This window comes from Pseudoalteromonas sp. B131b, from assembly GCF_037162545.1.
GTDB lineage: Bacteria > Pseudomonadota > Gammaproteobacteria > Enterobacterales > Alteromonadaceae > Pseudoalteromonas > Pseudoalteromonas fuliginea.
In genome coordinates this window covers 1-57,671 of the sequence record NZ_JARLUZ010000001.1, presented here as the reverse complement: position 1 = coordinate 57,671, position 57,671 = coordinate 1, and the positions used below count along the sequence as shown (strand labels likewise).

Sequence of the window (57,671 nt, the reverse complement as noted above, 5' to 3'; positions counted from 1 at the left end):
CGTTTTTTACTTGTTGAAGATGACCACGATGCTGCGCAAATTACGCAACTACTCTTAGAAAGTTTAGGTGTAGAGACCGTGATTGCATCGAGTTGCGCGCAATGTTTACAAATACTCAATCACGATCAGCAATTTAATAAAGTATTGTTAGATATGCACTTACCTGATGGGCGTGGCATTGATTTAGGCCAGAAAATTAACGAGCGTTACCCAGAGCTACGCTTGGTAATTGTAAGTGGTGAAGAGCCTAATCCTAGAGAAATAAAAGATTTAAATATTGACCGAGTTTTACTTAAACCTATTAATTTGAGCTTGTTAGAAACGCTTATAAGCTCATAACAGAGACGTTACTCATATGCATTCAATAAAGTTAGTATCCGAAGAATTAACGCCAACAAAAATAGTGTGTGTTGGCCGTAACTACACCGCACACATTGCAGAGCTAAACAACGAAACGCCAGATCAAATGGTGTTATTTAACAAACCAAATAGCGCGATTACTAATACGCTATTTGCAGCTCATAACGGCGATACGCTGCATTACGAAACCGAGTTATGTTTTGTAATTAAAAATAAAAGATTTGCAGGTGTTGGACTCGGCCTTGATTTAACTAAGCGTACCGTGCAAAGTAAATTAAAAAATAAAGGGCTACCTTGGGAGCGCGCTAAAGCATTTAATGGCTCGGTTATTTTAAGTGATTTTGTAGAGCTAACCGATGCGATGAAGCATTTTACATTTGAACTTAAAATTAATAATGAAGTAATTCAGCAAGGCGATACTCATTTTATGCTGCATAACCCTGACTCAATTTTACACGAAATTAGTGAATTTATGAGCCTAGAAGATGGTGATGTGGTTATGACAGGTACGCCGTCAGGCGTAGGTGAAGTGATTGCCGAAAGTGTGTTCACAGTAAGGCTTTACGCTAATGAGCAATGCTTACTTGAGCAGCAATGGAGTGTAAGTTAACTGGACAATTAAACAGGTAATTAAACGTGATTTAGTTACCTGTTTAGGTTTGTATTAATAGGGCATTGGATTGTTTCTAAAAATAACATCGATACTTGTAAGTACGTCGTCACTTAGCGTGATATCAAATGCATCAATATCTTCTTTTAATTGCGCCATATTTGTTGCGCCAATAATTGAAGACGTTACACCGTTTACTTGATTACACCATGCAAGAGCTAGTTGAGCAGGGGAAATATTGTGATCATGCGCAAGTTCAACATATTGTCTAGTCGCTTGCTCTGCGTTTGGTGTATCTCTAAAAATACCGTTACGTTGCATAAAGGTCCAGCGAGAGCCTTCTGGCCGAGCACCATTTAAGTATTTACCCGTTAATAAACCTGCCGCTAAAGGCGACCAAGGTAAGTAGGCAATATCTTCGTGAACACATTGCTCTATTAGATACGGCCAATCTTTGGTATGCGCTAAGCTAAACTCGTTTTGAATAGATACTATGCGCGGCAAATTATGCTCTTTTGACAGGTTTAAAAATTGGCTTATTCCCCAAGGTGTGTCGTCAGATAAACCACAGTGCTTGATTTTACCTGCTTTAACACAATCGTTTAAACCTTCTAAAATATCCAGCATGCCAGCTTGATGTTCTTGTGTGTTTACGTCGGTAAATTTAAGCATACCTGGCCATTGTCTACCAAAGTGTGGGGTAGAGCGGTTTGGCCAATGTAATTGGTATAAATCTATGTAGTCAGTTTGTAAGCGTTTTAGTGATTCATCAACCGCCTCTATAACAGTTTGGCGAGTAATATTACCGCCATCGCGAACCCATGCTAAGCCGTTACCAGCAATTTTGGTTGCAAGTACAATTTTATCGCGCTTTTGTTGGTTACGAGAGAGCCAGTTACCAATAATTTGCTCAGTTTTACCATAGGTATCGGGTGATGGAGGAACTGCGTACATTTCGGCTGTATCAATAAAGTTTACGCCTTGAGCAAGTGCGTAGGCTATTTGTTCATCAGCATCATTTTGGGTATTTTGCATTCCCCAGGTCATGCTACCTAAACATACTCTTGAAACATTAACACCACTGCTTCCTAGTGGACTGTATTGCATAAAATTTCCTTATTGCTCGTCTTGAGCGTAGCTAATTAAAGCCGATAAAAGAGGCTCTGAAATAGGGGCTTTTTGACCTGTTTCAAAATCAAACATAACCACTTTCGAATTACCGGTTGTGGTTATGGCATTTTGTGCGTGACTAAATACTGTATAATTCATCATAAATCGGTCTGTTTTAATGTCAGAAATAGTGACGCCTACAGTAAGGGTATCTGGAAAAGTAACAGGGCGCTTATAACGAATATTATTTTCGCTTATAACAGGGCCAATGCCGCTTGGGCTAATTGTATCAAATAAGTTTATTTTATTTAAAAAGTCGATTCTGGCTATTTCAAAGTAACGCAGGTAAACCACATTGTTTACGTGTTGAAGGGCATCCATATCGGCCCACGCTACAGTAATGTCAGTATGAATAGGGTGCTGATCTTTAAACGTTTGCATGCACTTTAACTCTTTATTTTAAAGCACTAGATTATCAATATGACGATATGACCTCAAGGTAATTAGTGCGCTGTTTTTATGTATGACGAGTTTACTAAACTTGAACCCACCATAATAAATCGATTAATAAGAGTTTAGGAGCTTGCTTATTAATAATGATTAAACAATAATGGCTGTATAAATAAACAGTGTTGTAATGGTGATGAAAAAGTTTATTCATATAGATATGGACTGCTTTTATGCGGCAGTTGAGATGCGCGATAATCCTAAGCTGGCCAATGTGCCGCTTGCTATTGGTGGCAATAGTCGTAGAGGTGTACTTTCTACAGCCAACTACATTGCCAGAGAGTATGGCGTGCGCTCAGCTATGTCTAATTATCATGCAAAACAATTATGCCCTGATTTAGTTATTGTACCTGGGCGCATGGCTGTTTATAAAGAAGCTTCAAATCAAATACGTGAAGTATTTAATCGTTACACCAACTTAATTGAACCACTCTCTCTTGACGAAGCATACCTTGATGTAACTGATAGTAGCGTTTGTAAAGGCAGTGCTACGCTTATTGCGCAGCAAATAAGAGCTGATATTTATAATGCTACAGGGCTTACTGCATCCGCTGGTATTGCTCCTATTAAATTTATTGCCAAAATAGCGAGTGATGAAAACAAGCCTAACGGTCAGTTTGTTGTATTACCTGATGAGGTGGATGATTTTTTAGCACAGTTACCTCTGGGTAAAATTCCGGGTGTCGGTAAAGTAACGCTCGAAAAACTCAATTTAAAAGGATTATATACAGGTAAAGATGTACGCGAAAAAGGCGTAAATTGGATGCAACAGCATGTAGGTAATTTTGGCGTATCGCTTTACCAAAAATGTGCAGGTGAGTATGTCGGTAAGGTATCTACTAATCGTATTAGAAAGTCGCTAAGTGTTGAGCATACCTATGAGTATAACAAAACCAGCTTACAAGAATGCCTAGAACAGTTGCCTACGTTGTTAGATGAGTTAAAGGTGCGCTTGGAAAAACAACAATTACAAAATCGGATTAATAAACTGAGCGTTAAGGTTAAATTTGCGAATTTTATAGTAACCTCTGCGGATCAGGCTTATCACCAATTAAATACTGAGGTTTTTACACAACTACTTACTAAAGCTTTCCAGCGAGGTGTGCAGCAACCGGTCAGGCTTTTAGGTATTGGGGTGGGTATTAAAAATCAACCTGATCAAAACTTCCAACTTAGTATTCTCGATTAAGCTGTAAAGCCTGTAATTGCAAGTTGCCACTAAAAAGTGGATTAAACTAAACACTTATCGCAGCTTGCTGGTCTTCAATATTCAAATCGACGATAATAGGGGCTTATGTTTTTTAACAGGACCTTTATTTATGGCATATCCAAAAGCCGTATTGGCTCAGCCAGTAAGTGCTAGCCTTGAATCCACATCACATGATGCATTAATCATTATTAGTGATGACTTTTCTCAATTACCAAATAATTCGCTACGTGATGCTGTTTTAGCACAATCAAAAGTAGATTCTCGCATTGGTAAGCAAGTTATTTTATTAGTGATTGAAAATAAGCGTGTAGTACTTGCGCCAACCGGCCCACTAAACAGAGATTATGATGATGTGCGCCGTTATTTTGATGCAGCTAAACTTGCAATCAACGAAGCGAAGGCATCGGGTTGTATCAACCCAGCATTATTTTTACCAAATTTAAATGGCGATAGCCGTTACCAACATGCGCTGGAAGTTGCTTATTTAGGTGCTTGCCAAGCATTATGGCAGCCATTAGAAGCGCGTGAGTTTCATGGTGAAGGTATTGAACCGATAGCAAGTATTGGTTTAGTTGGTGCTAGCGAGCAAACAATTAAAGCCGTTAATGCAATTGCTGCTGGTCAATATGCTGCGCGTGATTTATGCGGTACTGAACCTGAACGTATGGCTCCACCGCGCTTTGCAGATTACTGTGTTGATTTATTTAAAGGCTCAAACATTGCGGTTGATGTAATCGATGATATTGCAGCTATTGATAAAAATTACCCAATGTTAAGCACGGTTGCTCGCGCATCGTATGCAGTTGAGCGCCATCACCCACGTGTTGTTAAGCTTGAATATGTACCAGAGGGTGAAATTACTCGTACCCTAATGTTTGTTGGTAAAGGCCTTGTATACGATACAGGTGGAGCCGATTTAAAAGTAGGCGGCCATATGGCAGGCATGAGCCGTGATAAAGGCGGCGCAGCATCTGTTGCGGGCTTTATGAAAGCCGTTGCTGATTATCAGCCTAAAGGCGTTAAAGTGGTATCGTACTTAGCTGTTGTTCGTAACTCTATTGGCTCAGATTGTTTTGTGCCAGATGAAATTATTACTAGCCGTGAAGGTGTTCGTGTACGTATTGGTAATACCGATGCAGAAGGGCGTTTAGCAATGGGCGACCTGCTTAGCGAAATGAAAGATTTAGCTAAAACTGAGGTTAATCCAACGTTATTTACTGTAGCTACATTAACGGGTCATGCAGCTCGCGCAATGGGTCCATACGGTGCGTATGTTGAAAATGGTCCAGCTCGTAGTGCTGGTGTTTCACGTCAAATCGCTGACCTTGGAGATTTGTGGGCCGATGGCGCTGAAGTATCGCGTTCACGACGTGAAGACTACGACTTTATTAAACCACGTACGCTAGCTGACGATGTTTTATCTAGCAATAACGCAGCATCTGCCGTTACTGCGCGTGGGCATCAGTTCCCAATGGCATTTATGGCTATTGTTGGTGGGCTAGATAAGCACGGTAACGACTCTACACAGCCTTTACCTTACGTACATATGGATATTGCGGGTAGTGGCGTTGAAGGTGGTGATTGGCAGCACGGTAAGCCAACTGCGGCATCAGTAACTAGCTTGTTTGCTCGTTACTGTTTATAAAATTTAAGGCCTGTTGACCTTTGTGGATTAAAATTTGTTATACCCAATGGCGGTTTGATCACGACTCGAAATTTTTAACCTAGTGGGCTAGGTAGTTGCTCCTGCGTTACTTATATATGTAACGTAGGATGAGGCCAAAGGGTAGAGTATGTTTGTCATTTATGAAGAATAACCAGATACCATAAATAGGCACTGCTTTACTTAATTACCAAACATACAGCTGAAAATTTAATCTGGAAAGATAAGCAGGTCTCAATATATAAATAAAAGCCCCAAATTATGAACCATAATTTGGGGCTTTTAATTTACACTATTTAAAATGTGACTCGAGGCTGATTTTTATTCTGAGTTCAATATTTAAACTATAGCTTAAAGCGATTAACAACATTGGATAACTCCGAGCTGCTTTGTTTTAGTTTATCACTAGCATCGGTAAGTTGTTTTGTATTGCTTAACGACTGTTCAGTTGAATGTGATAGGTCATTAATACGTAAATTAACTTCATCGGCTGCAGATGTTTGCTGTTCAGTAGCACGCGCTATTTGACTGTTCATTTCAGTTATTACTGATACAAGTCTTTCAATTTCGTTAAGTGACGTGTTGGCAGATGATGCTTGATCAACCGTTGATACGGAAAGTGTTTGGCTCGCTTTTACGGCTTCAACAGCTGCTTTAGTACCTTCTTGCAGCTTGGTGATCATTGATTGAATTTCATCAGTACTTTTCCCCGTACGACTCGCTAGTGTGCGCACTTCGTCGGCAACAACGGCAAAGCCTCGGCCGTGCTCACCTGCTCGAGCGGCCTCAATTGCAGCGTTAAGTGCAAGTAAGTTGGTCTGCTCCGAAATACTTCTAATAACATCGAGTACAGAACCTATATTATGGCTTTCGTTAGCTAGATCTTCCGTTACACGGCTCACTGTTTCTATATTGCTAGAAAGGGTTTCTATGGCAGTGATTGTTTTAGCTACAACATTTTTACCAGTAGATGCATTTTTAGCTGCATCATTAGCAGCCTCTTCTGCGGCTTCCGCATTACGGCTTACATCATGTATTTGGTGAGTCATTTGCTCCATTGCGGCGGCAACTTGAGTAGAGCTGTCGTTTTGTAATTCGATGAACGATCGACTTGTTTTACTTGATTCGTCAACAGTATGAACGTGCTCATTAACGTCTCGTACACTTTGTGAAACATTAGTAAGTGATTCACGCATTTTTGATATAAAGGAATTAAATGATTTAGAAAGCTCAGAAATCTCATCGTTGCCTTCTTCATTTAAAGTGCGCGTTAAATCGCCTTCGCCTTGAGAAATATCTTTCATCATATCGGCTGCAAGACGTGTTGGGATAAGAATACTTTTGCCAATAAAATAGCTAAGTAAAATAATGGCTAATATCATTACAACAGCATAGAGAATAATTAGGTTTCGTTGTTCTGAAAATGCGGTATCAATTGAATCAAGGTAAACACCAGAGCCAACAATCCATTGCCACTGATTAAATCCTTTAACAAATGCAATTTTTTCAACGGGTTTATCTTTACCTGGTTTTGGCCATTTATAAGGTATAAAACCCTCGCCATCTTTTTTCACTATATTTACCATATCAACAAATAATGCTTTCCCGTCGGGATCTTTATTATTGCTTAGGCTTTTGCCTTCAAGTGCTGGTTTTATGGGGTGCATTACCATTTCTGGTTGGTAGTTATTAATCCAAAAATAATTAGTTTCATCGTATCTAAGTGCACGAATAGTTTGTATCGCTTGGGATTGAGCTTGTTTTTGCGTAAGCGCTTTATTTTGTTCAAGCTCATAAAAGTGATCGATTATGCTATACGCGGTTTCTACTACATTTTGTGTTTTAAGGTATTGTTCGTTCTTAAGGGCATTGTATTGGTGAGTTAAGCTCGAAATACTCAATACAATTAAGCCAAAAATAACAATACCTACTAAAATGGCAAAACGCTGGAAAATACTAAAACGACGAAGATTAAGCATACATTTATCCTTTATGAGTTTGCACTATTAAGAGCTTAGAATAAGCGTAGCTAAAAAGTGTATTTAATCTAGGCTTAGCCGCTAATAAAACAAAAAAAGGCTGATTTTTCAATCAGCCTTTAGTCTACCTTTAATATTAACTCATCTATTTAACATCAAAATGACGATTAAAGAAGTTTGTTATGGTTTGATGTAAGTGTGTTTGCACTTGTTTCCCACGTAGGCTGTGTTTAGAGCCAGGGTAGGTCATCATTTCAAACTGTTTTTCGTTATCTTGAAGCTGTTTAAATAATTTAGTGGAATGCGTAAACAATACGTTGTCGTCAGCCATACCATGATAAATCATTAATGGGCCTTTTAAGCCATCTGCATATGGAAATACAGCGCTGCCTTTGTAGCCTTTAGCATTTGTATCGGGGTGACCTAAATAACGCTCTGTGTAATGTGTATCGTATAGAGCCCAATCGGTTACTGGTGCACCTGATACGCCGGCTTGAAAGTAATCGCCCGCTTTAAACATAGTCATAAGTGCCATGTAGCCGCCGTAGCTATGGCCATAAACACCAATGCGTTGTGGGTCTACGTAATCAAGGGTACGTAAAAACTCTACGCCTTTAATTTGATCGGCAACCTCAACCACACCTAAGTTTTTATAAATAGCATCTTCAAACTTTTTACCACGGTTGTACGAACCACGGTTATCTAGTTGAAAAATGACATAACCTTGTTGCGCCATGTACTGAAAGTACAAGTTTTTACTGCGCCAGCTATTCGTAACTCGTTGAGCATGCGGGCCGCCGTATACGTTAACAATAACAGGGTGCTTTTTGCCATCAGTAATGTTGCTAGGCTTAAATAAACGGTAATGCATAACTTGACCATCATCGGCTTTAATTGTGCCGTATTCTGGTTTTGTTAAGTCGCTTAAATAAGGAGTAAGGGGGTGGCTACTATCTAGCTTATTTTCTTCAAGCCAGGTAATGAATTCGCCGTTTACTTTACGAAGTGCTGCTGAGTTTGGTTTATTATCAGACGAGCTATTATCGATAAAGGTTTTATTGTCTTTTGCTAGCACAACATTATGGTACTGACCTTTTTCGGTAATACGTTTGGCATCGCCTTTTTTAAATAAAGGCGCGCTGTATAAATGGCTTTCAAGCGGTGTATCTTTTCGACCAGCAAAATACACAATGCCTTTTTTCTCATCAATGCCTTTTAAACTATCAACAGCCCAATCACCAGAGGTAATTTGACGAACAAGTTGACCGTTTGTGCGATACAGATATAAGTGTTTAAAACCGTCGCGTTCAGATGCCCATACAAAGTGTTTTTTGTCTTTTAAAAACGCAAGATCAAAATGTAGGTTAATCCACGTTTCACTGTTTTCGGTCAGCGCTACTTTTTGGGCTTTAGTTTCGCTGTTGTAAAAACGCAGCTCTAATTTATGTTGCGAGCGATTTTGCCATTGGTAAGAAAGTGTATTACCGTCTTTTAGCCATTTAGCACGCGCGATATAAATGTCTTCATCTTTACCTAAATCAATCCAATCTACTTTTTGATCATTTAGTTTAACCACACCGAGTTGAATTTTTACGTTATCGGTGCCTGTAAACGGGTAGCGTTGGTTAAATAATTTAACTTCATCAGCGTAAATTTCGTTACGGATAGCTTCTTTTACTGGGGTTTCGTCAACGCGGGTATAGGCAATTTTAGTTTCATCACCTGACCACCAGTAACCTGTCATGCGGCTCATTTCTTCTTGAGCTACAAATTCGGCCATGCCGTTTTTAATTACGCCGCCGCCATCTTTACTAAGCTGAATTTCTTTACCTGATTCAAGCTCTAAAGCGAATAGGTTTTGCTCTCGAATAAACGATACGTAGTTACCTTTAGGTGAAAAGCGTGCATCGGTTTCAAATGTTTCAGTGTCGGTTAGTTTTTTACTTTTAGCAGAGGCTAAATCGTAATAATAAAGGTCGCCGTTAAGTGGGAATAAAAGTGCTTTGCCATCTTTAGACCATTTGTATTCAAGTATGCCTTTACCAAAAATACGTTGGCGTTCGCGGCGTGCTTTTTCTTCATCTGATAGATTTTCTGGGCCTGAAAATAACTTTGCCGAATCAACTAGCACACGATTGGTGTTATCTTTTAGGTTGTATTCCCATAAATCGTAGCGGTTGTAGTCATCGCTTTTGCCTTGTAGGTAAGTTACACGGCTGCCGTCAGGCGAAAATTTAAGTTGCACAGGCGACTTACCCGACAAGCTTGGATCGTCAAAAATACGCTCCAGCGATAAAGGTTTTGCTTGAACAGCAAGGGTGCCAACCATTAATGGCAGGGCCAGTGAAAGATGTTTTATTTTTTTAGCACAAGGTTGCCTTCGCTTTTATAAATATTGCTTTGAATGGTAAAGCCAAGCGTGTGCAACTGCAACTAAATGCTATAAAGTGGCAATTATTAAAGACAAAGTAGGACATAACAATGACTAACCCTGAATTTAAATTAGCGCCAGAGCTTAAACGCGACTGTATAGAACTTGCCGATTGGCCGTTGTGTAAAGTACTTTTATTGAACGACAGCTTGTATCCGTGGTTTGTATTAGTACCTAGGCAAGCCAACTTAAAAGAGATAATTGATTTATCTGAGAATGATCAAATTGTTTATTTAAAAGAGTCAGCCAAGCTAAGTAAATTATTAATGGATGTATTTAGCCCGGATAAATTAAACATAGCGGCTTTAGGTAATATGGTGCCGCAATTACATATTCATCATATTGCGCGTTTTACGAGTGATGCTGCATGGCCTGCGCCAATATGGGGTAAACACCCAGCAGTGCCTTATACAGATCTACAAATCACAGAGTTAAAAAAAGCGCTGCAGTTTTAAGCTGCAACGCTTTTTTAGGGTTTAACTAAGTTTAACTAAACTTATTTAAGCCCTAGTACTTCCCTACCTTGCTTAAATGTTACATCTACAGGGATATTAGCTTTACTTAGTTTTTCTAAGTCTTTAGCAAGTTCTTCTTTAATGTCGCCATGCGTTGCAATTAGTTGATCTACTTTTTCATAATCGCCATCACCTTGTAAGGTTAAAATTAAGCGAGAAAGCTTGGCCATTGCAATGCTCATTTTTTCCATATTAACGCGGTATAAGCCTTCTTCATTTTTAGAAAAAGCACCTTCTTGAGCAAAAAAGTTAAAGCGGATCATATTTGCTTTACCATGCGCGCTTGATGCTCCAAAACGAACTGAGCGGAATATACCTGCCATGAAGGTCGTGTAATAATCTTCAATAGTGCCTTCAGTAATTTCGCCTTTTTTAAGTAACTGTTCAATCATGTATAGACCTAAAATATCGGCTTTACCTTCTTCAAGTGCACTTGCGTGTTCTTGTAGTGATTGACGAACAGTACCTTTACCTGTGATTGTATTTTTAATACCTAAACCGTGAGCCACTTCATGGAACATCGTATTGGCAAAAAATGCATCAAAAGTAATGTGTTTACGCTGCTCTGGTACAATTAACTGCTCTGAAATTGGCACTAAAATTTTATCAAATTTAGCACGCATTGCGTTTTTAAGTTGCAGACGACGAGTTCCTTTTTCTAGCTGTACTTGCTCATCGTTTGGTAAGTTAATTGCTATTGTTTTACTGCCTGCATTTGAATGCCCAGCGTAGTAAACAACATCATATGCATTTAGGTCGGCGTCAGAGCCTGGTACTTCTTGTTTGTACTTAGCATCAACGGGTAAGTCTTTTTGAAGCTCAGGTAAAAATGCTGCAAATTTAGCTAGGCGTTCACTCCATTTTAAATCTTTAATAAGTACGTAAGATTCATAAGCAGCGCGGTAACCAAATAACTGATCTTCATAAGTTTCTATAGGACCAATAACCACATCAATAGGGTTATTTTTCATGTCCATCCATGCAAAGTCAGAGACTTGGAAGTCATCTTTTTGCAGAGCATCAGCGCGTAGGTTTAAGTAACTAGCAAATTCTTTGTCATCGGCGAGCTTACTGGCTTCGCGCAAAAGATCAGCTGCTTTTGCAAGTTCTGCAGCGTATTCTTTTGAGTAGGGTACGCTATAAAGCTTACCTTGCTCGTCACGCTTAATTACAGAATAAAGCCCTGTTTTGTCTTTTACGTCTGCATTATTTAATTCTTCTTTGGTTATGTCAGCAGGGTAAAACTGTGCACCAAGTGGCTTTTCTTTATAGCTGGATAAAAATGCTTTATCGCCATTTAAACGATCCCATGGGCCATAGTTTATATCGGCAAATTGACGTACTTTTTCGTCACTTAGCTTTGCTAAAAAAGCATCTTTATTATCACCAAATGCTTGTTTCCAAAATAACTCATCCATTACTTTTGAAGCGTCAATAAGCTTTGCTACCATCGCTCGTTGGTTGTCGCTCAGGTGTGATAAATCACTTTGCAGACTAAAGTCGGTGTAAATATCTAAACGTTGTTTATCTGCATTAATAAGCTTAGGACCTGATTGTGCACTGCTTTTTTGAGCAAGCTCTACGGCTGTGTTGTCGGTAGAAGACGGCGCTTGTTCAGAACATGCACTAAGAAAAACGACACCAGAGAGCATAATTGCTTGGCTAATTTTATTTAAGATCATTATGTTGCCTGTTTGAAAAGTAAGTTTAATAATTTTTATGCACCAGCTAAGTAGCTAAATACATATAAACGTTTGCTTATAGTGACTGCATTAAAGCAAAACTAAATGGTAAATAGCAAGTGTTAGGCGTTGTAAGACAAGCCCTTGCGATAAAAGACATAGAATAAGGAATAAACTTCTATAATTTTCTTAACTTTAACGGTAAGTTAGACAATACTAATTGTACTATGAAAATTACAAAAATTAATTGTCGAAGTTTGCAGTTGCATTGCAATCGAAGAACAAAAGGATGAAAGATCTATGTCTACAGAAAATGCATTATTAACAATTTTAGTCGATAGAATAAATAACGATACACTCGTTTTACCTACATTACCTGAAGTTGCTGTAAAGGTTCGCCAAGCTGCTGATAACTCTGATGTCAATTTGATGCAAATGGCAGATGTGATATCACAAGACCCCGCGCTTTCTGCTCGTATGATAAAAGTAGCTAATAGTGCGATTATGGGGCGCTCTGTAAAAGTATCCAATTTACAACAAGCAGTGACACGTATTGGACTTCGTCAAATTAAAAATATTGCAACAGCAATGGCTATGGAGCAATTATTTGTATCTAATAACGAGATAATTAAAGGCTACATGGGCAAAGCTTGGCAAAAAACATTAACGGTTGCGAGTCATTCGATAACACTCATGGAGTTTTACTTAAAAAATAATAAACATACTTCATTAAATCGCGATTCAATCACTCTAGCTGCATTGGTTTATAACATTGGTGTGTTACCTATTTTAACTGAAGCTGAGCGTCATCCTGAAGTATTTGCTAACCCGAGCTTTTTAGCTCATGCAATTCAAAAGCTTAGTGGGAAAATTGGTTCTTCTATCATGCGTGCTTGGGAGTTTCCTGAAGAATTTTCTAATGTCGCTTTAAGTTGGGCTGATCCGAGTTATAAGTTAGAACAAATAAGTTATGTCGATTTCATTCGTATTGGCGCTATTTTAGAGGGAACACTCCAGGTTTCTGATAAGTCAGCTGCTTTACAAGTGTATATAGAAAAAGGGGTTATCCCTTCCATGGATCTGTTCTCGAGTGATGAATACAACGATATGCTTGACGATGTGAAAGACATGTTTAGCTAAAGTAAGTAATACCAGTCCGTTTAGATTATTTAAAGGTTTATACGGATTGGTATTAATGTTGACTATTAAAACACGATTTAATTGCAATGCTGTTTAAGGTATACATTGGAGCAATTTTTTGAAATATTTAAATAACCTGAACTCTGGATAATAAATCCATCCCGAGCAGCAATTTTTAGCGCTAACTGCGTTGAATTTACTTGCAATAGGCCAGTTATCGACAGTATTTTCTTATCTCAAAATAGGTCTCTTAATTAAGCGAATTGGGGATTATTTGCTGTACAAGCACGCACATTCTAACATTGTCATATTAAAAATCTGATAATCGCAACTCATATCAAATTTTTAACTGAATGTTGTAAGGCCTTAAATAACCTTTTTATGGATAACGTTTTACTAATTATTTAACTAGCCAAGCCAATTAATCAAAAACCTTAAAGCTGAGCAAAGCTGTCTACGTATTCACTTAGTTTTGGTATATCAACCGCTTGCAAACCATCGTTACTTCTAAGCACTAAGCCTTTTTCTACAAGTTCTGTAACAACCCGCCTGTAAGCTCTCTCAGTTGTTGCAAAACGTTCGGCTTCTGCATTTACCGTAGGATAGGCTCTAAGCAGTGTAGGGTTGTTGTTTTCGGCTCTTAGTAAACAATCTTTAGCTATGTTGTAGCTTAGCGGTAGTAATAGCTTATCTAGATTGATTTTTTGATTTTCTTGAAATTTAGCCGCTATAGTCTGCGCTGTGTATAAACTCAGTTCTGGTTTTTCAAGCAGCAGCGCGCGCCAATGCCTTAATTCAATAAGGTTATAGGTTACATCACTAAAACACGTGACCGTATAAATACACGGATTATTATTTAGCGCTTCTATTTCACCAATAAGGGTGTTGTTACAATCCAATTGTCCTAACAGCAGGCGTCGTCCATTTCCTACATCGTAACTAAACGACACAGTGCCACTGCGTACAAGCACAAGCTTGCTTAAAGGCTGATCTTGATGGATCAGAACTTCTTTTTTTGATTGTTGATAGCTACTACCGGCAAAGGTTAAAAGCTGATCAACAAGGTAACTAGAAAAATGGTATTGAAACATCAATGTGCTCTTCGGACATTTGTCCTATTTATTACATCTTAATGACGATAGCATTAAGACACTAAGAATTTACGCTAACTTGCTACTAATACTATTAGCTTTGCTAAGAGTATTATTTTACCTTCATTTCCCGTGTAATGATTTAAGAAGTTGCTGGTATTTTCCGGCAAACTTTTTCAGGTTTTTTAAGCAAGTTAGCTTTTTTATTTTGTTGTTACTTTGCAATACTTATAAATGTCATAAGCTAGCAGTAGTGTAATGCTAACCTAAAGGCTGGGAGAGAACAATTGAGTTGGGAATATTTAGGTTATATTGCGTCAGCTTTATTGGTTGCATCGTTAACAATGACTGATGTAGTAAAACTACGCTGGTACAACATGTTTGGTTGTATTGTATTTACTGCATATGGTGTTGCCATTGGTGCAGTACCTGTGATTTTTACCAACGGCTTATTGTCGCTCGTAAATTTATATCACATTATAAAAATATATCGTCAGCCAAAAGTTGAAGCGCCTAAAAGCTAAAATACTACGCTGTAACTATAAAGGGTTAACTTGCGTTAACCCTTTATAGGTTTTATTTATCGATAATATTTTTTCTTTTTCGTACCGTTTTATTCCTGCTATCCATGTTTGCAACACATTCGTTTCATAAATCTCATCAACAGGTATTTTAAAGTAATCTTTGTCTATTAAAATAAAGTCAGCCCATTTACCTTGTTCTAAGCTACCAATTTTAAACTCTTGATGTGCGGCATACGCACCGCCTAAAGTAAATGCACGTAATGCATCTTCTCTACTTAATACTTCACTTGCACGCCAACCATTTTTAGGTAATTGATTGTGGTCCATGCGTGTAATGGCTGAATATAACCCATAGAATGGATTAGCGAGTTCTACAGGGTAGTCCGACCCAGCCGCAATAATAGATCCTTGCTGTAAAAAAGATTGCCAAGCGTAGGCACCGCTTAGTTGTTTTTCAGTTAAGCGTTGCTCTGCCATATGCATATCTGATGTAGCATGCACTGGTTGCATTGATGGGATTATCTTTAACTTTTTAAAGCGAGGAATGTCTTCAAGCGTTACAATTTGCGCATGTTCTATACGGTTACGAAGCAATATCCCTCCCGTTTTTTAAACACCTTCTCATAAGCATCAAGTACCACTTTATTTGCTTTATCGCCAATAGCATGGGTGTGAGCGCTAAAACCGCGCTTAAAGCTTTGCGTAAAGAGTGCTTCGAGTTTTTCTTGTGTCTCTAGCATTAATCCATGATGGCCTGTACGGTCTGCATAATCTTCAATAAGAGCTGCGCCACGAGATCCAAGTGCACCATCGGCGTATACTTTAACACTGCGGATTGACATGAAACTGTTTGCGTCTTGGTATCGCCCTGCTTTAAGCATTGTGTTTAAGTCGGGGCTAGCACCACTTAACATGGCCACAATACGCACAGGTAAATTTCCTAGTTCACTGCGTTCTTTGTAAACTTCCCACGTTGCTTTATCAATGCCAGCATCATGGGTAGAGGTAATACCTAAACTTAATAAATGTTTACCTGCTGCATCTAGTGAGTCGCTTATATCTTGCTTGGAAGCTTCTGGCATATGCTGGGTAATTAGCGATTCTGCTTTATCTACAAATATGCCGGTAGGGTTGCCAAATTCGTCTTTAATTATTTCACCGCCTTCAGGTGCTTTTGTTTGGGCGGTAATACCTGCAAGTTCGAGCGCTTTTGAATTTGCCCAAATAGCGTGGCTATCTACACGTGAAAGCACAACTGGACGATCATTAACTACTTTGTCTAAATCTTTAGCTGTTGGGAAGCGGGTATCAGCCCAAAGCTCTTGGTTCCAACCTCGCCCTATAATCCAACCTTGTTTGTTATTGGCAAATATTTTTAGTTTATTTGTGACTTCATCAACCGATTTTGCACCACGTACATCAAGCTGCGATAAGTTATCTCCCAGGCCAATAACATGGCCATGAGCATCAATTAAGCCTGGTAATAAGGTGCTACCTTGTACATCAATGAGCTTGGCGTCTGGGTAGCTATCTTTAAGTGTATCGCTACCTAGTTTTACTACCTTGCCATCTTTAATGACAAGGGTAGAAAACTGCTGTACTTCGCCTTTGTATAAAGGGGTGTAACCATTGGCGTTATAAATTACTTTTGTTTGTGCAAGAGTGTAGCTAGAACTTGCGCAAAGGCTGGCTAGTATGAGTGGTTTGATTAGTTTTTTGAGTAGCATAAGGCATTATTTTTTTATTGTTAGTGAATCAACACTAACAAAATCATTTTTATAATACCAATATGATGAGATGGTTGGGGGACGAAGTAAACTAAAGCTAGTTAGTGATACCTACCTAGCTTAAGAGTTAACAATTATTTACTCGCGTATAAACCGTATTCATTTAATGTTAGCTTACCATCTTTATCTTGATCATAGCTTGAAAATCGAGACCAAAGAGCAGGGTCTATTGATGCTTCTCCACGTGTTAAAAAGCCATCTTGGTTTCTATCAAATTTATTAAATTGTTCAACAATATTATTGCTTGCGGCAAAACTTAGAGTGCAAAAAGTGCTGAATGCAAAAAGTGCCATATAGCGTATTTTTTTCATAGGAAATACTCAGTAGAGGTTATTGGTTAGATAATTTTTAAATTCGATTAATGAAATTTGGTTATCTTGATCTTTATCCCATATCAAAAATGTGCTCAATAATTGTGGTTGAGGTTCAAGTTCATCATGGGTTAAATAACCATTTTTGTTAGTATCGAGATGGGAAAAGCGTTGCTTAACATCAAGTGCTAGGGCGTCAAAGCTTGATAGTATTAAGATGCTTGTAACAAAGGAAAGTATCTTCATGGTATTTCTTCCAAAAGATTATTTAACCTGTAATCTGGTTGAGAAGTTAGCTAACACATCTGGCCTATTACGAGTAAATTCAACGCAGTCAGCGCTGGGAATAGCTGCTTGAGATAGATTTATTAACCAGAGTTCAGGTTATTTAGGTTATTTAGGTTATTTAGGTTATAAACAATTTAGTAGAAGCGGGGAAAGCACTTGCCATAATTTAAATCCCAACATTAAATCCTTTTACACACTCCCTCAGGGATTATGGCAAATGCTTTAGTTCACTCTACTAGATAAAAGCTTAAGCAAAACTTAACTTGTTAAGGCTTAAAGCTTTTAAACTCTGTCTTAGAAATCACTTCATCATCGTTTTCGTCTAAATCGGTAAATTGCTTCATTACTTCTTTGTCTTGCTTGGCTTCGATAATTGATATTTGTCCGTCCATGTCTTTATCTAGGTGGGCAAAACGCACATTTGTTGGCGATGCAATTACGGTGGCACTAATTGCTAAAAACATTAATGAAAAAGCGGCGATAAGTTGTTTCATAATCACGTTCCTTATTAAATGAGTTTATTGAATAAATTTTTTGAATTCATCTAGCGACAATTGCCCATCTTGATTTGTATCAATTTGAGAAAAATTCTCGTGTAACACGGCATCTTCACCTGCTTCGGCTTCACTTAATGTGCCGTTACTGTCTTTATCAAGTTCGTTAAAAGTCGCGTGAACGTCCATTGCGTGTGCATTAGCGCCTAAAAAGCCTAAAGCCAGTAATGATGAAATTACTAAAGTGCGTTTGTTCATAATTATTTCCTTATTGATTAAAGTTATTCCTCCTATTACAAAAATGGTGCCAATAATAATTATTGTTATTTTTCAATTGGTTATTATTTTTGCTTTAAGCCAGTGAGAAGTTTTTACTGGGTTTATTGTAATTTTTGTGCGCCTTTTGCAACATTATTTGGTGGGGGTGAAAGGGAGTTTATTAAAATCAACGAGTTACGTTGTCTCTATTTGGCGACACATTGTTTTTGTAGCGCTGGCTGTTAATCGTATTAAATATAATTGCTGGTTCAGCTAGTGTATAAGGTAAGCACTTAATAATAGAACGCTTAACTTAAAAGGACTAAACGAAATGCCAGCAACCATAGCTAAAAAATACCAAGCAATGCTTAACTGGCGGCCTAATTTAATTGGGCAATTTGCAATGAGTATGCTGCTTTCGTTACTCCCGCTTTCTATAGTGGTGATTGTATTTTTAAATGCGCTTAACAAGCAATTAGCGGTTACTCAAAGTATCGTGAGTAACAACTATCAAGTTACCAAATCGTTTAATACTCTAAAACAAGAGCTCAACAGCCTTGAGCGCGCCACTAGGCAAAACTGGGTATTAAAAAGTGAATCGCTTGATAAGCTCATTGTCGATAAATGGCAATCATCCCTACAAAGCATTGATGAACTCAAATTTGTAAACACGAATAAAGAGTATATTCACCAATGGCAACGCTTATATACCACCTTACAAACCGCGCATGTAAAACTCGTTGAGCAAAAACAACAACAAGCTGAGCTATTTGTGCCAGTGAGCGATTTAGTTGCTGAGCTTACTTTATGGTTACGTGATAAAAACGAAGCGCAAATTACCAATAACCAAAATGAGCTTACAAGCTTACAAACTTCATTTATAAACTGGCTGGTGGCACTTATTCCGCTTACTTTAATTGTTGGTGGTGGTTTTTTATGGCGTATAAGTGGGCGACTAAAAGGGTTAACTACGGTTATTGATAAGCTAGGGCAGGGGCATTGGCAGCAAAAAATATCTGTGAAAGGTTCAGCTGAGCTTGTTGAGCTAGGAGAAAAGCTCCAATGGGTGCAAGAGCAACTTCATATGCTTGAGCAGCAAAAAGATACTTTTTTACGCCATGTTACCCATGAGCTAAAAACGCCGCTTGCGTCAATGGTTGAAGGCACTGACTTATTAACTGATGAAATAGTAGGCCCAATTACCGCTGAGCAAAAAGCAGTGCTTGAGCTTATTAGCCAATCTATGGTGCGCCTTCGCACAATGATTGACAGCCTGCTGAGTTATAATGCGATTCGCACCAGTAAAGACAGCTTAAGCGAAGTTGAATTTAGTCTTCTTATTAATAAAATTAATAGCCATTTTGAGCATCGCTTAAGTGCGCGTGAGCAAGCTCTGCAGTGGCAAAACACTTTACCTAACAAACCGCTTGCTTTACCTAGTGAGCTTATTGAGATGATTTTAATTCAGCTTATTTCAAATGGCTTAAAATTTTCAGATAATAAGCAAAGCGTTACTATTAATTTAGCGCTTGAGCAAAACCAGCTTTGTATCGTTGTACTTGATAAAGGGTGCGGTATTAAAGAGCAAGAAAAAACTCAAATTTTCAGCGCATTTTATCAAGGTAAACACAGTAAAAATGTTACGCTGCAAGGCAGTGGGCTGGGCTTAACTATTGTAAAAGAGTCTGTTGAACAGCTAAGAGGTACACTTACTGTTGAGCATAACGAGCCACATGGTTGCCGGTTTTCAATTAAAATTCCCATAACAAAAAGTCTAGGAGTTAATTAACATGCGCTTGCGTTTAATCGCTATTTTATGTGTGCTTAGTAGCATGGTTATATCAGGTTGTGAAATTAATAATGGGCAAAAAGAGCGTGTGTCAATTACACCTGCACCTGTGGTCGATACAAAAAAAACGAACGACAAAAACAGTAACCCTAGTCCAAAACCTAAACCAAAAATTGAACCAAGCTATCCTCCTGCAGAGCAAGTTATTGCATGGCACGCTAATCAGTGTGGCGGATTTAAATTGGTACCTAACAAAGATGTTTTTACAGGTGAAAACGAGCTTAAACGCTTTTTTAAATTTATGTGCTTAAACATAAATGATGATCCAAATACGGTAATGACTAAGTTGCTAAAACTCGATCTTGCTTACTTTTGGCCTGATGACATAAAGCAATATTTATGGCTTCAAAAGCAGCAAGTAACTATGCAAATAAATGCTAAAAAAGAGCAGCAAGCACTTAATAATAAAATGCAAGAAACCCTCTCATCGTTAGCTACGATTGAGCAGCAACTTTTACTACGAGAAGAAACGAAGGAGCAGTAACGATGGCAGCAACTAAAGTGCAAAGTGCAAAAGTATTACTCGTTGACGACGACGCTAGCTTATTAAAACTGCTCGCTATTCGTATTGAATCAAAAGGATACGAAGTGACAACCTGTGAAAACGGCTTAACCGCACTACAAATACTTAAAAGCCAAGTGTTTGATGCCGTAATAACCGACTTACGCATGGATGAAATGGATGGTATGGCACTGCATCGTCAGCTGCAAAACCGCTACCCAGCATTACCTGTCATTATGATGACAGCGCATGGCTCAATTCCTGATGCAGTAGAGGCAACTAAGCAGGGCATTTTTGCATTCATAACTAAACCTGTAGATAAAGATGAGCTATTTGACAGCCTTGCTAAAGCAATTGAAATTCACGGTGTTAACGCTGATGAAGCTGCACCTAAAAGTAATATAGTTACGCGCAGTGGTGCAATGCTGCACTTGTTAGAGCAAGTAAAACTACTTGGGCCAACGCAAGTTAATGTACTTATTTCGGGGGCTAGTGGTACTGGTAAAGAGTTACTCGCACAGGCGATTCATCAGCATAGTCATGTAAGCGGTGGCCCTTTTGTTGCAATTAACTGTGGCGCTGTACCAGGGGAGCTTTTAGAGTCCGAATTATTTGGTCATAAAAAAGGCTCGTTTACGGGTGCAATTAAAGATCACCAAGGCTTGTTTCAACAAGCACAGGGTGGCACGTTATTTTTAGACGAAATAGGCGATATGCCGCTTAACTTGCAGGTTAAGTTACTGCGCGTATTACAAGAAAAAACAATTCGCCCAGTAGGTTTTCAAGAAGAGATAGCAATAGATGTGCGTATTGTATCGGCAACACACAAAAATCTTCCTGAAGCTATTTTAAACCAGCAATTTAGGGAAGATTTATACTATCGTTTAAACGTAGTTAATTTAAAATTACCGCCACTGTGTGAACGCCGCGAAGATATAAGCTTATTAGCACAACATTTTAGTGCAAGCATTGCTAAGCGCATGAACCAAAATGAAAAACACTTTGCAAGCGATGCTATGCATGCACTTGTACGTTACGATTGGCCAGGTAATATCCGCCAATTGCAAAACGTAGTAGAGCAGGTTGTAGCATTAACGCCAAGCGATGTTATTTCAGAGCACTTAGTGTTAGCTGCGCTAAATAGTAATGAAAAAAACGTAGAACCATTATCACTAAACGACGCTAAAAAAGAGTTTGAGCGCGACTATGTAATTAACACTTTAAAAATGGCTGGTGGTAACGTAGCTGAAGGCGCTAAGTTTGCCAAACGTAACCGTTCAGACTTTTATAAACTGATTAAAAAACATAATATTGATGTAGATAATTTATAAAGAGAAGCAAATGCAGTTATTTATGGTGTATTTAGGGGGCGAATTCAGGGTTGCCATATAGAAATGCATGATATTCGTTTTGTTGTAGGGGAGAATATAGAACAAACCTACTCAAAGTTAAAAAGCCAGTGGGTAGGCGACAGAAGTAATGTTCACATGGATAGCTACATGGCAATTAATCATATAGATGGTTTTAAAGTAGAAGTAGTCGAGAGCTATGTGGAGCAAAATAAACAACTCTATTTTGTAAATTTAGGCGCTTACCGAAGTGATTCTATGGCTGAGCAACACGACTTTGCACTGTATGTTGCAAGCAGTAGCCATGAAGCTAAAGAGCGTGCTAAAAACGATTTACTTGCAGGGCTTAGCCATATTCATAAAGATGATTTACATGATGTAGACGATTGCTTTGCCATTGATTTACTCGACAGCCAATTGAATATAAAGTTAACCCCCAGCGGTGAAGCACAAACCATAAAGCCAGATTGGTTTGGCTACCATATATTGTAATGACTTATGAGTATCGGAGCAGCTTGTTATTAACGCTGCTTTTTTTGTGAGATTAAAGCGACATAAAGACATGTTTTGCTAAAAGCAAAGCAATGAAACTAACTTTTAATGACACCTATATTGCAACATTTCTCCTTCCGCACGATATTTATATCTTTCAAAAGCTAATAATTAATTGTATCTGCCTGATGTGGGTACTCTTTTATTTTTGCATGATCCAAGTTGTAAAAATACATAGAAAAAGTGCAATCACTCTTAAAGTTCATCATCAACCTCACCTAATTAGATGCCAATAATCTGTGGCAAAGTAAAAAGCGTGCCACCTAATAAAGCGCGCCATACATACGGTTAGAAAACAGTGTGTTTCAATGAAAGCTAACTACGGTATGTGATTGCATGCTTTATGTAATATTTTAAGTTATTGTTTTTAAATGAATAGACTTTAAAAAGATATAAAGAAGTGACATAAAGGAGATTAAGGTGATTGCTATTTAATTAACATTTATTTAATTATAAGTAACAAATAAAATAATTAATAAATTGAACTGTTTTAACTTAAAAATAATGACATAAATATTAAAAACATTCATAAAGGGAAGCGTGTGAACACTTTATCAACAAGAAAATGCCTATTAGTAATCGCGATCACTGCAAGTTTTTCTCAGCAAGTGATAGCACAAGAAAATATTGATGTTGGACCACAAACAAATACAACGTTAGCTAAAAAAGTGGCCAAAACCAAAGAAAAAGTAGAAAAAATTGTTATAACAGGATCTCGTTTAAGACGTGATAGTTTTAGTGTTCCTACACCACTAGTTGTTATGACTCGTGAAGATATTGCTGATACAGGTGTGGGATCGTTAGCTGATATTTTAGTTGATGGTATTCCTTCATTAACTGAAGATATTAGTAATACTAATAGTCAGTCATTAGTTTCGGGTACCGGGCTTTCTACCGTTAATTTACGCGGTTTGGGTGCTAGTAGGACGTTAACATTGATTGATGGGCGTCGTGTTGTTTCAAATAGTTACAGTGGTAATAAAGTAAGTTTAAGTACGATCCCTAGTGGTATGGTGCAGCGCGTTGAAGTTATTACCGGTGGCGCATCTGCAACTTATGGTGCAGATGCGGTATCAGGTGTGGTTAATATAATTACGCAAACTGATAAAGAAGGCTTTAGTTTAAGCGGTCGAACAGGGGAGTCGTTTGAAGGCGGTGCAAAAGAATTCACGATTGATATGGATTACGGTACTTCATTTGATGATGATAAAGGTTACGTCTTTGTTAGCTCTAGTTGGGACCGTGAATTTGGATTAAGTTACTCAGATAGAAAACGTGCCCAATTAGAAGATGTTCATGGCTACGACAGCTCGCTTATGTGTAACACAATGCAAAATGCAGATGGCGATGATGTATGTATGCGTGATCAAACACCCGCCGATTGGGCAAGCAAAAGTGATGGAACTCTAGGAGGCGTATTTTTAGAGTCTAGTAATAATGACACTCAATTTTGGTACGATGGGCAAACGTTACGTGATGATTGGAAAGGTAACGAAGAGCGTTACGGTATTAATTCAAATGAGTATGTTGCGCTCAAAATACCAAATGATAAATTTAGCACTGCCGTAAAACTTAATTACGATATTAACGACTCACTAACAGCATATGCTCAAGTTCAGTTAAGCCTTACTAGTTCTTTCAATAATAAGTCACCAGAAGACGATTATGAAAGTGCCTATGTACCAACTTTTGATGCAGAAACTGGCGATGCTTTAGATGATATTCGACCTGGATATATTCCAATAGATAACCCTTATGTTCCCCAGGAGATGATTGATACTAATCCATATAAAGATCGTATTTATTGGGATAGACGTTTTGGTGAAGTAGGTAATATTACAACCGAAAATAATCGTACAACCCTTCGTACTTGGGCTGGTTTACAGGGAACCGCTTTTAATGATGAGTGGGAATGGGATATGTCGGTAGGCTTTGGTAAATTTCATCAAGAACAGCATCGTAATAACGAACTAAATATAGTCAAAGTAAACCAAGCTTTGCAAGCAGAGCAACTCGAAGATGGTACTATTCAATGTAAAGATGAGCAAGCACGTGCAGATGGTTGTGTTGCATTAAATATATTTGGCGAAGGTTCAATTACACCAGAAATGGCCGATTGGATACGCAGTAGTCCAACAATTAATACCTATATTGAGCAATATAATCTTTTAGGTTACATGACAGGGGATTTATTTAAGCTACCAGCGGGTAATGTATCAGCTGTATTTGGAGGTGAGTACCGCAAAGACACTGTTGATTTACAAACCAGCGAAGAGCTAAAAGTGGGGGGATCACTTGGAATACAATTCCTGAGTTTAATGAATCAATGGATGTGTTTGAAATATTTAGTGAATTTAGTATACCGCTACTCAGAGAAGTAACTTTTGCTAAGTCACTTTCAGTCGAAGCGTCATTACGGTTAGCACAATACAGCGTCGATAGTTTAGACAACGTAGCCAGTTATAAGCTTGGTTTTATGTGGATACCCGTTGAAGGTTATGGCATTAGAGCTAACTATTCACGTTCACAGCGTGCGCCAAGTATCAGTGATCTTTATTCACCTCCTCGAGGTGACTTTGATAGCTTTGATGACATATGCGAAGGTGTAACAGCTACCTCAACAGAAGTTGGCCATGCAAATTGTCGATTAGATCCAACTCTTGCTACTTTAATCTCTGAGGATGAAGCATTTGAGTTGGCAGATGAGAACAATAGTTACTCTCCAAATGCAGGTAATTCAAATGTAAATGTTGAGACATCAGATTCTTACACGTTTGGAATCACAATGGCGCCTGACTTTTTAATAGGCTTCAACCTCGCGATAGATTACTACGACATTTCAATTGAAGATGCGCTTGGAGAAATCCCTAACGAAGAAATATTAGAGCAATGCTATAACTCAAGCCTAAGTTATGGCACCGACAATGCATTTTGTAACGATATTACACGAAACAGTGAAGGCCAGATAACTAAAATTATCCAACGTGTATATAACTTAAACGAAGAAAGTGCGCGTGGGGTTGATATAACATTTTCACAAAAAATTGATCTAAATGATTACGGTTCTTTAACACTAAAAGGTGATTTTAATCACGTTATTGAGCAGTCAACGACTTATGAAGGTAACGATGGTTTAGAGACCTTAAATTATGCAGGTTATTATACATCTCAAGATAAAGGTTCGGTTTCACTTCGATGGAAGCTTGATGAGTTAAGTGTACGCTGGAAAGTTAAATACTTGGGGGATTCAAAGATGAGCTAGAGACTGATGAAGATGTTAGCGATTATCTGGATGCTGTAGCTGATAATAAGGTCCTTTGTAATACGGGTGATAGCGGGTGTATTGAAAACCCAGAGCCATTGTACTTCCAAAATTACGGAACCTACCTAAGACACGATATTTCAGCCTCGTATTCAATGAAAATGGATAAAAACTCTCGTTTGAAAATATCAGGCGGTATCAATAATATATTTGATAATAACGGTTTGTTCCACAAAAGCACTGGTAACTACTACAGTGGTTACGGTGGTGGTGTTGGTCGATTTGGTTTTATAAAAGCTGAATATTCATTTTAATCGACGATAGCTTTATTTAAGTTTTTGCCACAAGGATGTGGTTTCATAAGGTTAAATATGAAACATATATTTTTTTACTACTGCCTTTATTAGTATGTTCTGGGTTATATGCATTTTTTGAATATGACTTGTACACAAAAAATCAACAAACAACAATTAATGAGTTTTTTGTACTAAAAGACGGGCCTTATATTGCTGAAAGTAACTCTGTATTAGATATAGCTTGGATTTGTAACGATAAGGCGAAACACCAAGCAACAGAATTTAAAAGCATACCAATTTATTTTTCTCAGTGTGGTTTAACCGCAGAGGTAAACACCCTTGAGTTTACTGAAGATATAATTGAATTTACTGGAGTTTCTAAAATAGCGGCTCTAAGTGATTTGCACGGACAGTTTGATTTAATGAAGCAATTATTAACCAATAACAAAATTATAAATAATGAGGGCAAGTGGAGCTATGGGGATGGCCATTTTGTGATTACCGGAGATATATTTGATCGTGGTGATAAAGTAACTGAAATTCTATGGTTTATTTTTGAACTTGAGCAACAAGCTAAGCAAGCTGGTGGCTCTTTGCATTTATTATTAGGTAATCATGAGGTTATGGTACTGAATAACGACTTACGTTACCTGCATGCTAAATATGTCCGCACGGCAAAGTTACTTGATGTAGAATTTGTTAGTCTATTTAATAAGCACACTATTCTTGGTCGTTGGTTACGGAGCAAAGCGGTGTTAGTAAAAATAGATGATTATTTATTTGCTCATGGGGGTTTCACCCCGACTTTGCTAAAAGTGCAGTGTCATTGCAATCGATAAACACAGTTTTTAAACAAAATTTAGTTAAAGTTGAGCTAGGTAACCCTAGAGAGGGCTTTGCTAAAGAATTACACAAAAAGAACGGGCCTATTTGGTATCGCGGATATTTTAAAGATGATGGTGCAACAGATATAGAAATCGATTTGTTGCTACAACATTTTGAAATTAAAAATATAGTGGTGGGACACACCTCTCAAAAACGAATAGAGTCGCGCTACCAAGGTAAGGTGATCGCAATCGATAGCAGTATTAAAAATGGTGAGTACGGAGAAATTTTATTTATAGAAAATGGTCTATTTAGTCGAGGCACTTTATCAGGCAAACGTTTAGCATTAAATTAAGCTTAATATAAGGGGAGGATTACTTGCTCTTTTTTTATTTTTATTGGAATAGTCAATAATTCATCGTGACTAAATTAAAAACCAGCATTCACCTATCCAACATTTGTGTTTTAATTACTTAACTCATGTAGAATAAAATAATAACTCGTAAACAGTGAAATATTGTTTTTAGATGTAATTGTTTGTATTTTAAATAAAATAGTAAGGTAAGTATTTCATTATGAATGTTGAACAGCCTTTTTTTCTGGGTCCCTATACTGTGCTGCCTCAAGAAGATGCTATTTTAATCAACACTAAAAATAAGCAATCAATTCAACCAAAAGTAACAGAGGTACTTTGCTATTTGGTTTTACATTACCCTCGTGTTGTTTCTCGCGCTGAATTAATTGAGCATGTTTGGGGGAATAATGAACTCGTAGGGGAAAAAGCACTTACTAATACCATCTGGCAAATAAGGCAATGTTTTAAATATCCCAATAATGAAATTTGTGTAATAGAAACAATACGCAAGAGAGGTTATAAGTTATTAGTTAAACCACAAGCCGTTAACGTAGAACAAGCTCCTTCCCTTTCAAGTAAAAACGACAAATCTAATGCTATACCTTGGTTAACCACACTATTTTTAATAACTATAATCATAGGCTTACTTTCTTTTTACTTAGCTCCTAAAAAGGCAGCTAATGCCACTGTTACGCAAATAACTAAAGATCCTGGTAGTGAATTATTTGTTTCACCTTCACCGGATGGTAAAAAAGTGATTTATATATGGGCTAATAATGCAGGGCGTCACTTATATTTAAAAGAGTTAGCTGCACCTCAAGTGCCACCTATACAGCTTACTATTACTAATGCATCCTATAGTCGAGCTGTTTGGAGCCTTGATCAACAATATATTTATTTTTTATCTACAACTGCCTCTAAGTGCTTTGTTATAAAGTTTGAACTAATTAGTAAGAAGGAAACTAAACTAGCTACTTGTCCAGTTACAACTGGAGTTAAATATATTGCAATGTCATCAGATGGAAGGACGCTCGCTTTTAATTCTAAAGTGACAGGAGATATAGAAGACGGCATTTACTTTTTAAATTTAAATAACAATCAAGCAAAGCCTGAGCGGTTTAGTTGTCAAGACAATTGCGCATACAGAGAACGTGATATTGCTTTTTCTCCTAATGGTGAATACGTTGCCGTAGCAAGGCGTGCCAGTAATACTAGCGAAAATATATTTATAGTAAACTTAAAAACCAAAGCTGCTCAGCAAGTTACATTTAAGCATAATGATATTGAGGGGATGACCTGGCATAAAAGTAACGATTTGCTTGTCTTTGGAAGTCAAAAAGCAGATAAGCATTCAGGGTTTATACTTAATTTAAAAACCTTGAAGCAAACACCTTTAAATATATCTGGGTTTGGCTTTCCTAGCTTTTCTGCAGACGGCAGTCTATTTTACCAAAAGCGCCGAGAAACTTACTATATAGCGGGTTACGATCTTTCTACATCGGTTGGTACTAGTATTTATCCCGTTATTGAATCTGAGTTTAGCAATAAATACCCTACTTATTCAGAGGTATCCCAAGAGCTAGCCTATCTATCAAATGAAAGTGGTTATTACGAAGTGTGGCTATCTGATATTTATGGCAGTAATCGCAGGCAGCTTACTAATTTAAAAAAGAATGCTAAATATCCCCTTTGGTCTAATAATGGTAAGAAATTAGTATTTGCGAGTGCAATTAGTAAGAGTGAAAATGAAATTTATGTTTATAATTCAGTAACAAAAAAATCAATCGCTTAAATATTACATTAGATAAGTTTGGTCGCCCTACTTGGCATCCTAATAACAAAGATCTTGTAATAAGGTTAAATGTAGCTGGAAAACGTGAACTCTATTTATTAGATACTAATACGCTTATGACAAAAAAAGTAACAGATAATAATGGACGTTTTGGCTATATGGATAGTGATAAAATACTCGTATATGTAGATAATAAAAAGGAGTTATATAAGGTTGATATAAATGAACCTCATATGCCTGTAAAACTGCTCGATAGAAAACAGTTTGGTACCCGCTATGGCTGGAGTATACATAACCATGAAGTTTATTTTAAAAGTGGTGATAAAGCAGGGGATTCAATAAAACGTTTTAATATTGGGAAAAAACTATTGACCGATATTTTGTATGTCCCAACAATCTCTATTTTAGATTCAGAGCCTTTTTCTATGATCCCTTTACATAAAAAACTGTTATTTACTAAAAGTCTATCGGAACAATCTAATATTAATCAATTACATCACCCATTATTTAATTGATTTTCAACGAATGAGTAACATAAATGCTTTGCTATTAGTTTGAACAATAGCTAATTGAATATAAAGTTGGCCCTAAGTAGGCTGCCATAAATTAGTTTTAGCTAAATATTTTATAGTGTTACTTAAAAAACAGATAGGGATAAGTTGTGAAAAAGTATGGCTTCTTAGTGTTTATTCTATTATTGACCGGTTGCGAGTCAATATCGCACTTAGCGCCAGTAAGGGATCTCAATAAACTTGCAAAACAAGTAAAAAACAATCCCACCGATGTTAAAGCAATTGAAAAACAAGTAAAAAAACGCAGCGCTCAATTAAGCAGCAAGTGGGGAGCGTTAGTCAGCTATTAGCAACGTTAGAAAGTGTAGTTAGTCGTAAATGGGGTAAAAAAATACTCAGCAACCAACACGCAGAAAATATGTAAAATACAGCAATGATTACCAAGCACGCGCTGTTATTGATTTTGACCGTAATATGGTACAGGTCGAAACCATAGCCACTAAAAATACCAATTCGCTTCTAACTCAAGCAATTGTAATGACATTATTGACCTCAAGTGATCCACATAAAACAGACATTTTTACCAGTGAATCGCCTATTTTAGGGGATGAACCTTTTTTGTATCAACAAGTGCTTGATGAAGACGGGCTCCCCATAAAATACCAATGGCGGGCAAATCGTTTTGCTCGTTACTTAGTAGACACTAAGGTACAAAAAAAACGTAGTGATGGTCATTCAATTACATCGGTATCTTTTCCTCTGGTAGAACAAAACGCTCACTTACGAAAGCAAAAATACAGTGATTATGTATTGGCTGCGGCAAAGAAATACCAAATATCTGCGTCGCTTATCTACGGTATTATTGAAACAGAGAGTCACTTTAACCCTTACGCAGTAAGTTCTTCAAATGCGTATGGTTTAATGCAAATAATTCCATCGCGCGCAGGAAGAGACGTCTATCAAAAAATAAAGAAAATACCAGGGGAGCCGAGTAAAGAAGTATTGTTTGATCCTAAAAGAAATATAGATATTGGCAGTGCGTATTTAAGTGTACTAAAAAATAGCTATTTAAATAAAATACAAACCAAACAAAACCAACATTACGCCATGATTTCTTCATATAACGGTGGCGCAGGCAATGTACTAAAAATATTTAATTCAAATAGAACAATCGCATTTTCAAAAATTAACCAATTAACGTCGAGCCAGTTTTATAAAATACTCACAACTAAGCACTCTAGAGCTGAATCGAGACATTACTTAGAAAAAGTGACCGTAGCAGAAAAAGCATATCAATAAGTTTCAAATTTATTTGTTATTGATAAACAAACCATAGCTGAATTCCTGTTTTGGTTCAATCGGTTACTTCAATTTCAGGTGAAATATTAAAAGGAGGTTTGGTGCTATTTTAACTGCCGTTTAAAGGCTGTTACTGGTGTTTGAGTGGCTAGGTTGAGAGGGAGTGGCTTTACTTTCTTTGTGTGTTTTTTTAGGCTGTGTATCTTGTTTACTTTCAAAACATTGGCATTTAAGTGAATATTATTTAGGTGCTTGAAAATACATAAGCCCTATGATGAATCAGCTTCCTTGCTGCATTGAAAAATAACGGAACAACGCTACTAAAATCTGCGGTGGAAAATAAGTTTTAGTGCTCATCAGCGTGTGTTGTTATCTGTTAATTAGCTATTTTCATTAGAGTTGCAGTTATGACAGCCGTTGCACTAATACATGCTACTAGTAGTGGGACTATAACCTTCCATCGCTCAAAGTTTGAAACCTGCCTATCATGAATTTCAATAGCAACTTCTATTAATTTTTGCACTAAACTCGGCTCTAATCGCTCACGTATTTTCTTACCATTTTTGGTTTCGTAAGATGCTACGTAACGAGATACTAAAGAGACCCTATTTATTTTATCTTCCTCATCTCTAACACGAAATAGCTCAGGGTGGGATTTTGATAGCTCCACCCAAGAATTCGCAGACCTTGGAATTAGTTTTAGTTCTTCAATTAAGCCTTCTTCACTACGACTTGTATTTCGATGGAATGCTAAGACCTGAATTAGTGCGATGACTTCGCCTAGCCGATGCTCTTTTAAGTACTCTTTTGACATTGCAATATATCCCCATGGCTCATAAATAATGAAGTTTTAGGTTGGATTGGAATCTCGTTTTTACACCGAAGGATAAGGCATGACCTATTGGTAACTATACCTTCGCTAATTACGCCACGAAAAATCAGTTATTCCTCTTGTTCTTCTTTTTCACTCTTAGCCGCCATTTTAAACGCCACAATAACCAATCCAAACATAGCAAACGGCAGTGCTGCCAACATGTATTCAACCACATTACTGTCTTGAAAGTTTGCTTGTAGCAAAAAGTGACCTGCTACGCACATTAAAATAACTACCAATAAAATAGGCAGTAACATAAGTTCTTTTTTTGATGAATGGTTTTTCATTAATTATGAGGCTGTAGCTAAAAATAATGGGCCATTGTAATGAGCTTGTTTAGGCTTGGCAAATACCGCAGAATTTTTTAATTAATGATATGATTAGCGTCAAACAATTGGGCAAGTGTTATTGGGAATAAAGTGAAAAGTAACTTAAAACAAGTTTACCTCGTTGGCGGTGCAGTGCGCGACAAACTGCTAAATATAAAATCAAAAGATAACGACTATGTAGTGATTGGGGAAACACCAAAAACGATGGAATCGCTTGGTTTTGTGCCAATAGGTAGCGACTTTCCGGTTTATTTACACCCAAAAACAAAAGAAGAATATGCACTAGGGCGCACAGAGCGCAAAAGTGGCAAAGGCTATACTGGCTTTGTGGTTGATGCCAGCCCAACCGTTACGCTCGAAGAAGATTTAGCAAGACGCGATTTAACTATAAATTCAATGGCGCTTGACGAACACGGTAATATTATTGACCCGTTTAATGGCCAAACAGACTTACAAAATAAAATACTGCGCCATACCACCGCTGCATTTGTAGAAGACCCTGTACGGGTACTGCGTATTGCCCGTTTTTTAGCGCGCTATGGCAGCGATTGGCGTATTCACCCAAGTACGTATGCATTGATGCGCGAGCTTAAAAATAAAGGTGAGCTAAATCATTTAGTACCTGAGCGCGTGTGGCTTGAAACAGAAAAAGCACTGGGTGAAAAGCACCCTGAGCTTTATTTTGAAGCATTGCAAGGCTTGGGTATTTTTCCAGAGCTTGAGCGCATGGTTAATGTACCGCAGCCAGCAAACCATCATCCTGAAGGGGATGTATTTGTGCATACTATGTTGGTACTTAGACGCGCCGCAGATTTAAATTTTGATTTGGAAACTCGTTTTGCAGCGCTGACTCATGACTTTGGTAAGGCGCTTAGTTTTAAAAAGTATGGAAATTTACGTGGGCACGAACGCGAAGGTGTTGCAATTATTGAGGCGTTTTGTGAGCGCTTAAAAGTGCCTAATCGCTTTCGCGATGTTGGTGTACTCACCAGTGATAATCACACCCTTTGCCACACAATTGATCAGTTAAGGCCGCAAACCGTTCACAAGCTAATAGTGACTAACTTAAATGCTTTGGTGCATCCGAATCGTTTTATAGCGTTTACTCAAGCGTGCCAATGTGATGCGCAAGGCCGTGGTGAAACATTGGTTGATAAGCCATACCCGCAAGCAGCTAAACTGCGAGCAATTCATACTGAGCTGCAAAAAATGGATAAGAAGCAAGTAGTGCAAGATGCGCTTAAAAATGGCAAAAAAGGCCCTGAAATAGGCGAAGAAGTAAAACTAGCAGAAATAAACTGCATTAAAGCATTTTTACAAAGCGAGAAACTGGAAGCTCAACAACGTTAGGCTGAGTTAAATTAAATAGTGTGACACGCCTTCGTTTTTAGGTATGTCGGGTTTTCGAAGTTCTTTATAATTAGCGTTCTTTGGTTTTACATTTTCAGATTTAGGCTTTTTAGATGGCCTATATAGGTCAAAAATAAAGTCTAGCTCTTCACGTTCTAGTAATTCTTTCATAAAGTAATCTCCTCAATAAGCAACTAGGGTATGGTCGTTCGACTGAATTAAAAGTGAATAGTTACATTTGAAGTTGTACTAAATTGTAACCGGCAGGTTTTGAAGGATGAGAGGGGTTTATTTGTTAATTTATATGGAGTTAAGGTGAATTAAAGCAACTATTTTTAACAAAAAATATACGACTGAATTTAATTTATTGCGTAATTACTATTTGCATATAATGCTGTGGCTATAAATATAACGGTACAAATATAACGGTATAAATACAGCCTTAACCATTAGCTAACGGCAGTGTTACGGTAAATACGACACCATCACCTTGTTCGTTGTTTTGCGCTGTTACACTGCCTTTATGGTAGTCGCACACCAGCCTTACAATATAAAGACCTAACCCCAAATGTGGCTGTTGCTGCATTTGCTGGCTACGTACCGACACCATAGAGTCAAAAATATGCTCAGTTAATCCTTCGGGTAACGCGGGGCCTGTATTACTCACTGTTAATATTGCTTTATTTTCGCTCTGCTTAAGGCCTACATTAATAGCCGTATTGGCCTCACTAAACTCCAGCGCGTTATTAATAAGTTTATCAAGCAGCTGAGCTATAAACTCCGGTGCACCTTGCATAGGTAATTTGTTTTGGCATACATCAAGCGTAAATAACTGGTTTAGGTAAGTAAGCTGATAGCCTTGCATGCAGCCATTTATTACTTTTTGTAAATCAAAAGGCTCAGACTCGTTGCTTTGAATACTCTGCTCAAGGCGAGTGGCTTCGCTCATGGTGGTTATTATTTTACCTAAGCGTTCAACGCCTTCACTGGCGCGATCAAGGTATTTTTGACTCAGCTCGTTTTGTGGCAAGCTTTGTAAGTTTTCGAGTGATGAGCGTACTACGGCAACCGGCGTGCGCAGCTCATGTGACAACCGCGACGACATATTTTCTAAGTAATCGGTATAACCACCAAGTCGGCTCACAATGTTTGAAAAACTACGAGACAGATCGCCAATTTCATCGTTAGCATCGCTGTAATTAATACTGCCGGTAACACGCCCTTGTGCATCAATTGCTTGTTCAGCTGTATCGCGCAGCCGCCTAATTCGGTTCGATATACGTGAGGCAAAAAGAACAGTGTGACAGTACCAATTAGCATCACAGCTAAAATAACGTTAAAGAGTTTTTCGAGTGACTTATTACGCAGCGTACGTACGCCGTTTGTGGTTTCCTCTGCTATTACCGCGCCAATTACTTGGTCTTGAATCCAAATAGGGTAAGCGGCCGATAAAATAACGGCTTTACTGTCGGGTGTTAATCGCCAAGACGATGCTGGTTGTCCTTTTAATGCTTTCGCTAAATGTGTGCCCTGCATAGAGGCTACATCGTGCAGGGTATCTAAAAACTCATTTTCGGGGCGCGTTAATATTTTATAGTAAATAGGGTGCAAGTAATTTTGCTCAAAGCGCTGCCACCACGTCTCGGGAGCTTGGTTAGCAAGTCCATCAGCCCAAACGCCATCTGCATTTTGAATAGTACCCGACTGCGCAAGTACACGATGATGGTTATCAACCACCCAAATGCGGCTACCACTGTGGCCCATGCCTTTTAAAATACGGCTAATTTCTGGAGAAGGGACTAATACAGAGCCTAAATCGTTTGGGTTATTTAAGTTTGAGGTCGACATTATTTTAGGCTCGAGCAGTGCCCTTTTACTATCAATGTCAACAATGGCAAAGCCAAGTTTGTTGCCCAGCATGTTAATAGGAAAGCGCAGCTCTACGTTATAACCTGATTTGGTACTTTCAAAATAGCCCTGGATTTTAGTAAAAGTGGCTTTGGTTTTTGCATCAAACGCATTAACCCAGCCATCTTGGCGCGGCGCAATAATGTAAGTATTAAACTGGCCGTCTGGCGTTTTTAGGCCAATTTGTAAATAATCGTTATTGGTAATGCTTAAGCTATTTTTAGCGCGATAAATAAGGGTATTGTCGGTGACTTTAAATACGGCGTATAAGTAGTTATCAAATTTTCCCACCATATGGTCAAACGATAAGTCACTGGCTTGATGTTTGTTATCTGTTTTTTGTAAGTAGCGCTTGTCGTAATGCCAAAATAGCGGTTGATAGCTGTCCCAATCGTTAAGTTTACCGTCGAGCTGAATAGGGTTTTTAAGATTATAAGCGTATAAATCGCGGCCTTTTACTACTTGGTCTAAAAAGTTAGTTTGCTCGTCAAATAATGCGGGGCGCTCATGTAGTGCAGTGGCAAGTGCGCGAGTAGTGCCTACGAGGGTTTTTTCTTGGCCTTGGCGTAAAAACTTTTCCATTTCCCATACGTACTCGTAGCCAAGCCACGGCAGCAAAAACAAAAAACATGAAAGTAATATAAATTTACTGCGCAGACCAAATCGTAGCATTAGTGTTGTTCCCACCGATAGCCCATACCGTACACGGTATCTATGCAATCAAAGGTGCTATCGAGTGCTATAAACTTTTTACGAATACGTTTTACGTGTGAAGTAATAGTGCTGTCGTCTACATAAATTTTTGCATCGCTCATTAAATCGTTACGGCTTTTAACATGGCCAGGTCGCTGGGCGAGTGAATGCAGCATCCAAAATTCGGTTACGGTTAAATCAACTAATTGTTGCTGCCAAAATACCTGCATACGTTGCGTGTCGAGCGTTAAGTGCCCGCGTGCTATGAGTGCGTTTGCATCAGCGGGTTGTTCAAGTGCTTCCATTCGGCGAAACAGCGCACCAATACGTGCAGCCAAGTGAGCCAAGCTTATGTCTTTTGTTAGGTAGTCGTCGGCGCCCATGCGCAGGCCGCATACGGTATCTATTTCGCTATCGCGGGCGGTTAAAAAAATAATAGGCAGTGTTTTAGAAAGCGATCGCAATGTTTGGCACAGTAAAAAACCACCATCTATTTCATGGCCTAAGCCAATATCAACAATGGCTAAATCGGGCAGGGCGTTTTTAAATGCAGCTTCAGCGCAGGCGCGATTTTCAAAGCCACTTACTTGGTAGCCCTGTGCGCTCAGCATTTCTATGTAGTTTTCGCGGATTGCGGGTTCATCTTCAACGATGGCTATTTTTTTCATTTTAATCATTATCCTATCGGCTCTGCTGTGCACTATATCGAAGTTTTTAAGTTATACCAATCTGCTTATATATGGGGTCTATTTAACGTTAAGAAAATTACGCTAGAGCTAGGCAAAAGTTTTTATATCTAGTTGTTCTAAATAAAAAACTTTTAACGACGTTATAGTGCAATTTAATTCGTTAAATTGATCAAAGATTTATGCAGGTTGGTATTAAGTAAGGTTAAAAAGGCAATTGCCATTTTTTTGCCACAATTGCTCAGCAGTTTGCCATTTTTGATCCCCTTTGCTGCCACTTGAGCTTGTTTTAATACACCCATCAAAACAAAACATCACAAATTAAAAAGTAAGTTTAAGGATCAAATCATGAAGAAGACATTAATTGCGTTAACACTCGTTGCTAGTTTTTGTACTCCAGCAATTGCCTCAACATCTAACACGCCATCAAAAGAAGCCCATAAAGAAACGGCTATTGGTTTAGGTGCAGGCGCTATTATTGGCGGCGTAGTGGGCGGGCCAATTGGTGCGTTTATTGGGGCATTTGCCGGTGGCTTAATAGGTGATTCAAAAGTAGCTGATAACAAAATTGCAGAGCAAGAGCGTGCAATTACGGTCATGAAAGAAAAAACCAGCGATTACCAACACGTGCTTAACCACAACAATATGTTAGAGCAGCAGCTAGAAGTGCTTGCCAATCAAAATGAGCAGTTAACTCAAGTTCAAATTAATAACTTATTGGCGATGACGGTGCAATTTAAAACAGGTTCAAGTGTTATTGCCCCGCATTTTGCACTGCAGTTAGACCAACTGGTTACCTTGTTAAACAACCAACCACAACTCGTACTTGATTTAAGTGGCTTTGCCGATCAACGCGGCGACGAGCAAGCCAACCTTTTACTTTCTAAAGCGCGTGTAGATGCCGTGCAAAGCTATTTAATAAAACACGGCGTGAGCCATAAACGATTAAGCACGCAAGCATTTGGCGAGCAACAGACATTGACAAGTAGCAACACAGTAGAAGATAACTTTTTTGATAGACGTGTAACGCTTACCACTCGCTCAATGAATAGTGTAAATGGCCAAACGGCGAGTAACTAAATCTAACTGAATCTAAGTAAAGCTAAGCGTTCGATGGAGTGATTTATGTTTAAATTGAGTAAACCAACCAAAATGCTTACTAAAGTAAGCATTTTTATATTCATAGCGATTGTGCTGTTAGCTAGCTTTAAAAGCCATGCGCAATCACCCAAGTTAGAACTTTTTGATAGCAATGGTGCGCCAGCAGGCCCAGCAATAATATTAAAAAGCGACGCCAATATGACCTTAACTGGCCTAATTAATCATGTTGTAGTAACGCAAACCTATCAAAACGAAAACCCGTTTGCGGTTAATGCGCGCTACGTTTTTCCATTGCCTGATGAAAGCGCCGTACATGCTATGACCATGCACATTGGTGAGCGAGTCATTAAAGGCCAAATTGATAAAAAGGTAGAGGCCGAAAAAAATACGAGGAGGCTAAAAAAGCAGGCAAGCAAGCGGCCCTTGTACGCCAGCAACGCGCCAATATGTTTATTACGAATGTGGCTAATATTGGCCCCGGTGAGCAAGTGATTATTGAGCTTGAGTATCAAGAAATAATTGATTACAGCAGCGGCACATTTGCTATTAGATTTCCTACTACCATTACACCGCGTTATCACGCGATTAGTGGTGAGGTTGAGGATAGTACTCAAAATCAAGCGCATGTTAATCCGCTCCCAACGGGATGGTTAAGCCCTGTTTACAGCACTCAAAACATCACTCAAAATAGTACTCAAACTGATAACGTACCAAGCAGCCAATTTAGCTTAAACATAGATATAGACGTAGGTTTAGAGCTGGTGGATATCAATTCTAAATTTCATAATGTTGATGTACAAAACACTGCGTTTGGACAATATAAAATAGCCTTAAATGAGACAAATGCAGTTAATCGCGATTTTGTACTTGAGTTTAAACCGCTGCAAAAAGAGCAGGCTCAAGCCGCATTTTTTACTCAGCAGTTTGAAAATGGTGATCGATACGGGCTTGCTATGCTAATGCCACCAGGGGATCACTTTACACAAACTCAGCGATTACCTCGCGAAATGGTATTTGTCGTTGATACATCAGGCTCTATGCACGGGCAATCTATGGAGCAAGCTAAAAAAGCCTTGTTTTATGCACTTTCATTACTTGATAGCGACGACAGCTTTAATATTATTGGTTTTGATAACATAGTGACTCCAATGAGCGATAAACCACTTATAGCCAGCGACTTTAACTTACGCCGCGCAGAGCGATTTATTTATAGCCTAGAAGCCGACGGCGGCACAGAAATACAAGGTGCGCTTAATGCCGTACTTGATGGCAGCGAGTTTGATGGTTTTGTACGCCAAGTTGTATTTTTAACTGATGGCAGCGTAAGCAACGAAGACGTATTGTTTAAAAACATTCAAAGTAAATTAGGCGATAGCCGCTTATTTACAGTGGGTATTGGCAGTGCACCCAACAGCTTTTTTATGCGCCGAGCGGCAGATATAGGCAAAGGCTCATTTACGTTTATAGGTAGCACAAGCGAGGTGCAACCTAAAATGCAGCAGTTGTTTGATAAGCTTGCACATCCTGCGATTACTAATTTGGCGCTAAGCGATGAAAGCGGTAACAGCTTAGATTTTTGGCCGTCACCACTACCTGATTTATATTTTGGCGAGCCTATCATGGTCGCTATAAAGCTTAATAATGCCAAAAGTGTGATACTTGCTGGGCAAACAGCACAAGGGCCTTTAAGTATTAAATTAAGCACAAAAAATAGCTCAAGCGCTCAAGGTATTGCAAAACTGTGGGCGCGCCAAAAAATTAAGTCATTACTTTTATACAACGAGCAAAGTACCGTTAAAGATGAAGTACAGGAGCTTGCGCTTACTCATCAATTACTTAGCCCCTTTACTGCTTTTATAGCGATTGAACAAACTCAAACAAAAGAAGTGGCAGAGCAAACGGCGCAAGCTACTAATGCAGTACCGCAAGGTATGGCAATGCGTTTACCACAAACCGATGGGCAAAGTAGGCTCCACATATTGTTAGGCTGTATTTTATTATTGGGATTTGGCGCGCTTAAAATAAACCGAGGGCCTAAATTAAGTAGGGAACATAAATGAAAAAGTGGCTAAGCGTGGGCTTACTAATCGCTGGGCTTGGATTATTTGGGCACGGCGCTTATATGCAGGCAAAAGCGTGGCTTGCTCAAGTATTAATTGAGCAAGCATGGCAAGAGGCGCTTAAATCATCTGGCACCAAAGTAAAACCCTGGTATTACGCCGACAGCTACGTTACTGCAAAGCTTGATTGGCCAAGTCATAATAAAACATTAAGTGTATTGGCTGGAGCGAGTGGCCGTAACTTAGCGTTTGCGCCTAGCCAATTTTTACCCGCAGGAGAGCTTGGCGGAAAAGAGTTTGGAAACGAAAAGGGCGCGCTAATAGCCGGGCATAACGACACCCACTTTGCATTTTTACAAAACGCCAAAGTGGGAGAGGCGTTTACTTTGCAACTGCAAAGTGGGGTGATTCAAAATTATAAGGTAACGGGGATTGAGGTTATTCATCAATCCCAAAACTCATTTTTACAAACACCTGGGCTGTATTTGCTTACCTGTTACCCTTTTGATTCGCTTGCCTCGGGTACTGATTTAAGGTTGCTTGTATCTGCGCAAATGTCTTCGCCTGATTCGCTAAGCGGTATATCAACCACAAGTTCTTGATGGCGCTGGCTTACCATTACGCCAATAAATACCACAAATATGCTCAGCCATTGCCAAACGTTGAGCACTTCGCCCAAAATAATAGCTGACAAAATAAGTGTAAAAATAGGAATTAAATTAGAGTACGCCGCAGCGGTTAATACCGATACCTTGCTAATTGCATAGTTGTACATGCCATACCCGCCAAGGGTTACACACGAACCTAAATACAAAATGCTCATAAGCGCAGTTAAGTCGTGTTGGTTTTCGCTTGGTAGGTCGATAAAAAACAAAAACGGCGCAAAAAACAAGCTGCCGCTAATACCTTGCAACGCAATTAAAGTCAGGGGCGAGTAGCGATTAGCTAAATGTTTAATACTTACGGTATAAAATGCAGCGCACACCATAGCCATAAGCTCTAAAAAGTTACCCAGTAACGGATTAGGTGCTTGGTCGGTACTTGGTGAAAGAAGCGTAAGTAAAATACTGCCGCCAATACACAGCGTAAAGCCGACAACAATGGCTTTGCTTATATGCTCTTTAAGTAATACAAAGGCAAGCAGCGCAATAATAATAGGCAAGCAAGAGACAATAACACCGGCCTGCGAGGCTGATGTGTATTCCATTGCATGGCCTTCAAATAAAAAGTATAAGCAAGGCTCAGCAAGCGACATACCCACTAAATACTTCCAGTCACCTTTTAAGTACTCAAACCGAATAACGTAGCGCCATAAACAAAGCGACAAAACTAACGTGGTGAGCATGCGTAAAAATATCACCAATGCAGGGTCGTAAATGGCAATGGCGTATTTGAGCGCAATAAAAGAGCTGCCCCATAAAAAGGTGGCAATAATTAAACATAAACTGGCAGGCATAGAGAGTAATTTACATAATTTAATAAAATCAGATCCTAGCATGAATATTTTTAACTTGTTCAAAAATACCGAGCTGGTATAAATTAATTCATCTTTAATTAATCAGTAGTAAAAAGCACATGCAAAGGGAACAGGTAATAGTTGTAAAGCTTGGTACAAGCGTACTCACTGGCGGCACCGATAAGCTAGACAAAGCACATATGGTTGAATTAGTACGCCAATGCTGCGAGCTTAAAAAACAAGGCCACCAGGTTATTTTAGTATCGAGCGGCGCGGTTGCTGCTGGGCGCGAACAACTATTAAAACCCTGTGGCAGAAGCTTAATTGATAAACAAATGCTTGCTGCAATTGGACAAGGTCAACTTATTCATATTTGGCAGAGTTTGTTTGCTTTATATGGGGTAAATGTGGGGCAAATGCTGCTTACTCGCGCTGATGTAGACGACAGAGAGCGCTACCTTAATGCCCGCGATACACTCAATGCATTATTAAATTACGACGTTGTACCCATCATTAACGAAAATGACGCAGTCGCTACCAGCGAAATAAAAGTAGGCGACAACGATAATTTATCGGCACTTGTCGCTATTTTGGCTAATGCTAATAAGTTACTGCTACTTACCGATCAAGAAGGGTTATTTACCAGCGATCCGCGCACTAATGCCAATGCCACCCTCATTGGCGAAGTAACACACATAAACGATGAGCTGCGCCAACTTGCTGGTGGCAGTGGTACAAACTTAGGTACTGGCGGCATGGCAACCAAATTACAAGCAGCCGACATCGCAAGGCGTGCAGGCGTTGAAGTTATTATTGCTAAAGGCGCAGGTAAAAACGTTATTTTAAAATGTATGAGTGACGAGTTACCTGGTACACGCTTTTTAAAACTCACCGCCCCAAAAGATGGCCGTAAAAAATGGCTACTAGCCGGGCCAAAAAGTAACGGTCAAATTGTTATTGATACAGGTGCTATTGGTGCCCTTCAAAATAAAGGCGCAAGTTTACTCGCTAAAGGCGTTACTAATGCATTTGGACGTTTTGAACGCGGTGATTTAATTGATTTAATAGATAATAAAAATCAAGTAATTGCACGTGGCTTAACGCGATTTAGTAGCGTTGAGGTAAATAAAATAAAGGGTGCGCACTCTAGTCAAATAGGCCAATTACTCGATTACGATAGTGGCGCAGAAGTACTTCATAGGGATGATATGGTATTGCTATAGCAGCACTTTTAGTAAATTAAATTACGTGAGTGTAATTCTCGCAGTATTACACTTTTTTGATTGTAAATTTGTGCTAAAATCTGGCTCCTTAAATTGTTGTAAGCAGAGCACAGAACATGAAATTAGTTCGTTGGTTTTTAGGTTGTATAATCTTATTCTTTAATTTTGTATTTACTCCTCGCAGTAAAAAGCGTGCAAGCGACGAGCAAGCACAGCTTGATCAGCAAACCTCACAATTTAAACTGTATCAATTTAAAGCATGCCCGTTTTGTGTAAAAGTACGTCGCGCTATTAAGCGCGAAGGCTTAAACATAGATACGCGTGATGCAAAAGACAATGAGCAATATCGTCAAGAGCTACTAGAGCAAGGCGGCAAAGTTAAAGTGCCTTGCCTGCGTATAGAGCAAAACGGCCAAGTACAATGGCTGTATGAATCAAACGATATTATTGCTTACTTAAACAAAGTAGCTGCATAAACCACTTTTATTATCTCACTTATTTAAAGAGAATATACCATGACAATTCGCACCCGTGTTGCCCCGTCGCCAACTGGTGACCCGCATCTTGGCACCGCTTATATCGCCTTATTTAACTACTGTTTTGCTAAACAACAAGGCGGTGAATTTGTACTTCGTATAGAAGATACAGACCAAGTACGTAGCACGCCAGAGTCTGAACTTGCGATTATGGATAGCCTACGTTGGTTAGGGCTTGAGTGGGATCATGGTCCTGATGTGGGTGGCGAATTTGGTCCTTACCGTCAATCTGAGCGTAGCGATTTATATAAAAAATACGCGCATCAGTTAGTTGACGATGGCAAAGCGTTTTACTGCTTTGCAACAAGCGAAGAGCTTGATCAAATGCGTGAAGAGCAAATGGCAGAAGGTCTACGCCCTAAATATGACGGTCGTGGTTTAAACCATACAGATGAAGAAATTAAAGCAAACTTAGCGGCAGGCAAACCCTACGTTATACGTATGAAAATCCCAAGCGAAGGCACATTTAAGTTTAACGACTACCTACGTGATGAAATTGAGATCCCGTGGGAAAACGTAGACATGCAAGTGCTTTTAAAAGCTGATGGCTTCCCTACGTACTTTTTAGCGAACGTAGTTGACGACCACCATATGGAAATTAGCCATATTTTCCGTGGCGAAGAGTGGATTAACTCAGCACCTAAATTATTAAAACTGTATGAAGATTTTGGTTGGGAAGCGCCAGTACTTGGTCACTTACCATTACTACGTAACCCAGATAAATCAAAGCTGTCTAAGCGTAAAAACCCAACATCTATTAATTACTATAAAGAAATGGGTTACCTGCCAGAAGCCGTGCTTAACTACTTAGGCCGTATGGGTTGGTCAATGCCAGATGAGCGTGAAAAGTTCACACTTAATGAAATGATTGAAAACTTCGACATGAAGCGTGTATCGCTTGGTGGCCCAGTATTCGACGTAGATAAATTAAGCTGGTTAAACGGCATGTGGATCCGCGAAAACCTAACCGACGAGCAGTTAATTCAGCGCTTTGTTGATTGGAAGTTTAACGGCGAAATGCTCGCTAAAATATTACCAGAAGTTAAAACACGTATTAATACGCTGTCGGATATGGTTGAGCTTGCAGGGCACTTTGTAGGGGGATTCCAACTTACGATCCTGCGCTATTAACAGCCGGAAAAGCAGACGAAAACGTAATACGCCAAGCGCTGCAATTTTTTGTATGGCAGCTTGAAGGTTTACGTAGCTTTGAAAAGCCAGCTATTTTTGCAATTGCAAAAGAAGTTGCAACATTCCACGAGCTTAAAATTAAAGACTTTTTAGAGCCAATTTTTGTCGCAATTACAGGCAAAACATCAAGTACGTCAGTGCTTGATGCAATGGAAATATTGGGGTCTGACCTATCACGTGCTCGTCTACGTGTAGCACTTGCTCATTTAGGTATTTCTAAAAAGCAGGCTAAAAATATAGAGCGTGCGTACCGCGAATACCCAAGCGCATAGTATTTAATAATAACGGCTCAATAGTTAGTTGTTAAAAGTATTAAAAGCCGAGCTTTATTAAGCTCGGCTTTTTTGTTTCAGGCTGTTTAGCTATATGACATCGTATTTTGATATTGTTTAGCTTAAGCATTCATAATTTACTAAATGCTACAATGCGGCATATAAACTCATAGGAGGCAGTATGATTGCAACCGTTAAAAACAAAGCTATTTTTAGCAGTAATACATTTTCGATAAACCTTGTTACTTACCCAACTAATCACAGCGTAATGAACCATATTGACCCTGTGCAGCAAGGGCGCTATTACAAGCTCAACTTTGTATTAGAAAAACCTAAAGCGGGTGGGGTATTTAAATGCTCAAAATGCATTATAAATTTATTTAATCGCGTGTATTTGTTTAGACCCGATAAATACGAGCACAGCGTATCTAAAATTGAGTCAGGAAAGCGTGTGCTACTTAGCTTTGCGCTTAATATATAACTTATTAATAGTCGTAGGCTTGTCCGCTACATAAAACAGATAAGTCGCAATACGATACAGACGTTTCGCTACAAGAGTTAATAGTAAAAGCATTCCCGCCTCTATTCATAGTATCATTTTTAAGCGCGTCAATGGCGTGAGACTTAGCACGGTTATAGCTAATATTAGGCTTAGTATCATGATTTTTGTTAATACAGAACTGCCCTTCAACTCTACCTAAAAGTTTAGCGCCGCTCTCGTGCGCTTCTTGATCACTATAAAACTGTTGAAGATCTCCTCTAGCAACACGAGTACTGACTTGATCTGCTAAAATATCTTTAGTTATATTGGTGTGAAAGCGAGCTCCAGAACAGCCCGCTAAAATAATGAGTAAGCTTAAGGTTATTATGATTCGTAGCATATCTAATTGATCCATCAATTTATTAATTTTGTTAGGGAATAAAGATACTTATTTAATTTAATACGCGCAAGGCTTGTAGGTTAATAAATTGTTTGTTTTTGTAAGTAACTTAAACATCACTGAGCATAGGGTAAGTAAACAAAAAGAAGTGGCAAACGTTCACTAACCAATGGCATAAAATAGCCCATTCTAAACGCTGCGTTTTATAAAAAATATAGCCGTATCCTAAGCCTGCTATAAACGAGACCAGCACATAGTTAATGCCCCCTGCAAAATGTGCCAAAGCAAAAATACCAGCCGTAATTAAAGGAGCAAGTAGCGCTAAACGGGTTGGTGTAATAATTTGGCTAAGCTTAGTTTGCAGTAAACCTCGAAATAAAGCTTCCTCGGCAACACAGGTAAATAAAAGATTAATAGCAATAAAGGCTAACCAAAAGTCGGGCACTTTTGGGTTAAAGCTTACAAGTCCAAGCATTAAAGCCGCTATGAGCGTAGCTAAAACAGTAGCAATAACTATTAAAATGGGTTGTTTAACGTTCAATGGACCCGCTTTATTAGATTCTGCTTTTAAAGGCCTTTTATTTGAATAAAAATAAGCACAAAGAAATAACCCAGCCATAGCTTTATCAAAATTAGCATAAAGGGTAAAAGTAATCGCATCGCTGGTAATACGCTCGTTTATAACAATAGGGAGGTTACTAAAACCAGGCACCCAATGAAGTGCTAATGCTAATGAGGTAATAACAAAAACAGTACCTAATATAGTGCGTATTATTGCCCGCTTTGTATTTAGCGCACAGTAGTATAAAACAACGTAAAGCCCAGTGCTCAGCAGAGCATATAAATTTATATAACCTTCAGCATAAGCACTTACAACACTTAAAGCTACTAAGTAGTGCCAAAGGGGTTGTCGTATTATAAGAATATTGCAGCGAGAAAAAACGCATAATATTGACAATGCCAGAATATAAAAAGCCATTTATTTATCATTTTCTAGTGTTAAGTACTAAACAATAACGTGCAATTTTGTATTAATAAACCATTATATTTTCACTAATCGGTACTGTCATCGTTGGTGTGTGTTTATAGATTTAATGAACAGGCTTATCTTATTAAACAGACAGTAATGAGCGATAAGTAGCTAGGCAGTACTTACGTGTATGAAATTAAAATTTGATCTTGGTCAGCCTATAAAAAGCAACTGCCAAAGCAGTACTTGTTATTAGTAACACCGTCTTTTGTTATCAATTTAGTTGGTTGCCTAGGTTAATAAATGCTGTGAATACAGACAGTGATTGTTGTTTTGTCCAATATTACTGATCTCCACCATTTTGGTGTATTTCTACAATTATAAAAACCGGGTTGATATTAACCATTTGTTTACATGGAGTTATTTCGTGACTAAAATAGATGCAACGTAATATATGGACATTTGTCGGTTTATAAAACGACAAATGTCGTATACAAAATTGTTAGATTTTTATCGTAGTATGGAGTACTAATGAAAAATATATTTCTTGTAACTGGCGTGATTTTATCATCATTCACGTTGATTTCTTGTGGCGGTTCTGAAAATAAAACAGTTGAGACTGACACACCCAAAGAAAACTTTATAGCAAGCCTATCTAGCACTTCTTGGGAGCGAAACTGCGTCCCTGTATATAACGACTCAACTGTTGCTGCATACAATAATAATACACTTACTATAAATTCGTCACTACAATCGACATCTATAGTTGAGTTGTTTGATGCAACAGATACAGCTTGCGACTCAATAATATCTAGTCTCACTTATACTAGTCAGCTTGAGGTTTTAGATGCAACAATCAGTGAAGAAAGTATAGAAGCCTTTGGTCTGGATTCAGTTCCAATTGAAATTCCGGATAATGTTGAAATTCAATCCTCTTATACTTTGATTTATATCGATAGTGAAAGACTATATTTTGGTCAAAACTCTGGTTCAAATTTAGGTGAAACACCTGAAACAAGGCATTCATCTATATCTCTTGATGAATATTTTTCTAAAATTGTAAATTAAAAATCTAACAAGTTGCTCAAAAGGACTAAAACAGTTTGCTCGTTTTTTGCAAAGAACCGCAAAAAAGCTAGCCAACCATTTTAGCCTCTTAGCAAGGCGTTATGCCTCAAGGTAAACCAAGCTATGGAGAAGAGACCAAATAAATCTGAAGAGTTGTTTCTTACTCTTGGTTACAACCGATTCTACGATTTGTTCGATGAAATCATGGAAGATGAATTTTGGGAGAAGGAAGATTGGTACAGGTTCAGTAAAGTATCAAATATATTCGCTGTATATTCTGAGCTACTTACCTACGAGCCATTCAAGTATGTTCTTGAGGCTATAAAAAAGAAGCGCTCACCCATGGAATCTGAGATAGGTGGGCCTTTGTTTAAATTCGTGAGGAATGTCCTTGCTCACTTCCCTGTCTTCGAAACTTGGGATGAAGTCTGGGTAAGCAAAGAATTAGTGAATTGGCAGCGTGAAGGCCTCACTATTGATCGTTTTCTCAAGAAGTACTCAGGCCACGCTGAGGTTAAGTATAGATTCTGGGAGCCAGAGAAAAAGCGAATGACCTATATGAGTATCAATTTCCCCAAAAAATATGAACAGAACAAAGTTTACATTAAAGATATGGTCGCAGAAAAAGATGGTGTAAAGTTTTCGATTATTATGATGCGACAAATATTAAACACTCAAGTGGAGTCCGTCGGTGAAAAGGCATAACAAACCAAGCCAGCATGACGTATTTTTGCTGTCGCTTCGCTCCAAAACGCAAAAATCCGCCGCTGCTTAGGGGCGTTATATTTTATCGAAGCCTCGAGCATTAAATGGAATTGGAGAAAACTATGAGTTGGAAAGAAAGGTTAAAACTAAATGAGGGCGAAGAGCTTAAATTTATAAGTAAATTTGAAGCAGGTAACCTTGGTCAAAAAGAACGTTATAGTTATGAAATAGTGAATAGCCAAGGTGCTGTCACAGGGAAAGTAAAGTATGTGGAACACACTTCAATTAAAGCCCCATTTTCTGAAACGTTTACACTTCATCAATATGATCTAGATGAAAATGAAGTTCTATTTGAACGGTGGTAATTAAAATATAACAAGACCTTCAAACGGACAAAAAACAGTTTGCTGTTTTCACTTCGTTCAACATTTTAGCAAACAATTTTTTGCCGCTTAAGGTGGCGTTATAAGGCATTTCATTTAGAGTTTTTAAGTTGGTTTTGTCATGCCACAATCAGCGGTGTTTTTTGCGAAGTTTGCATCATCAACTTCGTGTTAAGTTTGCTAGAATTGGCTAGTTTTGCAAAGCCTAAACGTCGTTGCTTGCTGTGTTTTGCACTTCAAGTGCGGTAGCGTGTTTGAGAGTCCCAAACCGATATTCAGTTATCGATTTAAAATTAGTTTTCAACTTCGTTCGTCAATACGCTTCGTTGAGAATTAATCTTAAATTAAAAAGGTAAACCACATCGCATTGTGGTTTCCTATTGTAGGGTTCAGTTAAGCTGGCCTTATAACAAGCAATTTAACAGGACTAAAAACAGTGGTCACTCGTTCGTGCCTCACTCATTTTAGACCACTATTTTTAGCCAGTTAATGTGGGCGTTATAAGGCATTTTATTTAGTGTTTTTAAGTTGGTTTTGTGAAAGCTGAATCAGCAGTGTTTTTTGCGAAGTTTGCATCATCAACTTCGTGTTAAGTTTGCTAGAATTGGCTAGTTTTGCAAAGCCTAAACGTCGTTGCTTGCTGTGTTTTGCACTTCAAGTGCGGTAGCGTGTTTGGGAGTCCAAAACCAATATTCAGTAAACAATTTAAAATTAGTTTTCAGCTTCGTCCGTCAATGTGCTTCGTTGAGAGTTAATCTTAAATTGTAAAAACTTGTTATATCGAAATGTGATTATCAATTGTAAGGTTCAATTGCACTAGCTTTATAACAAGCAATTTAACAGGACTAAAAACAGTGGTCACTCGTTCGTGCCTCACTCATTTTAGACCACTATTTTTAGCCAGTTAATGTGGGCGTTAGGTTTCAGGTCAACCGTTGGAATAGTTCATGAATCTAATTGAAGCAAAGTATTTTAAGACTAAGTTTTGGTCAGAAGAACACCCTTGTATATATATTGATGGTGTTCGCTTGGATTCAATTATTAATCAGCTTAAACCTGATCAAGATTATCTTGGTTTAATACCAACGCTATTTTCAGCATTAAATCATGATGTCGAAGAAATGGTGGTTTGGGAAAGGGTTTTACCTAAGAATGGAACGGCTATTTTACCATTGTTAATGTGTCCTGATGATGTGGATCTATATTGCACTTTAATTGTCGTTGAAGTGCTTATAAAAGGAAATACAGTTATATGGACAAGATTTGGGTTAGATGATTCTTCTGATGATGATTATGTTCCTAGATGGCTGGGAACTGAAGTAAATTGGTTTGAAAATAGCCCTGCTTATGAATTTAAACTCGAAACATATAAAGCAATGCTAGATGTTTTTTCCAAAGAACGAGTTAAAAATAAAAGCTAAAAACCTAACAAAAATATGCACTGGGACAATTAAACGTCGGCCCGTTTTTTGCGAAAAAACAAAGGCTGCAAAAAGCAGTCCAACATTCAATAGCCCGTGATATGGGCGTTGGTATGACTTATATGGACGCTCCCTTGAAGTCAAGACGAGCCGATGTATAAACATCTAAGTTGGTGCTTTTATTCATTATCATGTATTCCATTTCGCAGTAATGATGCGTCACAAGCTTGCTAAAAAGCAAAGGTACTGACATATATTCGAGCTATGGTGTCATGATTATCATGCGCCATGCTCCTAATGAGCTTCGTACCAAGGGACCTAAAAAATATTCACCCAAACGAGATTGAATCTCGTGTCTTTATCTGGTTAACCTTGGTTAGCGTGCGCTTTTTATTTCATTATAAGTGAAGTACATACAGGATAAGCGTATGTTACGACTTAAGTGCCCAAACACCCACTCAGGTTTTAAAACCTATGTCATAATCAGGCTGTCTTAAGTCGTAAACTCGGGTGTGATTGGCGTGTAAAATACGCATAATTAAGCATCCTTGCGTGTATTTTGCACATACTGAGGTGAATAGAGGGTTTGCTTGGTCAGCAATACCCACATCAGTCGCGCCAATCTGTGCGCGGTGGCAACCACCACACAATTAAAGTGTTTTTTCTCGCGTAATTGATTTACCCATTGGCTTAGCGCATCTGTCTTATGGTGACTTCTGGCGATAATGGCGCGAGCACCGTGAATAAGTTGTTTTCGTAAGTAACTGTTACCGCGCTTAGTAATGCCTGACATTTTACTTTTATCGCCTGACGCGTATTGTTTAGGTGTTAATCCTAGCCACACCCCGAGTTCTTTTGCATTCTTAAATGCCTGACCGTTCCCGATTGATGCCGCATAGGCTGAGGCATTGAGTACACCCACGCCAGGAATGGAGTGAAGTATTTTAGCGTTTGTATCCCGTTCAACGTGTGCAGTAAGCATCGCTTCAATGGCTTTAATGCGTTTAACAAGGGTTTTGTACTCAGTGTAAATATCACTCACCATTGTGCGCAGTATTGGGCGAAGCTCAGAATCACTTTCTAACGCAATGAGGCCTTGCTCAAATACCTTCATACCGACAGGAAATACATACCCAAAATCGACCAATAAACCGCGTAACTGGTTGGTTGCAGCAATCCTGTTTTGCAGAAGCCGCTCGCGTATTTTATGAAGCGTGAGTATTTCTTGCTGAGCTTCGGTTTTAATAGGAACGAATTTAATATTAGGGCGTAAGCTTGCTTCGTAGATAGCAAGGGCATCGTTACTATCGTTTTTATTACCGCGAACAAAAGGAGTAACGTGTTGTGCAGGAATAAGGTCAACGGTATGACCGTAAGACGTAAATACTCTTCCCCAATAGTGAGAAGAATAACAGGCTTCCATCACGACGCGGCACGGTGGTGTATTTGCAATGAAGGCGTTGAGTTTAGGTCTGTTTAAGCGTTTATTGCACTCCCTTTTATGGTTAGAATTAAAGCCAGCGACTTGGAATACATTTTTTGCCAAATCAATTGATAATGTGCTAATTTTCATGGTGGACGTTCCCTTTAACTGAATGTGAGTTATAACCAGTTTGGCGCATTGACGCCGTTTTGGGGAGCGTCCATCTCATCACCCACTGTCAAGTTAAACGCACTGATCCCTGCCTAACTTTTTTAAGCCATAATTACTTTAGCTCGAATTAGAGCGAGTTAATACATAGGATGAAGCAAGTAATGTCGTCGGTTATCTTGCTGATATTCGTTGGTTATTACTATTTCTAGTAACAGAGCAGACCTTACTTATTTCGTCGTGGCACCTGTCTTCAGTCTATGTTCGTGGTTCAATGAAGCGTTAGCTACATTGCCATCCTAACGCCGTCGGTGGTTGTGCCACTCCCGATGCTTGATCCTATGCATTAACTCTAATTCGTTTATCATGCAGGTACTCTTGCCAATCTAAGTTTTGTATTTACTGGCGTTAGCACCACTTCTTTTGCAATTGCCCATATGTATGCAATCATTTCTCGAGCAATGGCGGTGACAACCAGGTTGTAATGTTTCCCTTTGGCTATCATTTTTTTATAGCGCTTGCAGAGCCTAAGTTGTGCTTTCCACGCAATATCAATAATGTCCTTTGGTAAACCCTCTTGTCGTTTTTGCATATCTGTCGATATATTTGCCGCATACCGATAAGTGTGTGCGCCTTCAACGAGAAGGCGCCTCGCTCGGCCGTTTCCGCATTTTGTGATGGCGCCAATATGGCGTTTGCCACCACTCGAGTGCTCACTAGGTACAAGACCAAGATAACTCATTAATTTGCGGGGGTGGTCGAAGCGCGATAAATCGCCAAGCTCAGCAACAACGCCGGTGGCGACCAACAAACGAACGCCACGCATAGCTTGTATTGCTTTTACTACAGGATAATAACGCCACTGGTGAACATGGTGTGTTAGTTCATTGTCTAGCCGTTCAAGTCGGCTTATTCGTTCATTAATTGTGTGTAAAAACTCTTGTAAGACGATGTGCTGCGCGGGATGTGGCAACACAAGCTCAGTGAGCCAACGTAAATGTTTTTGTGACCAATTTGCAGTGCCTCTGTAATTAATATTATTGCGAAGCAGCAGTGCCTTTAATTGATATTTAGCATCTTTTAAATCCTTCATTGCCACTTCGCGTGCGCGAGATAAATCACGTACGGCTTCATCTTCAGGCTCGGGAACATAAATAGGTGTTAAATCTTCAGATTTAAGTAATTTAGCGAGCTTAAGGGCATCACGTTTATCGGTTTTAATCTTCTCACCTGGCTTTTTGGGAATAAGAGAGGGTGCAACCACATAACAGCAATGGCCGAGACTGGTAATTAATCTGTAAATCCAATAACCACATGGGCCAGCTTCATAAACAAAATGAAGTGTTGCGCCAGGGTATTTGGATTCAAACTGACGAACAAGCTTTTGAACAGCCACTTTGGAAGACGAAACTCGGCCAAGATGAACGGGTTTCGCACCTCTATGTTCTTCAATATAGGCGACTTCATTGAATTCTTTATGTGTATCAAGACCGATAAAAAGTATGCTATGTTTATTCATGTTAGCCTCTGCTGTTTAGTTAATTGACAAACTAATTATGGCTCTGGCTTTGAATTAAGCTAACCCACGAAAAGCGGAGGCTAACACCGTGTGGGAGTCATTATGTCTATAACGCAGTAGAGTTCATCACACATATTAAGGATTGTATGGAAGAATATTGGAATCCAATGGTGCCAGAATTATCGGTATCAGACTTCTCAAAATCACTGAATTTTTACTGTGAAATCTTAGGGTTTAAGGTTAGAAGTCAAAGAACAAAACCAGATTTTGCTTACATCGAATTTGAACAAGTACAAATCATGTTGGAGCAAATTCATGATAGCGGTTGGGCTACAGGAAGCTTAGAAGCGCCGTTCGGGCGTGGTGTAAATTTTCAAATTGAACTATCGAACATCGAACCTGTTTATAAACGTCTCAAGTTAGCTGGGATATCATTGTTCAAAGAACAGAAAGATACATGGTATGACGTTGGCCATAGCCTTTCTGGGCAGCGCGAGTTTTTAGTGCAAGACCCAGATGGTTACCTCTTGAGGTTTTCGCAATATCTTGGTGAAAAGTCTAAGTCATGAAAGCAGCGTTATAACAAACGCTTTAAGACGGATTCGCAACGCTCGGCGTTTTTAGTTTGATTTGGCTTTTGTGTTTACGGTGTAATAATTGAGTCTTGTGGCATCGTTGCTCACCACTTAAGCGGGCGTTACATTGCATCGAAATATGGAGTCTCCTCGTTAAATGGAAATAATTAAGTCTGTTCAGATTAGAAAATTTCGTTCATTAAAGTCAGTAACCAAAAAATTGGATTTTTCAGACCTTAATATTTTTGTAGGACAAAATGACCAAGGAAAATCGAACTTGTTGAGAGCATTAAACCTTTTCTTCAACAATGAAACGGATTTAGATACTCGCTTTAGATTTTCAGAAGATTACTGTTATCACTCAAATACTGGCAAGGGTACCAGAAATGAAATTAGGATAGATTTAGTCATTGAGCCACCTAAAAAACGTTTTAAGCATGCAAAGCCGTTAAGGTGGACAAAACGGTGGAGAAAAGATGGATCGATCATTGAAGAAAGAAAATATATAGAAAGTGGTAATGAAGTACCTTCTAGAGATGGCGTGTCACAATGGCTAGATAAAATTAGGTATAGATATATTCCTGCGATAAAGGGACAAGATTACTTTTCAGCTTTAATGGGGGAACTTTACGATGTATTGAATGAAGCTTATGCAGATATTTTATCTACACAAGGTGAAGAGTTCATAAGTGGAATCCAAAACATAACTAAAGGCATAACTGAAGATTTATCTGAACAAATTGGGATTTCAAATACAATTCAAGTTCCCTCGGATTTTAAGCAGTTATTTTCTAATCTAGATTTTGGTGTTCGACTAAGCGGTAATACTTACCACTTAAAGCAACGTGGTGATGGAATAAAAATTAGACATATACCTGTGATTTTAAAATATATGTCAGAACAAGAACGAAGTATATCAAGGGCGGGTTATGTTAAACCCGATACTATTTGGGGCTTTGAGGAACCTGAAAATAATCTAGAATTAAGATACGCCTTTGAGTTAGCTAAAACATTTAAAGAGTACTCAAAGGATATTCAAATTTTCATTACAACTCATTCTCCTGCATTTTATGCACTTGATAAAACTGATGGCGATAATGTAAATACGTTTTATATTTCACAAGGCGAAGATAGCTGTACTCAGGTTGATGTTGTTTCACATGAGAAAACCAATGAACTTCATGAAAGTATGGGATTACTTCCAATTATTACTCCTTATTTGACTAAAATATATGAGCATCAAAGCGAAATTGAAGACTTAAAGTCTAAGTTAATTCAACTTGAAGATAGTGTACGTTTTGTTGTTTTAACAGAGGATGAAAAGCATGAGCATGTTATTTCATATTTTAAAGCGCAAGGTTGCAATGCAGAAGTAACTGAATTTTACTCTTATCTTGGTGCCAATCAAATAAGCTCGGCGCTCATTCTAGGAAAATATTTAAAAGATAAAAGACCTGATATACAAGTAATTATTCATAGGGATAGAGATTATCATAATGATAAAGACATAGACTCTATTAGAAGTAGAGTCGAAAAAAGTGGTTTCGTTTTTTTCGTTACTAAAGGTGTAGATTTAGAATCAGAATATATTTGTCCAAAACATATTAATGCTTTATATCAAGAAATTTCAATAGAGAAGGCTGAAGCACTAATCAATAATGCTACATTAAAAGCGAAGGATGCTTCTATAGATCGGCTAATTGATCATGATCTTAAGAGCAATAAGCCTGAGCAATCGGCTTATGCAAAACAAATTCGATTACTGAATAAAAAATATGAGGATAACGTAGAGCGCTATAGATATGGAAAAAAGTTTTTGGTGAATTAAAGTCTGAGATACAAAGAACATTAAAAACTAATCCAGATTTATTTAAAGAAACTGAATTTATAAAGAATGAAGCCCTAGTCGAAATATTTTTAGAATAGCAATGTAACAAGCCACTTCACACGGAAATTTTACTCGCTTCGCTCCCAAAATTCCGGTGAGTGGGGCGTTAGCAGGCAAGGAATATGCGAGCCACATTTATCGATTCAGAAGGTCAATATTTAGAAGCTACCGTTAAGGTTGGTGATATAGAATTACGCGTTATGGATGAGTTTGGTGGCTCTATGTTGGCGGCCGATACAGAAATTGAATTAGATATATTTGTTGGTTTAGCTTTCGAAGACGAAAGTTGGGAATCAATGTTTAATTCAAATCCAGATTGTAAAAAACAGTTAGTGCATCAATCTGGTTGGTGTTATCGCGCTTATGGCGTTGTTACGCAAATTCAACCTGATGTACTTGTTGATGTGGGCTTTACTACTTTAGAGGCTCCAATAAGTACAAATGATATAAATGTTGTTGGGGTTCCTGTAGCATTCACTATTAAAAGGCTTGGTGCTAATGCCAGCTAACAAGCTAATTAATAAGGACAAAAAAACAGTTGGCTGTTTTCGTTCCTCAACATTTTAGCCAACCACTTTTTGCCCATTATTAGGGCGTTACATTTCTTGAGAGGGATTAGTGGTCAACTTAAAGGATTTTTAAAACACGTTGATGTGGCGCACTTACACGATAAGATCGGTAAATTTCGTGACTTAGATTTCAAACGAATGTCATATCAAGATGTGCAAAAAGCTATCACTGAAGTGATCACTTTTAGTACGCCGAATGGTGATATTTCGGTATTGACGCCTATGAATGCTAGCTATCCTGCGGGTACAAGGTTTTACCGGGTGAGAGCACTACCTGATGACGACCGAAAAATTCCGCTTCGAACTATGTCCAAGGTTTCTGATTGTTGGGAGCCTCCTGAACATATAGTGAAAGCAGGAAGGCTAAACCGAGACAATGAAGCTTTGTTGTATACAGCGCCTATGTCTCCTTTTGTTGCTGTAGAGGAAATGAAAATTCCAGATGGTGTGTTTTTTTCACTTATTGTGTATGAAGCGCTAGAAAAAATTAATGTAACCATGATTGGGGCGCAGCCAAACACTGAGGGCCTAGATGCAGATGAAGTGTTCAAGTGCAAGATGATTCAAGATTTTTTGAAGCATGAATTCATAAGGGATGTCGGTGTGTAGTGGTACAGTGATTTTGGCCACCCATTAAGAAAGAAATGTTATGCTAATAAGCATACAAATTTGGGTGAAAAAATGACGAAATTAAAACGCGCAACATATTCAGCGGCAATTAAATTAGAAACGGCTCAGCTTGTAGTAGACCAAGGTTATACGCAAGAAGACGCAGCAAAAGCTATGGGGGTGGGTAAATCAACCGTAAGTAAATGGGTTACTCAATTAAAGCTAGAACGCAATGGTCAGACACCCACAGCTTCACCAATGACGCCCGAACAAATTGAAATCCGCGAACTTAAAAAGCAAATCCAACGCATTGAATTAGAAAAGGATATATTAAAAAAGGCTACCGCTCTCTTGATGTCCGACTCCCTGAACAATTCTCGTTAATCGAGAAGTTAAATCAACGAGAGCGTTATCCAGTTAGTCTGCTGTGTAGCGTATTCAATGTGCATCGCAGCAGCTATAAGTACTGGGCCATACGGGATACAGCGCCGACACCTGAGCAAGCAAGATTAGAGGCTGAAGTAAAAGCAATACATGCGATGAGTGGTGGTTCAGCAGGGGCACGGACAATCGCAGCGATAGCAACGAACAATGATTTTGAATTGAGCCGTTATCGTGCAGCTAAGCTAATGGTTAAATTAAAGCTCGAAAGCTGCCAAGTACCTCAACATTCATATAAACGTGGTGGTAATGAACACCTTGAAATCCCAAACCTGCTTGATAGACAGTTTGATGTTGTTGAGCCGGATACCGTGTGGTGCGGTGATGTGACGTATATTTGGACAGGCAATCGCTGGGCTTATTTAGCCGTGGTTATTGATTTATTTGCACGCAAAGTGGTTGGCTGGGCAATGTCGTTGTCACCAGATACTAATTTAACGCTAAAAGCGCTTGAACTCGCATATGAAAGCAGAGGGAAACCGACAGGACTCATGTTCCATTCAGACCAAGGTAGCCATTATACAAGTTTAAAATATCGTCAACGTTTATGGCGCTATAAAATCACACAAGGTATGAGTAGACGTGGAAATTGTTGGGATAATGCGCCAATGGAGCGATTTTTAGAAGCTTTAAGACGGAATGGATGCCAAAGATTGGATATGGAAACTTTATAGACGCTAAATATAGCGTGAGTGATTACATAAATGGATATTACAACAATGTTAGGCCGCATCATTATAATGCCGGTTTAGCACCAAATGAATCTGAGGTTAGATATCAAGATTCTAAAACTGTGGCCAAAATTAGTTGACCACTACA

Annotated in this window: 48 protein-coding genes and 8 pseudogenes (1 of these 56 running past the window's edge); 35 read left to right on the top strand and 21 right to left on the bottom strand. The window is 38.6% G+C overall.

The genetic code is table 11. The annotated features are described in order from the left end of the window. Positions 1–339 carry the 3' portion of a response regulator gene (locus P4S65_RS00290; RefSeq protein ID WP_337119341.1) on the top strand. It extends 1,632 nt beyond the left edge of the window, so the window shows 339 of its 1,971 coding nt (coding positions 1,633–1,971); the start codon falls outside the window, past its left edge; it ends in the stop codon at positions 337–339. Positions 340–355: 16 nt separating this feature from the next. Continuing rightward, positions 356–970 (top strand): fumarylacetoacetate hydrolase family protein, encoded by a 615-nt coding sequence (locus P4S65_RS00285; RefSeq protein ID WP_337119340.1) that lies wholly within the window; start codon positions 356–358, stop codon positions 968–970. 54 nt (positions 971–1,024) lie between these two features. Here the strand turns inward: P4S65_RS00285 and P4S65_RS00280 are convergent, their stop codons facing one another. Together P4S65_RS00280 and P4S65_RS00275 are read right to left on the bottom strand one after the other, a co-directional pair. Then, positions 1,025–2,077, bottom strand: coding sequence for an aldo/keto reductase (locus P4S65_RS00280; protein WP_337119339.1), 1,053 nt, complete (start codon positions 2,075–2,077; stop codon positions 1,025–1,027). Positions 2,078–2,086: 9 nt separating this feature from the next. Beyond that, positions 2,087–2,521 (bottom strand): acyl-CoA thioesterase, encoded by a 435-nt coding sequence (locus P4S65_RS00275; RefSeq protein WP_008137540.1) that lies wholly within the window; start codon positions 2,519–2,521, stop codon positions 2,087–2,089. Between the two features lie 202 nt (positions 2,522–2,723). On the opposite strand from P4S65_RS00275, the gene dinB reads away from it, so the two are divergent. Next, positions 2,724–3,776 carry a DNA polymerase IV gene (dinB, locus tag P4S65_RS00270; protein WP_033016120.1) on the top strand — a complete coding sequence of 351 codons (1,053 nt, stop codon included), beginning with the start codon at positions 2,724–2,726 and terminating at the stop codon, positions 3,774–3,776. A 130-nt stretch (positions 3,777–3,906) separates the two neighbouring features. Continuing rightward, positions 3,907–5,442, top strand: a complete 1,536-nt coding sequence (locus P4S65_RS00265; RefSeq protein WP_337119338.1) for a M17 family metallopeptidase — start codon at positions 3,907–3,909, stop codon at positions 5,440–5,442. A 362-nt stretch (positions 5,443–5,804) separates the two neighbouring features. On the opposite strand, the gene P4S65_RS00260 is transcribed toward P4S65_RS00265, so the two are convergent. After that, positions 5,805–7,439 carry a methyl-accepting chemotaxis protein gene (locus P4S65_RS00260; protein ID WP_337119337.1) on the bottom strand — a complete coding sequence of 545 codons (1,635 nt, stop codon included), beginning with the start codon at positions 7,437–7,439 and terminating at the stop codon, positions 5,805–5,807. 145 nt (positions 7,440–7,584) lie between these two features. Continuing rightward, complete coding sequence (locus P4S65_RS00255) at positions 7,585–9,768, bottom strand: S9 family peptidase (protein ID WP_337119336.1); 2,184 nt, start codon at positions 9,766–9,768, stop codon at positions 7,585–7,587. A gap of 152 nt (positions 9,769–9,920) precedes the next feature. Here P4S65_RS00255 and P4S65_RS00250 point away from each other — a divergent pair, with 152 nt between their 5' ends. Then, positions 9,921–10,325 carry an HIT family protein gene (locus P4S65_RS00250; protein ID WP_337119334.1) on the top strand — a complete coding sequence of 135 codons (405 nt, stop codon included), beginning with the start codon at positions 9,921–9,923 and terminating at the stop codon, positions 10,323–10,325. A gap of 41 nt (positions 10,326–10,366) precedes the next feature. Here the strand turns inward: P4S65_RS00250 and P4S65_RS00245 are convergent, their stop codons facing one another. Further along, positions 10,367–12,067, bottom strand: a complete 1,701-nt coding sequence (locus P4S65_RS00245; RefSeq protein ID WP_337119333.1) for a dipeptidyl-peptidase 3 family protein — start codon at positions 12,065–12,067, stop codon at positions 10,367–10,369. Positions 12,068–12,367: 300 nt separating this feature from the next. On the opposite strand from P4S65_RS00245, the gene P4S65_RS00240 reads away from it, so the two are divergent. Continuing rightward, positions 12,368–13,207: an HDOD domain-containing protein gene (locus P4S65_RS00240; protein ID WP_007377026.1), complete on the top strand. Its 840-nt coding sequence runs from the start codon at positions 12,368–12,370 to the stop codon at positions 13,205–13,207. Positions 13,208–13,641: 434 nt separating this feature from the next. Here the strand turns inward: P4S65_RS00240 and P4S65_RS00235 are convergent, their stop codons facing one another. Then, positions 13,642–14,298 carry a Crp/Fnr family transcriptional regulator gene (locus P4S65_RS00235; protein ID WP_002962665.1) on the bottom strand — a complete coding sequence of 219 codons (657 nt, stop codon included), beginning with the start codon at positions 14,296–14,298 and terminating at the stop codon, positions 13,642–13,644. A 287-nt stretch (positions 14,299–14,585) separates the two neighbouring features. Here P4S65_RS00235 and P4S65_RS00230 point away from each other — a divergent pair, with 287 nt between their 5' ends. Next, entirely contained in the window at positions 14,586–14,822 is a 237-nt protein-coding gene (locus P4S65_RS00230) for a YgjV family protein (protein WP_007377025.1), read from the top strand. Between the two features lie 15 nt (positions 14,823–14,837). On the opposite strand, the pseudogene P4S65_RS00225 reads toward P4S65_RS00230, so the two are convergent. The 5 genes and pseudogenes from P4S65_RS00225 to P4S65_RS00205 form a co-directional block, all read right to left on the bottom strand. Then, a pseudogene (locus P4S65_RS00225) lies at positions 14,838–16,549 on the bottom strand (amidohydrolase). Positions 16,550–16,683: 134 nt separating this feature from the next. Continuing rightward, a complete protein-coding gene (locus P4S65_RS00220) occupies positions 16,684–16,920 on the bottom strand; it encodes a calcium-binding protein (RefSeq protein ID WP_007377023.1) in 237 nt (78 codons plus the stop codon). 9 nt (positions 16,921–16,929) lie between these two features. After that, a complete protein-coding gene (locus P4S65_RS00215; RefSeq protein ID WP_337119332.1) occupies positions 16,930–17,166 on the bottom strand; it encodes an EF-hand domain-containing protein in 237 nt (78 codons plus the stop codon). 308 nt (positions 17,167–17,474) lie between these two features. Next, a complete protein-coding gene (locus tag P4S65_RS00210) occupies positions 17,475–17,702 on the bottom strand; it encodes a hypothetical protein (protein ID WP_007377022.1) in 228 nt (75 codons plus the stop codon). Between the two features lie 24 nt (positions 17,703–17,726). Then, positions 17,727–17,960, bottom strand: a complete 234-nt coding sequence (locus P4S65_RS00205) for an EF-hand domain-containing protein (RefSeq protein ID WP_033031627.1) — start codon at positions 17,958–17,960, stop codon at positions 17,727–17,729. Between the two features lie 331 nt (positions 17,961–18,291). On the opposite strand from P4S65_RS00205, the gene P4S65_RS00200 reads away from it, so the two are divergent. The 11 genes and pseudogenes from P4S65_RS00200 to P4S65_RS00140 all read left to right on the top strand — a co-directional run bounded on the left by P4S65_RS00200 (position 18,292) and on the right by P4S65_RS00140 (position 30,553). Next, a complete protein-coding gene (locus tag P4S65_RS00200; protein WP_096793637.1) occupies positions 18,292–19,749 on the top strand; it encodes a sensor histidine kinase in 1,458 nt (485 codons plus the stop codon). 1 nt (position 19,750) lies between these two features. Then, positions 19,751–20,293, top strand: coding sequence for a hypothetical protein (locus tag P4S65_RS00195; RefSeq protein WP_337119331.1), 543 nt, complete (start codon positions 19,751–19,753; stop codon positions 20,291–20,293). Between the two features lie 2 nt (positions 20,294–20,295). Then, positions 20,296–21,642, top strand: coding sequence for a sigma 54-interacting transcriptional regulator (locus P4S65_RS00190; protein WP_096793636.1), 1,347 nt, complete (start codon positions 20,296–20,298; stop codon positions 21,640–21,642). Between the two features lie 10 nt (positions 21,643–21,652). Further along, positions 21,653–22,152: pseudogene (locus tag P4S65_RS00185) on the top strand (DUF1543 domain-containing protein). A 602-nt stretch (positions 22,153–22,754) separates the two neighbouring features. Then, positions 22,755–25,788: pseudogene (locus P4S65_RS21835) on the top strand (TonB-dependent receptor domain-containing protein). A gap of 128 nt (positions 25,789–25,916) precedes the next feature. Beyond that, on the top strand, positions 25,917–26,609 hold the full coding sequence (locus tag P4S65_RS00165) for a metallophosphoesterase (RefSeq protein ID WP_337119327.1): 693 nt from the start codon (positions 25,917–25,919) through the stop codon (positions 26,607–26,609). Then, on the top strand, positions 26,597–26,950 hold the full coding sequence (locus P4S65_RS00160; RefSeq protein ID WP_337119326.1) for a hypothetical protein: 354 nt from the start codon (positions 26,597–26,599) through the stop codon (positions 26,948–26,950). Before P4S65_RS00165 ends, P4S65_RS00160 begins: the two co-directional genes overlap by 13 nt. A 220-nt stretch (positions 26,951–27,170) precedes the next feature. Then, positions 27,171–28,742 carry a winged helix-turn-helix domain-containing protein gene (locus tag P4S65_RS00155; RefSeq protein ID WP_337119325.1) on the top strand — a complete coding sequence of 524 codons (1,572 nt, stop codon included), beginning with the start codon at positions 27,171–27,173 and terminating at the stop codon, positions 28,740–28,742. Positions 28,743–28,858: 116 nt separating this feature from the next. Further along, positions 28,859–29,257 carry a hypothetical protein gene (locus P4S65_RS00150; protein WP_337119324.1) on the top strand — a complete coding sequence of 133 codons (399 nt, stop codon included), beginning with the start codon at positions 28,859–28,861 and terminating at the stop codon, positions 29,255–29,257. 447 nt (positions 29,258–29,704) lie between these two features. Continuing rightward, positions 29,705–29,989, top strand: a pseudogene (locus P4S65_RS00145) (murein transglycosylase domain-containing protein); the annotation flags it as partial. 75 nt (positions 29,990–30,064) lie between these two features. Then, a complete protein-coding gene (locus tag P4S65_RS00140; RefSeq protein WP_337120717.1) occupies positions 30,065–30,553 on the top strand; it encodes a transglycosylase SLT domain-containing protein in 489 nt (162 codons plus the stop codon). Between the two features lie 376 nt (positions 30,554–30,929). On the opposite strand, the gene P4S65_RS00135 is transcribed toward P4S65_RS00140, so the two are convergent. Together P4S65_RS00135 and P4S65_RS00130 are read right to left on the bottom strand one after the other, a co-directional pair. Next, on the bottom strand, positions 30,930–31,367 hold the full coding sequence (locus tag P4S65_RS00135; protein WP_033037986.1) for a hypothetical protein: 438 nt from the start codon (positions 31,365–31,367) through the stop codon (positions 30,930–30,932). A gap of 128 nt (positions 31,368–31,495) precedes the next feature. Beyond that, positions 31,496–31,714 carry a hypothetical protein gene (locus P4S65_RS00130; protein ID WP_033023621.1) on the bottom strand — a complete coding sequence of 73 codons (219 nt, stop codon included), beginning with the start codon at positions 31,712–31,714 and terminating at the stop codon, positions 31,496–31,498. Between the two features lie 132 nt (positions 31,715–31,846). Between P4S65_RS00130 and P4S65_RS00125 the strand changes: the two genes are divergently transcribed. After that, the gene (locus P4S65_RS00125; protein ID WP_002961634.1) at positions 31,847–33,106 is read left to right on the top strand and encodes a multifunctional CCA addition/repair protein; all 1,260 of its coding nucleotides are present in this window, start codon (positions 31,847–31,849) and stop codon (positions 33,104–33,106) included. Positions 33,107–33,112: 6 nt separating this feature from the next. On the opposite strand, the gene P4S65_RS00120 is transcribed toward P4S65_RS00125, so the two are convergent. The 3 genes and pseudogenes from P4S65_RS00120 to pdsR form a co-directional block, all read right to left on the bottom strand. After that, positions 33,113–33,277 carry a hypothetical protein gene (locus P4S65_RS00120; protein WP_002961633.1) on the bottom strand — a complete coding sequence of 55 codons (165 nt, stop codon included), beginning with the start codon at positions 33,275–33,277 and terminating at the stop codon, positions 33,113–33,115. Positions 33,278–33,548: 271 nt separating this feature from the next. Then, positions 33,549–35,686 (bottom strand): annotated as a pseudogene (gene pdsS / locus P4S65_RS00115) (proteobacterial dedicated sortase system histidine kinase). Continuing rightward, complete coding sequence (gene pdsR, locus P4S65_RS00110; RefSeq protein WP_337119323.1) at positions 35,686–36,375, bottom strand: proteobacterial dedicated sortase system response regulator; 690 nt, start codon at positions 36,373–36,375, stop codon at positions 35,686–35,688. Before pdsR ends, pdsS begins: the two are co-directional and overlap by 1 nt. Before the next feature lie 366 nt (positions 36,376–36,741). Between pdsR and pdsO the strand changes: the two genes are divergently transcribed. From pdsO to P4S65_RS00095, 3 genes and pseudogenes are all read left to right on the top strand, one after another. Then, positions 36,742–37,473 (top strand): sortase-associated OmpA-like protein PdsO, encoded by a 732-nt coding sequence (gene pdsO, locus P4S65_RS00105; protein WP_337119322.1) that lies wholly within the window; start codon positions 36,742–36,744, stop codon positions 37,471–37,473. A gap of 45 nt (positions 37,474–37,518) precedes the next feature. Beyond that, positions 37,519–39,554: pseudogene (locus P4S65_RS00100) on the top strand (marine proteobacterial sortase target protein). Further along, complete coding sequence (locus P4S65_RS00095; RefSeq protein ID WP_337119321.1) at positions 39,551–40,156, top strand: class GN sortase; 606 nt, start codon at positions 39,551–39,553, stop codon at positions 40,154–40,156. Before P4S65_RS00100 ends, P4S65_RS00095 begins: the two are co-directional and overlap by 4 nt. On the opposite strand, the gene P4S65_RS00090 is transcribed toward P4S65_RS00095, so the two are convergent. Next, positions 40,051–41,010 carry a DMT family transporter gene (locus P4S65_RS00090; protein WP_024597327.1) on the bottom strand — a complete coding sequence of 320 codons (960 nt, stop codon included), beginning with the start codon at positions 41,008–41,010 and terminating at the stop codon, positions 40,051–40,053. The genes P4S65_RS00095 and P4S65_RS00090 overlap by 106 nt on opposite strands. A 119-nt stretch (positions 41,011–41,129) precedes the next feature. Between P4S65_RS00090 and proB the strand changes: the two genes are divergently transcribed. The 4 genes and pseudogenes from proB to P4S65_RS00070 all read left to right on the top strand — a co-directional run bounded on the left by proB (position 41,130) and on the right by P4S65_RS00070 (position 44,713). Continuing rightward, positions 41,130–42,233 (top strand): glutamate 5-kinase, encoded by a 1,104-nt coding sequence (gene proB, locus P4S65_RS00085; protein ID WP_337119320.1) that lies wholly within the window; start codon positions 41,130–41,132, stop codon positions 42,231–42,233. Between the two features lie 116 nt (positions 42,234–42,349). Continuing rightward, positions 42,350–42,709 (top strand): glutaredoxin family protein, encoded by a 360-nt coding sequence (locus P4S65_RS00080; protein WP_337119319.1) that lies wholly within the window; start codon positions 42,350–42,352, stop codon positions 42,707–42,709. A 39-nt stretch (positions 42,710–42,748) separates the two neighbouring features. Then, positions 42,749–44,232 (top strand): annotated as a pseudogene (gltX, locus tag P4S65_RS00075) (glutamate--tRNA ligase). Between the two features lie 181 nt (positions 44,233–44,413). Beyond that, complete coding sequence (locus tag P4S65_RS00070; protein WP_021032137.1) at positions 44,414–44,713, top strand: hypothetical protein; 300 nt, start codon at positions 44,414–44,416, stop codon at positions 44,711–44,713. Positions 44,714–44,717: 4 nt separating this feature from the next. Here the strand turns inward: P4S65_RS00070 and P4S65_RS00065 are convergent, their stop codons facing one another. Both P4S65_RS00065 and P4S65_RS00060 read right to left on the bottom strand, forming a co-directional pair. Next, positions 44,718–45,113 (bottom strand): hypothetical protein, encoded by a 396-nt coding sequence (locus P4S65_RS00065; RefSeq protein WP_096794134.1) that lies wholly within the window; start codon positions 45,111–45,113, stop codon positions 44,718–44,720. Positions 45,114–45,222: 109 nt separating this feature from the next. Beyond that, a complete protein-coding gene (locus P4S65_RS00060; RefSeq protein WP_337119318.1) occupies positions 45,223–46,092 on the bottom strand; it encodes a CPBP family intramembrane glutamic endopeptidase in 870 nt (289 codons plus the stop codon). A gap of 522 nt (positions 46,093–46,614) precedes the next feature. Here P4S65_RS00060 and P4S65_RS00055 point away from each other — a divergent pair. From P4S65_RS00055 to P4S65_RS00040, 4 genes are all read left to right on the top strand, one after another. Continuing rightward, positions 46,615–47,151, top strand: a complete 537-nt coding sequence (locus P4S65_RS00055) for a hypothetical protein (RefSeq protein ID WP_337119317.1) — start codon at positions 46,615–46,617, stop codon at positions 47,149–47,151. Between the two features lie 123 nt (positions 47,152–47,274). Continuing rightward, entirely contained in the window at positions 47,275–47,856 is a 582-nt protein-coding gene (locus tag P4S65_RS00050; RefSeq protein WP_337119316.1) for a hypothetical protein, read from the top strand. 122 nt (positions 47,857–47,978) lie between these two features. Continuing rightward, entirely contained in the window at positions 47,979–48,221 is a 243-nt protein-coding gene (locus tag P4S65_RS00045; protein WP_337119315.1) for a hypothetical protein, read from the top strand. Positions 48,222–49,186: 965 nt separating this feature from the next. Then, the gene (locus P4S65_RS00040; protein ID WP_337119314.1) at positions 49,187–49,660 is read left to right on the top strand and encodes a hypothetical protein; all 474 of its coding nucleotides are present in this window, start codon (positions 49,187–49,189) and stop codon (positions 49,658–49,660) included. A gap of 538 nt (positions 49,661–50,198) precedes the next feature. On the opposite strand, the gene P4S65_RS00035 is transcribed toward P4S65_RS00040, so the two are convergent. Both P4S65_RS00035 and P4S65_RS00030 read right to left on the bottom strand, forming a co-directional pair. Next, the gene (locus P4S65_RS00035) at positions 50,199–51,233 is read right to left on the bottom strand and encodes an IS110 family transposase (RefSeq protein WP_337119313.1); all 1,035 of its coding nucleotides are present in this window, start codon (positions 51,231–51,233) and stop codon (positions 50,199–50,201) included. A 382-nt stretch (positions 51,234–51,615) separates the two neighbouring features. Beyond that, on the bottom strand, positions 51,616–52,770 hold the full coding sequence (locus tag P4S65_RS00030; RefSeq protein WP_033040661.1) for an IS110 family transposase: 1,155 nt from the start codon (positions 52,768–52,770) through the stop codon (positions 51,616–51,618). A 146-nt stretch (positions 52,771–52,916) separates the two neighbouring features. On the opposite strand from P4S65_RS00030, the gene P4S65_RS00025 reads away from it, so the two are divergent. From P4S65_RS00025 to P4S65_RS00005, 5 genes and pseudogenes are all read left to right on the top strand, one after another. Further along, entirely contained in the window at positions 52,917–53,339 is a 423-nt protein-coding gene (locus P4S65_RS00025) for a bleomycin resistance protein (protein ID WP_337119312.1), read from the top strand. 163 nt (positions 53,340–53,502) lie between these two features. After that, positions 53,503–55,173: an ATP-dependent nuclease gene (locus P4S65_RS00020; protein ID WP_337119310.1), complete on the top strand. Its 1,671-nt coding sequence runs from the start codon at positions 53,503–53,505 to the stop codon at positions 55,171–55,173. Between the two features lie 182 nt (positions 55,174–55,355). Then, on the top strand, positions 55,356–55,742 hold the full coding sequence (locus tag P4S65_RS00015; protein WP_337119309.1) for a hypothetical protein: 387 nt from the start codon (positions 55,356–55,358) through the stop codon (positions 55,740–55,742). Between the two features lie 96 nt (positions 55,743–55,838). After that, the gene (locus P4S65_RS00010) at positions 55,839–56,411 is read left to right on the top strand and encodes a hypothetical protein (RefSeq protein WP_337119308.1); all 573 of its coding nucleotides are present in this window, start codon (positions 55,839–55,841) and stop codon (positions 56,409–56,411) included. A 72-nt stretch (positions 56,412–56,483) separates the two neighbouring features. Next, positions 56,484–57,663: pseudogene (locus tag P4S65_RS00005) on the top strand (IS3 family transposase). Positions 57,664–57,671 lie beyond the last annotated feature (8 nt).

Excerpts from the sequence above, each read along its gene's own strand:
- P4S65_RS00255 (WP_337119336.1), bottom strand. The coding sequence starts at position 9,768 with ATGGTTGGCACCCTTGCTGTTCAAGCAAAACCTTTATCGCTGGAGCGT.
- P4S65_RS00285 (WP_337119340.1), top strand. The coding sequence starts at position 356 with ATGCATTCAATAAAGTTAGTATCCGAAGAATTAACGCCAACAAAAATA.
- P4S65_RS00220 (WP_007377023.1), bottom strand. The coding sequence starts at position 16,920 with ATGAAAAAAATACGCTATATGGCACTTTTTGCATTCAGCACTTTTTGC.
- P4S65_RS00275 (WP_008137540.1), bottom strand. The coding sequence starts at position 2,521 with ATGCAAACGTTTAAAGATCAGCACCCTATTCATACTGACATTACTGTA.
- P4S65_RS00260 (WP_337119337.1), bottom strand. The coding sequence starts at position 7,439 with ATGCTTAATCTTCGTCGTTTTAGTATTTTCCAGCGTTTTGCCATTTTA.
- P4S65_RS00060 (WP_337119318.1), bottom strand. The coding sequence starts at position 46,092 with ATGGCTTTTTATATTCTGGCATTGTCAATATTATGCGTTTTTTCTCGC.
- P4S65_RS00240 (WP_007377026.1), top strand. The coding sequence starts at position 12,368 with ATGTCTACAGAAAATGCATTATTAACAATTTTAGTCGATAGAATAAAT.
- dinB (WP_033016120.1), top strand. The coding sequence starts at position 2,724 with ATGAAAAAGTTTATTCATATAGATATGGACTGCTTTTATGCGGCAGTT.
- P4S65_RS00200 (WP_096793637.1), top strand. The coding sequence starts at position 18,292 with ATGCCAGCAACCATAGCTAAAAAATACCAAGCAATGCTTAACTGGCGG.
- P4S65_RS00150 (WP_337119324.1), top strand. The coding sequence starts at position 28,859 with ATGACAAAAAAAGTAACAGATAATAATGGACGTTTTGGCTATATGGAT.
- P4S65_RS00215 (WP_337119332.1), bottom strand. The coding sequence starts at position 17,166 with ATGAAGATACTTTCCTTTGTTACAAGCATCTTAATACTATCAAGCTTT.
- pdsR (WP_337119323.1), bottom strand. The coding sequence starts at position 36,375 with ATGAAAAAAATAGCCATCGTTGAAGATGAACCCGCAATCCGCGAAAAC.
- P4S65_RS00050 (WP_337119316.1), top strand. The coding sequence starts at position 47,275 with ATGGAGAAGAGACCAAATAAATCTGAAGAGTTGTTTCTTACTCTTGGT.
- P4S65_RS00095 (WP_337119321.1), top strand. The coding sequence starts at position 39,551 with ATGAAAAAGTGGCTAAGCGTGGGCTTACTAATCGCTGGGCTTGGATTA.
- P4S65_RS00090 (WP_024597327.1), bottom strand. The coding sequence starts at position 41,010 with ATGCCTGCCAGTTTATGTTTAATTATTGCCACCTTTTTATGGGGCAGC.
- P4S65_RS00155 (WP_337119325.1), top strand. The coding sequence starts at position 27,171 with ATGAATGTTGAACAGCCTTTTTTTCTGGGTCCCTATACTGTGCTGCCT.
- P4S65_RS00245 (WP_337119333.1), bottom strand. The coding sequence starts at position 12,067 with ATGATCTTAAATAAAATTAGCCAAGCAATTATGCTCTCTGGTGTCGTT.
- P4S65_RS00015 (WP_337119309.1), top strand. The coding sequence starts at position 55,356 with ATGCGAGCCACATTTATCGATTCAGAAGGTCAATATTTAGAAGCTACC.
- proB (WP_337119320.1), top strand. The coding sequence starts at position 41,130 with ATGCAAAGGGAACAGGTAATAGTTGTAAAGCTTGGTACAAGCGTACTC.
- P4S65_RS00190 (WP_096793636.1), top strand. The coding sequence starts at position 20,296 with ATGGCAGCAACTAAAGTGCAAAGTGCAAAAGTATTACTCGTTGACGAC.
- P4S65_RS00070 (WP_021032137.1), top strand. The coding sequence starts at position 44,414 with ATGATTGCAACCGTTAAAAACAAAGCTATTTTTAGCAGTAATACATTT.
- P4S65_RS00020 (WP_337119310.1), top strand. The coding sequence starts at position 53,503 with ATGGAAATAATTAAGTCTGTTCAGATTAGAAAATTTCGTTCATTAAAG.
- P4S65_RS00210 (WP_007377022.1), bottom strand. The coding sequence starts at position 17,702 with ATGAAACAACTTATCGCCGCTTTTTCATTAATGTTTTTAGCAATTAGT.
- pdsO (WP_337119322.1), top strand. The coding sequence starts at position 36,742 with ATGAAGAAGACATTAATTGCGTTAACACTCGTTGCTAGTTTTTGTACT.
- P4S65_RS00250 (WP_337119334.1), top strand. The coding sequence starts at position 9,921 with ATGACTAACCCTGAATTTAAATTAGCGCCAGAGCTTAAACGCGACTGT.
- P4S65_RS00120 (WP_002961633.1), bottom strand. The coding sequence starts at position 33,277 with ATGAAAGAATTACTAGAACGTGAAGAGCTAGACTTTATTTTTGACCTA.
- P4S65_RS00055 (WP_337119317.1), top strand. The coding sequence starts at position 46,615 with ATGAAAAATATATTTCTTGTAACTGGCGTGATTTTATCATCATTCACG.
- P4S65_RS00205 (WP_033031627.1), bottom strand. The coding sequence starts at position 17,960 with ATGAACAAACGCACTTTAGTAATTTCATCATTACTGGCTTTAGGCTTT.
- P4S65_RS00035 (WP_337119313.1), bottom strand. The coding sequence starts at position 51,233 with ATGAAAATTAGCACATTATCAATTGATTTGGCAAAAAATGTATTCCAA.
- P4S65_RS00280 (WP_337119339.1), bottom strand. The coding sequence starts at position 2,077 with ATGCAATACAGTCCACTAGGAAGCAGTGGTGTTAATGTTTCAAGAGTA.
- P4S65_RS00235 (WP_002962665.1), bottom strand. The coding sequence starts at position 14,298 with ATGTTTCAATACCATTTTTCTAGTTACCTTGTTGATCAGCTTTTAACC.
- P4S65_RS00195 (WP_337119331.1), top strand. The coding sequence starts at position 19,751 with ATGCGCTTGCGTTTAATCGCTATTTTATGTGTGCTTAGTAGCATGGTT.
- P4S65_RS00130 (WP_033023621.1), bottom strand. The coding sequence starts at position 31,714 with ATGAAAAACCATTCATCAAAAAAAGAACTTATGTTACTGCCTATTTTA.
- P4S65_RS00135 (WP_033037986.1), bottom strand. The coding sequence starts at position 31,367 with ATGTCAAAAGAGTACTTAAAAGAGCATCGGCTAGGCGAAGTCATCGCA.
- P4S65_RS00040 (WP_337119314.1), top strand. The coding sequence starts at position 49,187 with ATGAATCTAATTGAAGCAAAGTATTTTAAGACTAAGTTTTGGTCAGAA.
- P4S65_RS00080 (WP_337119319.1), top strand. The coding sequence starts at position 42,350 with ATGAAATTAGTTCGTTGGTTTTTAGGTTGTATAATCTTATTCTTTAAT.
- P4S65_RS00030 (WP_033040661.1), bottom strand. The coding sequence starts at position 52,770 with ATGAATAAACATAGCATACTTTTTATCGGTCTTGATACACATAAAGAA.
- P4S65_RS00045 (WP_337119315.1), top strand. The coding sequence starts at position 47,979 with ATGAGTTGGAAAGAAAGGTTAAAACTAAATGAGGGCGAAGAGCTTAAA.
- P4S65_RS00025 (WP_337119312.1), top strand. The coding sequence starts at position 52,917 with ATGGAAGAATATTGGAATCCAATGGTGCCAGAATTATCGGTATCAGAC.
- P4S65_RS00065 (WP_096794134.1), bottom strand. The coding sequence starts at position 45,113 with ATGCTACGAATCATAATAACCTTAAGCTTACTCATTATTTTAGCGGGC.
- P4S65_RS00265 (WP_337119338.1), top strand. The coding sequence starts at position 3,907 with ATGGCATATCCAAAAGCCGTATTGGCTCAGCCAGTAAGTGCTAGCCTT.